Below are 52,789 nucleotides of genomic sequence, written 5' to 3' on the forward strand. Positions count from 1 at the left end.
GCCGCGCCACCGTGACGGCGCTGGCCCCGCCCGGCCGCGCCGGGGCTGCCGGACGGACCGGACCGGCCCCGGTCGAGCCGGTGCTGGCCGCCGCACTCACCGCCGAGCCGATGCGGATCGAACTGGGCACGCGCACGATGCTTTCGGCGATCGCATCCTGATCGACCCCCAGCGCCGACAGCACGGCGCCGAACCGGTGCTGCTGCAGCGCCACCAGCAGATCATCCAGAATCGCGTTGCAGGACTTGCGCTTTTCCTCGATCCGGTCGTGCAGGTCGTCGGCGACGTGATGCGGCGCAAGCGTCTGCAGCAGATCCTCGACCACCCGCCCCAGCTGCTGCTCGATCTGGCGCAGCTTCTGATCGGGCTTGCACACCCGCGTCAACGCCTGCACCAGATGGCGCACCCCGCCGTCATTCAGCGTCAGCGCGGCATCCCAGGCGCCCTCGGGATCGGCGAAATGGCGCCGCACCGCCTCGGCCTCAAGGCAGCCCTGCCGCAGCTCGGCGATCCGCGCGGCTTTTTCCGGCCGGATCCGCACTTCGCGGCGGTCGTCGTCATAATCGATCAGCCCGTCGACGTAGAAATTCGGATTGCGCAGCCAGAAGCAGTTCTGGAACGGCCGCCCCCCGGCCCAGCTGCCCACCCAATTGTCGCTGCCGTTCGAGAATTTTTCGAGCAGCGAGGCTTCCATGCGGCGCTGGAACCGCGAAGCCTCGCCCCCCGCGGCGGCATTGTCGCCCAGATGCTTGTCGAATTTCGTCAGCACGAAGAACAGGATGCAATCGACCAACGCGCGTTGCTCGGGGCGGGCGCCATGGGTGCGCTCGATCCAGGTCGAGACCAGCCGCGGCAGATCCACCGTTTCCATGTTGCTGTCGGGCACGCACAGCAGCATCGAGGTGATTTCCTGATTTTCGACGTAGCGGTCGAAGAGATAGGCGACCTTGCCGCGCAACAGCAGACCCGGCAGCGTCTCCGGATCCTTCAGCGTGACCTCCAGCGCCTTGTTGAAGCGGTTGCGCGCGCCGGGGAAATCCAGCAGGTCGGTGGTGGCGAACAGCGGATGCGGCACATCGCGCATCGGCAGCACCAGTTCCGCCGCCAGCGCGCAGATCCGCGCCCGCGGCAGCTTCGCCCGCAGCCCCGCGCCGGTCAGCACCTCGATCGTCTGCGCGCCAGTCGCCGGGCTCAGCACATCCGCCAGCGTCTTGACGTCCAGGATCGAGCTTTCGCGCGGCACCACCGCATCCAGCCCGACATGGATTTCCTCGGGATGGCCGATCTGCGCCAATGCGCCCGCCAGGTCGCGGAACAGCTGTGTCATCGGCGCATGACGGCCCCAGAACACCGCCAGAAATTCGGCCCGGTCCTCGGGCGCCAGCAGCGGCGCCAGCGCCGCGGCCGGGTCGCGGAACGATTTCAGCGCGGCGGCATACGAGCTTTGCCGGGCGAAATTCGCCTCGATATATTCCGCGATCTCGATCACGTCTTCATCGCTCATGCCCGGTACCGGCTGCGGCTGGCGGCGGCTCTGGAAGGTGTCGAGATGGGCGGTCAGATCCGCGGGCTCGGGCGCTGGTTCCGACTTGTCGCCGTCCATGAAGAAGCTGTTGGCGATCACCCGCGCCAGATCGGCCTCGCTCAGCAGCGACAGCCGGATCGGAAAGCCCGCGGGCACCTCGGGCCGGGTGCAGGTGAAACGGGTCACAAGCCCGGTGCTTTCGCCTTCGCCCTCCGGGTTCAGCGCGCTGATGTAGTCAAGCTCGGTGCCGCCGAAATCGGCGACAAGCCGGCCGTCGGCGGGCCGGGCCAGAACCGAGACCAGAAACGACTTGCCCGCCTGCGAGGGGCCGAAGACGCTGACCGACATCGGCGTGCGGGCGGATTTGCCCAGCCGCTCGGCGCGGCGCACCGCGCGGCGCAGGGTGCGCGTCATCGAGCCCTTCTCGGCGCCGACCCGGTCGGCGTTGCTTGCGACGTCGAGCCAGCCCAGCGCCGCGCGGCCGAGACCGGCAAGGGTGGTGCAACGCTCCGAAATGCTGTCACTGCTCATCTGCTGGCCTTAAAACTTGAACACGCCGGTATCGATCCAGTAGTCATCGGCCGCGCCGAGGGTGTGCAGCTTCAGCACCACCTGATCGCGGCGCACGGTCTGCCCGTCGCCATCCTCGATCTCGCTTACCTCGAAGGCCTCGCGCGCGGCCTCGCGGCGCAGCGCGGTGTCGGGGCGGGTGTCATCGGGATCGGCGTCGAATTCCGCCCGTTCCAGCGTGACGACCAGCGGCGGCTTGTGGCGCTGCGCCGCCGCATTGGCCAGATCGAGCCGATAAAGCGGCGTCGTGGTCCAGCGCGGCAGCGGCAGCTGCCGGAACCCCAGATAGATCGGGGTGAACATCCGCACCCGGGCGCTGCTGGCGGCGTCGCGGCCCTGCGGGCCCAGATCCGTGCCGCCAAACAGCACCCGGTCGTCGGGGATCTGGCCCGAGGCGTCCATCTCGCCGATGAAGACGGCGGTCGAACGCATCTTGAAGGCGCCGGTGGCGACCTTGAAATTCGGGATCCGCGATTCCGACAGCGCGATCAGCATGCCGCCCACCGCCACCGTCGATTTCGGATCGCCGATCCGCTGCGAGACCGGATCGCGGAACGGATACCAGCGGCCGGTGCGATACTCGTTCATCAGGATCAGCCGATGCGGCGGCACCACCAGCATTTCCTCGAAGATCGTGCGCAAGGCGGGCAGCCGCGACGGCCGCCCGGTCATCAGCACGATATCCACCCCCAGATGGTCGATCACCTCGGCCAGGTTGCCCAGCGCCTTCTGAAAGGTTTCGCGGGTGATCGCATCGACCTTCTGGCGGTCGCAATGCAGCACCGTCCCCGCCAGCCGGAACCCGGCCGCGCCCGCGGCCCGGGCCGGGGCCTCCAGATAGTCGATCAGCGCCGCGGGCAGGCCGCGCGCGGTGTCGTCGGCTGCGCTGCCGTCCTCGGGGCGGGGGGTCAGGCCCAGCACCGCGTCCAGCGCGATCGTCATCGTGTCGAATTCGCCCGCCTGTTCGCAGGCGCGGATCAGCTCCAGCGCCAGCGGCTGCAGCACCCGCAGCCCGAACTGGCGCCGCTTTTGCGCCAGCAGCTGATCCTGGCCGCCGATATCGCCCGCGAAGAGCTCGCGCATCAGGTTCGGCGCGCTTCTGCCCCCCGCGGCGGTGATGGCGTTTTGCAGCTCGGGCAGGATGATCGAGGCGATCACCCGCTCGACCAGATCGTCGCCCGCGACGCGGAAGCCCTCGCGGAACGTCTGTTCGGGCACCAGCATGCGGTTTTCACGGCAGAAATAGGTCGTCACCATCATGTCGGTGGTGCCGCCGCCGACATCGATGCAGGCCAGCCGCAGGGAGGGCTCGGGCGGCTGGCCCGTCGCCTGCACCCGCTCGCGTCCCTTCAGCCGCAGGAACCGCTCGATATGGCCGTCGAATTTCTGCGTGATCTCGGAATAGAGATAGACCAGCTGGGTGCAGCTGGCCTCGTCCCATTCCTCGGACACCTCGGGCTTGCGCGAGACCGAGCTTTCCGCCCCGGTCAGCCCCTGCATCGACCAGATCAGATCGACCGCCCCCTTGGCGCGCGAGCGCATGATCGCCTGTTCCTGGATCGAGGTGGCGGTGGGCAGGGTCAGGATGATCCGGCTCAGCCGCCGCGGCAGGTCCGATTGCGGCCGCCGCGCCCGGCCCGCGGGGGCGTTCACCTGCACCAGCGCATGGGCGATGATCTCGCTCAGCATGAAGCCGAACAGCGACGAGCGGGAAAACCGCGGCCGCCCGGCCGGATCGGTCGAGGTCCGCCCGGGACGGCGCAGCTTGCTGCGTTCCTCCAGCTTGACCTGGGCGATCACGTCGCCCGCGGCATTGAGAAACCGCATCGCCGAGCGCGCCGCCCGCGGCAGGTTGTTCGGGTCGGAATGGTTGTGAAAGCGCCAGTCCTGCAGCACCGCGCTTTCATCCCACAGATAGCGCTTCGGGCTCGACAGGCCCGAGGCGACCTCGGTGCCCTCGTCCCCGGCCACCAGCCGCAGCGCCTCGGCGCCGATCCGCACCGGCGAGGGCCAGATGAACCCGCCGGAGCGATGCGCCCGGCGCAGCTTGGTTTCCTCGATCATGCAGAATTCGGAAAACTCGACCCGGCTTTCGAACAGGCCCGCGCCGCTCAGTTCCGGCCGCGACAGGTCGCGGATTTCCAGCGGATAGGACCGCGCCGGATCCAGCCGGGCCTCGCCGGGGATATGTTCGATCAGGATGCCGCAGGTGCGCGAATTGCCGATGTCGAGCACCAGATCGACGTCGATCGGCGTCGCCGCGTCATATTCGCCGATCGTGTTGCACAGCCGCAGCAGCGGAAACCGGATCGCGGTGTCGAGCACCTTCAGATAGGCCAGATAGCGCGCCCAGTGTTCCAGCCGGTGCGGCAGGGTTTCCGGGGTGATCCGGCGGCCGGGGCGTTCGGCGCGCTTGAAGGCCAGAAACAGCTCGTCGAGCAGATCCGACACCCAGCCCTGCGGATCGACCTGCTGGCCCGCGGCATCGGTCTCGACCCGGCGCAGGAACCAGTCCATCCGCGCCGGATCGGACACGAAGCGGAACTCCCGGCTGTTGAGCGCATCGCTGCGATCGGGGGCGGGATAGGAGGCGCCGTCCTTTTCCGCGCCAAGCGCGGTGTCGAGCGCCAGCTGCACCCGGTGCGTGTGCCCGGTTTCGGGATCGGGCACCGGCAGCCGGACCGTGCGCAACAGCGCCCAGGCGGTCGGACCGGGGTCGTAAAGCTCCTCGCCGCCCTCGCCATAGACGCTCTTGCGCCGCAACACCGGCACCGGCAGCCATCTTTCCAGAAACGGGTCCATCGCCGCGACCGGGCTGACGGAATATTCGTCGTCATCCGCCCGTCCCGCCCGCAACAGCGGCCCATCCAGATCCTCGTCGCCCGACAGCGGAATGAGAACCCGTTCCTCCAGCCCCGCCGCGATGTCGGGCCGCTCCATCACCCGCTCGATGAAGCGCATCCCGCGCATCTCGATGTCGGACTGCCGGAAGCCGAAATCCAGGATCTGCAGCCCCGACCAGGGCACGAGGGTGACCTCGTCGCGCCAGTCCGGGATCTTGGCGAGCGGATTTTGACGGTTCAGGCTGCTCATCTGGATATCTCGAACTCCGTGCTCCACCGTTTTTCCTTGCCGCGGAAGGCGCCTTCAAGATGCTGCTCGGGCGTTCCCTGGCGGCGCAGCACCACCCCGAAGGGCAGATCGCCCCTGGGGGGCGTGTCGTTCAGCCGTTTGACCTCGACCCGGTAATGTCCCGGAACAAGGGGATTGAAATGGATGTTCTCGACCGGGTCGTCGATCGCGACCGGGGCGGGAAAATTCGCGTCGACATCCAGCAATCCGCCGCAATCATTGGGCTTGCGCCGCAAGTCGGCGACCTGCCCCGAGGGACAGCTGACCCGCAGATCAAGATCGTCCGTGCCGCTCCAGACCAGCGAGATCGTCATCTCGCCCGCCGCTGCGCCGCGCGCCTGCAGCCGCCGGTCCAGATCGGCGATCCCGGTCTTGGGCGCGGCGGGGGCCTCGGCGCGGTCCCGGGCGTTCAGGCACTGGCGCCCGGAGAGGGCGAGACGGTCGGTCAGCTGCGCGATTTCGGCGCGCAGCGCCTCGGCTTGCCGCGCGGGCGCCGTCGCCGCGACCGGCGCGGGACAAAAGCCCAGCAGGCCCGGGCGCAGACCGCAGGGCGCGATCAGCAGCCAAAGCACCGCCGCGATCAGTGCCGCCAGCACAAGCCAGCCCAGAAGGACAAGCCAATGCCCCCAGGGGCGCGGCGTTTCGGACGGCGGCGGCGCGGCCAGAAAGACGGTCTCGGTCGCGGCAAGGGGCGGGGCGGGCAGAGCGGGGGTCGCCATGGCCGCCGTCGCCGCGGCGGCGGCGCGGCGGTTCGGCGCCAGCACCGAAAGCGCGCCACGCGCGGCCCGCGTGGTGTCGCGCAGGCGGCCCCAGTTCACCAGGATCGGGCGCAGCCCGCCGTCGTCCTGGCGCAGGGCCCAGATCGCGTCCTGATCCGGCACTTCGATCGCATTGCGCAGCGCCTCGGCCAGCCAGTAATTGTCGGCACTGGTCTGCAGCGCCGTCTGCGGTCCGGTCTGCGGCCCGGTCTGGGCGCTGATCTGATCGGCCAGCGCCAGGATCCGGTCGTGGATCGCCGCCAGCCGGGCGCGGATCGCCTCGGCCTCCGGGGCGGAGAGCGCGGCCAGCGGCACCGGCGTGCCGGGGCGGCCCGGCGGCACATACCATTCGATGCGCGCGCCGCCATGCGTCGAGACCGGCTCGGCGAAGATCGCGGCATGGTCGGGGTCGATGCGGTCGCCAAGCGTGCCGGTGATCAGTTCCCAGGAGCGCTGGGCGGCAGAGCCGAGCGCCTGCAGGCCTTCCGAGGAGGTGGTGGTGATCAACCCGTCCGACATCCGCCGCTCACTCCCCGCCCGGACCGGGCGCCGCCGGGGCCGCATCTGTCGGGGTTGCGGGCGCCGCCGGGGCGGGCACCGCGGCAGAGGGCGCCACCGTCGGCTGACAGCTGGCGCGATCGACGGTGGTCGCGGCGGGGGTTCCGGCCAGAAACGCGGCCAGTCCCGAAGCCGAAAGCGCGAAATTCAGCGTCCGCAGCGGACCTTGCCGGACGAAGGTGTTCACCCCCAGAACCCGGCCGCAGAAATCCACCAGCGGCCCGCCGGAATTGCCCTGCGCCAGCGGCGCCGAATGCAGCAGCGTCTCGGTGGCGCCGTGCAGCGGCTGTTCGGCGTTCACCGTGCCATCGACGACGACCAGACCGGGCATCGCCGCGCCGTCGCCGCGCAACAGCGCCTCATAGGCGGCGTCGGTCTCCATCACGTCGCCCGGGAAGCCCGCGGCCACGACATGATTGAGCTTGAGCGAGGCGGCCGGATCGGCCAGCGGCAGCGCCGGCAGCGCGGTCGAGGCAATCTTCAGCAGCGCGAAATCGGCCCCCGCGGTCTCCAGCGGACCGGCGGTCTTCAGCACCTGCGCCGGTTGCGGCTGGCCCAGCAGCTTGTTCACCACGAAGGCGCCCTCGGGCCCGAGATCCTCGATCACGTGCTGGTTGGTGACGATCAGCCCCGGCCCGACGGCAAAGCCCGACCCGGTCGAGACGCCGTCCGCCCCGGGGGCGATCACCAGCACGGTGGCCGCCTCGATCCGCGCCAGCAGGGTGTCGGTCTGCGCCTCGGCGCCGGGGGCGGCGGGCAGCAGCGCGCGTTCGGGCGCCGGGGCCATCGGGGCATCGGGCGCCACCTGCCCCTGTTCGGGCGCGGCGCCGGGGGCCGGAAGCGGCAAGCCCTCGGCCGTGCGGTTGCCCGGCAGCACCAGAACGCCATCGGCGCGGCATTGCGCCCCCGCAAGCGCCAGCCGCAGCGCATCGCGCCGATCGCGCAGGGCGCCCAGTTCGCTGTCGCGCGCCGCCGAGACATCGGCCGCGCTGACCACGGTGTCGGGCGGGAACACCCGGGTTCCGGGCAAGAGCAGCCAGATCAGGATCAGGCTCGTCACCGCGATCAGGATCGGCAGCGGCAGCCAGGCCGCCAGCGGCAGCACGGTGCGCGTGTCGACCGGCGGCAGGGGCGCCGTCGCGGCCCCGGGGATCGGCGGCGGCCCCGAGGGCCCCGGCGCCGCCGCAGCGGTTTCGGCCCGCGCGGCATCGCCGCGCATGAATCCGGTCAACGCGGCATCGCCGCGCATGAATCCGGTCAACGCGGCATCGCCGCGCATGAATCCGGCCAGCGCGGGCGGGCCGCCGCGCGACCGGACCCCCCAGTTCACCAGAACCGGAAAGCCGTTGATCGCCCGCACATCGGCGGCCTGCGCCACCGACAGCGCCGCCCGCACCGTCGCCGCCTGTTCCGGCGTCAGCGCGGGATCGGAGGCCAGCGCCTCGATCCGCGGCAGCAGCCGCAGCAGCCGATCCTCGACCGCGCGGCGCAGCGCCGGGTCAAGATCGCCAAGCGGCCGGGCCTCGCCCGCATGCACCGAATGCCAGGCGACGTTCAGCGTCTCGCCCGAGGCGCCGCGGCTGACGAAGGGCTCGGCGAAAAGGTCGGCCGCCTCCGCGCCCAGCCGGGCGGTGAGCAGATCGTGCAGCGCGGCATGCCGTTCCAGCACCGGCAGACCGGCGACGGAAAGGCAGTCCTCGGCTTGCAGCGACGAGCGGAAAAGGAAATGCTCGGCCATTACGGCGCCTCCTGCGTTCTGCGCATGATCACATCTGCGCTGCTGCCGCTTTCGGGTTGGAAAGAGGAACAGCTGGCCCGCTCTGCGCCATCGACCCGACAGGTCACCCGGCGCTGCAGGATTTCCATGTCGTTCGAACAGGGCAGGTTGGCGGCTTCCTCGATCACCAGCGCCTGCCCCGGGATGAAGCTGCCGCTGACCGGCCCCTCGCAGCGGATGCCGTTCGAGCCCTGCATCGTCTCGGTGCCGTTGCCCGCGGCGTCGAAGCACACCGTCCATTCCGAGAAATCGGTGATCTCGCCGGTGGCGCGGTTTTGCGTGCGATAGGGGCTGTCAAGCGCCCAGCAGCCGCGCAGATCGCCCAGATCGGCCTTGTCGATCATGTCCTTGTCCAGTGTCGGCGGCGGCTCCGGGTCCGGTTCCGGTTCGGGCGCGGGGGCCGGTTCGGCGACAGGCTCGGGCGGGCTTGCGGGACACGCCAGCCCCGAAAGCCGGGCCTCGAGGGCGCGGATCTCGGCGCGCAAGGCCGCGCTGGCGACCTGGTCCTCGGCCAGCGGATCCGGAGCGACGGTGCCGGGACAGGAGCCGATCCGCAAACCGCCGAAGGGCAGCTCGACCGCGCAGGAGGGAAGCAGCAGCGCCGCCGCGACGGCCGAGACCGCCAGAAGCGCCGCCCCCCCCACCCAGATCGAAACGATACGCATCGACACTGAAATCCCCGCTGCGCCGACGCAAGCGCCGACGTGTCGCCTGTCGCCATTCAGTTGGCGGTGATCGCTTTCGACAAGATCGCCGTGCGTTCCGCCGTCTGGTTGGGCAGAACCGCCGGGGCGGCGCCGCCCGACAGCGCCGAGAGCGCGAAGCGGATCCAGGTCCGCGAGGCCTCGGGGTTGGCGGTGAAGCCGAAGCCCTCGCGCAGGTGGTGGCCCAGCAGCTCGGCATAGGGTTTCATGTCGGCCGCCGCGAGCGTGGCCAGCGCCACATTCGCCATCACCGCATCATCGGTGCGGTAGCCCTCGGCCAGGCAGACCCGGCCCGAGACCTGCGTGGCGCTCAGGGTCTTGCCGGAGGCGTCGATCACCTTGCGGATCTCGGCCAGCGTCGCCTCGGGCGGGCGGGAGGCCGGATCGGCCAGCTTCACCGAAAGCGCGGTTTTCATCTGCCCGCACAGCGAGGTGATCAGCGCCTGTGTCGCCCCGACATCCTTGGCCACCTTTTCGCCATCGGCGGTGGCGAAGGTGCGGGCGAGGCAGAATTGCTCGTCAAGCGCGAGGCCGGGGTTCGGCATCTGCTCGGCCGTGGCCATGCCGCCGTTGCTGTTGGTCAGAACGCTGGTCTGGTTGCACAGGTTGTTCATCGAGGCCGCGGGCGGCGACAGATCGCCGAAATCCGGGATCGAATCCTGCGCGGTGATCGCGGGCGCGGGCGGTGCTGCGGCAGGGGCGGCGAGGGCGGGGGCGGCGGCGGGCGGCACCGGAACCGGCGCCGCGGGCATCTGCGGCTGGGCATAGGGCGTCGCGGGCGGCTGCGGATAGGGCGCGGCGGGGGCCTGCGGATAGGGCGGCATCGGCGTCGGATAGGGGGCGGCGGGCGCCATCGGGGTGCGCTGATACATCGCCGGCAGGCCGCGCCGACCATAGGGGTTGGCCGCGGCCAGCTGCGCCGCCTCGGCGGGGTTGAGCCGTTCGCGCGCCATCGCATCTTGCAAGATGACGCGCTGATCCGCGGTGATCACCCCGTCCTGCATCCGCCCGAGCGTGCCCTGAAAGGTCGCGATCGCGGCGCGGGTGCGCTTGCCCGGGGCGCCATCGACCGGACCGGCGTCAAAGCCGAAATTGTTCAGCGCCTGCTGCATGTCCTTGTCGGCCTGAATCTCGGCGGCGGGGCGGGAGGGCGCCGCCTTGCGCGGGGTGTGACGCTGCGCGGGCGGGGCGTTGTTCTGCGCGGCCCCCGCGATCATCGCGCCGATCATCAGACCGGCAATGCCCGCCCCGAGATCATTGGCGGCCGATGCCTGCGGTGCGAGAGCCACGGAAACTGCCAGGCCGACATTCAAGAACGATGGTCTCTTCATTCTTTCCTCGCCGAAATCGGGTGGTCGCGCCGGGAAAACCCCGGCCGCAGGTCATTCATTCACAGGTCATTCATTTTTCGCAAACACGCGCCAAAACCGGCGTTTTACAAAAGATATACAGGCAAAAGGATTCGTGTAAACGGAAAAGGCAAGGCGGCTCCGGTTTGCGTCACGCCAGTTTTAACCGATTGTCCTGGACGCCGCGGGCCGACATTCACCGCCCGAAATCGGCCTTTCCGCGGCGGCTCCGGAGAGGGCGCCGGGACGCCGCCCTTGCGGTCAGGCGCGCGCCTGCAGCGCCGCCTCGAGGTTGGGCACCTCCCCGGGATCGCAGCCGAAGAACCGCGCCTCGAAGGCGGATTGCGGCAGCGGCCGTTCGAACAGATAGCCCTGCCCGTAATCGCAGCCCAGCTCGATCAGCGTTTGCAGCGCGGCTTCGGATTCGATCCCCTCGGCCAGCGCGACGAAGCCGAATTTCTTCGCCAGACCGATGATCGCCTCGACGATCTGGCGGGCGTCGCCATCGGCCTCGATGCCGCGCACGAAACTGGCGTCGATCTTCAGCGTCGTCACCGGCATCCGGCGCAGATAGGTCAGGCTGGAATAGCCGGTGCCGAAATCGTCGATCGCCAGCGCGATCCCCATCTTGCGCAGCCGCTGCAGCGCCTCCATCGCGCCGGGAATGTCGACGGCCAGCTGATCCTCGGTCAGTTCGATCTGCAGCCCGAAGGGCGGCGCGACATCGTCCGAGGTCTTCCAGCCCACCCGCACCAGCGCCGCATCGAGCACCTCGGCCCAGTCCTGCGCCGCAAGGCTGGAGGCGGTCTGGTTGATCGACAGCGTCCAGTCGGCATGGACAAGCCCCGCCCAGCGCCAGCGCGCCTGCACCGCCACCGCCCGGCGCAGCACCATCCGGTCGATCGCGGGCATCAGCCCGGCCTTGGCCGCCACCGGCAGGAACGCGCCCGGCATCACCAGCCCGTGCCCGGGACGGTTCCAGCGCACCAGCGCCTCGCAGCCGCGCGGCCGCTTGTCATCGAGCGCGAAGATCGGCTGGAAATGCAGCTCGAATTCGTCGTTTTCCAGCGCGCTGACCAGCGCCACCCGGGTTTCCAGCTCGCGCAGCGCCTCGGCCCCCATCGAGGGCTCATAGACCATCACCGCCCGGCGGTCCGATTTCGCCGCATACATCGCCAGATCGGAATTGCGCAACAGCGCGTCGCGGCTGTCGCCATGGCGGCCATAACAGGCGATCCCCGCCGCGGCCGAGGGCCGGTAATTGTGCAGCCCCGGCAGATCGAGCGGCCGCGCCAGATGATCCAGCAATTCCGCCGCCCGCCGCTGTGCCGCCGCCTCGTCGGCATTGCCGATCAGCACCACGAATTCATCGCCGCCGATCCGCGCCGCCAGCTCGCCCTCGGTCAGCGCCGCGCGCAGCCGGTCGGCGATCACCGTCAGCAGCAGATCCCCGGTTTCGTGGCCGAGCGAGTCGTTCACCGACTTGAACTTGTTCAGATCCAGATACATGAGCGCGAAACTTTGCCCCGCGCGCGAGGCGAAGCCGATCCAGTCGTCGATCCGTTCGGCCAGCAGGCGGCGGTTGGCAAGGCCGGTCAGCTGGTCGAATTGCGCCATGCGCTGGTTGTCGGCCTGGGTCTGGCGCAGCAGCGTCAGATCGGCCAGCATCGCCACATGGCCCAGATTGGTGCCCGCCGCATCGGTCAGCCGGGTGATCCGCGCCCAGCAGGTCAGCTGGCGGCCGTCCTGGCCATGCAGCGTCACCTCGCCCTGCCAGCTGCCCTCGGCGCGCGAGAGCGCCTGACGCAGCCAGGAGTCGGTATCGGACATCCCGGCCGAAACCCAGCGCGTGCCGGTGCGCGGCATCACCAGCGCATCCAGCAGCACCTCCGGATTGGCGCCAAGGGCGATGCCGCTCATCCGCTCGAAGGCCGGATTGACCCGCATCACCCGCAGGCCCGGATCGGTGATCACGATCGCATCCGAGGATTGTTCGAACACCCGGTCGGCCAGCCGTTCCACCTCGCGGGTGCGCAACTCCTCGGTGACGTCGCGGGCGCGGGTGAAGACGCCGATCACCGCGCCGTCGTCGTCGAAGACCGGGCGGCGCTCGGTCAGCAGATGCGCCGGGCGCGGCGTTCCGGGCTGGCCGTCGCGGGTCCGGGTCGGGCGCAGCACCGTCTCCTCGACGATCTGCGCCATGCGCCGGGCGATCACCCCGGCCTCCAGCCCGTTCAGATGCCGGGACAGCTTTTCATCCATGAACTGCGACCGCCGCCGCCCCTCGATCTCGGCGGGGATGCGGCCGAAGGGCTGGGCAAAGGCCTTGTTGGCGATCACCACCCGGCCGTCGGTATCGGTCAGCGCCACCGGGTCGATCGTGCTCTCGATCAGCAGGCGCAACAATTCGGGATTGCCCGCCGAAGTCCCGGCCTCCAGCGGAAACAGCACCACCCACCAGGTCGCCCGCTCGGTCTCGGGCTTGCCGGGCGCGGCGACGACATGGGCGTGAAAGCTCTGCCGCGGCCCGTCGACCCGGCCGATCCGCAGCCGCAGCGCCACCGCGGCGGCCGAGGTCGCGGCGGCGGGCTGGACGAAGGCGGCATCCAGCGCCTGGGTCAGCGCCCGCGCCTGGCTGCGCGACAGCACCGCCCGCAACACGCCCGAGCGCTCGCCGGTGCCGCCATCGCCCAGCACCGCCCGCGCCGCCGGGTTCGCATCGACGACGCGCAGCGCATGGGTCAGCTGCAGCACCGGCAGGGGCAGACGGCGCAGCAATTCCCCCGGCAGATGCATCTGTTCGGGGGCGTGATGCAGCGCAAGGTCCAGCGCCGCCGCCTGTTCCGCACAGCTCACCCGCAGCCGGTCGAGCGCCGCGCGCAGCTCGGCCTGTGCCGCCGCGGGGGTCGTGGCCATCTGCTGCGCCAGCGCCGTTTCCAGCGCGCAAAGCCGGGCCTCGATCTCGGCCATGGGGTCGTTGACGGTCTCCGAGGCCGACGGATGCGGACCGGCGGCAAGGCAAAAGGGGCCTGCCGGGTCAGCCGCGGGCGGTGCAGGGGGCTTTCAATTCATGAAGGGACGCTCCTCGGGCGTCGGCAAAAGCGAGTCGGATGGATATCTTTGTTCCGCCATGAACGGCAAACCGCGACCATCTGTCAACTTGGCAGTTTTCGGATGCCGACGTTCTTCCCGCAGAAGATGCGCGCCGGGAGCGCGGAAATACCGTCCTTTCGGCGGTGGTGCATTGCATTTTAGCGAAGAAAACATGGCTTTCTGGCCTTGCGGGCCGCTGTGGCGGAACGAGATTCGCAAAGCGTTAGGAAACCCCCCTCATGCTCCTCCTGGTTGCAAATGGGTGTCTTCAGATGTCGGAAAAAATGCCTCCCCGGACCTCTCTTCCCCGGAACTCGCTGCGCCGCGTGATGGTGATGACGCTCGGCATGCCGGCCTTTCTGGCGCTGCTGTTCGGGGTCTTCCTGACCGTCGAGCGCTGGGCTGCGCTGGGGGATGCCCGGCAGGTGCAGCGGCTGATGTCGCTGGCCGAGACGGCCGCGGCCGTGGCGCATGATCAGCAGCTCGAACGCGGCCTGACGAGCCTGTTTCTGAACGGCAAGGATGCGGCGGTGCCCGGAAAGCTGACCGCACAACGGGCGCTGACCGATGCCGCGCGGGCGGCGCTGATCACCCGGGCCGAGGCGATCGGACTGGACGGGCTGTCGCCGCATGTGGGCGCGTTGATCGAGGAGCTGCGGGGCGATTTCGAGAAAAGCGCCGCGCTGCGCACCGCGGTCGATGCCCGCACGATCCCCGTCCCCGAGGCGATCGGCTATTACACCGAAATGAATGACGACGTGCTGCAGCTGGTCGAGGTGGTGGCTGGCGCCAGCACCGATGCCGAGGTCAATGCCCGGATCACCTCCTATGCGGCCTTCATGACGGCGAAGGAACGCGCCGGGCTGGAAGGCGCGCTGGGCGCGGGGGCGTTCGGCAAGGGGGTTTTCGACACTGCGACGCTGCTGACGATGCGCGCGATCGGGGCGCAACAGGAGCAGGCCTTGCAGTTCTTCGCCGCTTTCGCCACCGACGAGGATCAGGCGGCGGCGGCAGGGCTGACCGATCTGCCCGCCTCGGCCGAGCTTTCGCGGATGCGCGAGATCGCCTTCCGCTTCCCCGAGACGCAGGACGCCGGTGGCGTGACCGGAGAGGCCTTCTTCGCCACGGCGACGGCGCGGATCGCGGCGATGGAGCAGCTCGAGACCGCGATCGGCGCGCATATCGCGGCGGCGGCGGCGGCCCACGCGCAGATGGCGCTGTTCGGCTTTCTCGGGGTCGGCGCGATCATCGCGGCGGCGCTGCTTCTGTCGATGCTGACCGGGGCGCGGTCGGTGCTGCGCACCGAGGCGGATGTGGGCGCGCTGGTGCGGGCGGGCGATGCGATGGCGGGGGGGCAGCTTGACGTCCTCCTGCCGCTGCCGCGCCTGCGCGAGACGGCGCAGATGGGCCGCGCGCTTGACAGTTTCCGGGTCAGCATCCTTGAGGGCCAGGAGATCGCCCGCAAGGCCGAGGCCGACCGCGAGGCGCATCGCCAGGCCGAGGCCGATCGCGAGGCGACGGCGCGGGCGGGCAAGGAGGCGCGGCTGGCGCGCGAGGCCGAGGCGTCCCGGCGCGAGGCCGAGCGCGACCGGCAGATCGCGGCCGAGATTTCCGCGGTGGTGACGGCCTGTGCCGAGGGCGATTTCTCGCGCCGGATCCCGCTTGACGACAAGGAGGGCATCCTGGCCCAGATCTGCGCCGGGCTGAACCGGATCGGCGAGATCACCGACGCCGGGATCGCCGAGGTCAACACCGCGCTGCGCCATCTGGCCGAGGGCGATCTGACCTATCGCATCCGCGACGGTTTCGTCGGGGTCTTTGCCGAGATGGCGCGCTCGGTGCGGGCGGCGAATGACAGCATCGCCCGGACGGTGCAGGCGATCGAGACGGCCTCGGTGACGATCGACGGATCGAGCAGCGAGATCAGCACCGCCGCCAATGATCTGGCGCGGCGCAGCGAACAGAATGCGGCGATGCTGGAACAGACCGCCTCGGCGCTGGAGGAGATGTCGGGCTCGATCGGCTCGATGGCGGGGATCGCCAATGACGCCAAGAACCGCATGCGCGAGATTTCGCGCCGGGCCGAGACCGGCAATGGCATCGCCACCCAGGCGATGGAGGCGATGGACAGCATCCGCCAGTCCTCGGAACGCATCGCCGGGGTGTTGCAGGTGATCGACGACATCGCCTTCCAGACCAATCTTCTGGCGCTGAACGCGGGCGTCGAGGCGGCGCGGGCGGGCGAAAGCGGGCGCGGCTTTGCCGTCGTCGCCTCCGAGGTGCGGGCGCTGGCGCAGCGCTCCTCCGAGGCCTCGCGCGAGATCGCGCAGATCATCGGCACGGCGACGCAGGATGTCGGCCGCGGCGTCGAGATGGTCGATCAGACCGCGGGGGCGCTGGGGCAGATCGTCGGCACGATCCGCGAGGCGCTGGACCGGATCGAGCATATCGCCGGGGCGGTGGGCGAGACCGAGGTCGGCATCGCCGAGATTTCCAAGGCGACGACGGAACTTGACCGGGTGACGCAGCAGAATGCCGCGATGTTCGAGGAAACCAATGCCGCGCTGGGCGCCCTGCGGATCGAGGCCGATGCGCTGGTGGCCAATGTGGCGCAGTTCCGCACCGACAAGAACGACCGGCCGGATCTTCGGGGCCGCGCCGCCTGACGCCGCCCCGGCCGCAGACCGCGGGCGCTTACAGCGGGCCGCCGAAGGCAGGGATGCGTTGCCGGGCCAGATAGTCGCGAAAGGCGGCTTCTTCCAGCGGCGGCGCGAACAGATAGCCCTGCAGGATATCGCAACCCATCTGCCGCAGCGTCTCGGCCTGGGCCATGGTTTCCACCCCCTCGGCGACGGTGGCGACGCCAAGCGTGCGGGCGATCTGCACGATCTGCCGCACCAGATCGGCCTCGTGCGTGTCGCGGCGCAGCGCCGCCACGATGCGCCGGTCGATCTTCAGCGCCGCGGGCCGGATCTCCATCAGCCCGAGAATCGAGGTCTGCCCCGAGCCGAAATCGTCGATCTCGATCTCGATCCCCTCGGCGTGCAGCCGCGCCAGGGTGTCGCGGAAGTTGCTGCCCTCGTCCTGCCAGTCCCCGGTCTCGATCAGTTCCAGCGCCACCCGGGTCCGGCCGCGCCCGACCCGGCGCACCGCCGCGGGCAGCGCCGGATCGCGCAGCCGCCCGGTGCAGACGTTGAAGCTGATCCGCGGCAGCACGATCCCCGTCGCCTCCAGCCGCTCCAGCACCGTCGCGGTCTTCTCCATCATCACCCGGTCGATCTCGGCCACGATCCGCAGATCGCGCGCCACCCGCAAAAAGGCGTCCGGCGTCAGCAGGCCGCGCTCGGGGTTGCGCCAGCGCACCAGAACCTCGACCCCGGCCAGCGTCAGATCCTGCGCCCGCACCTGCGGCTGAAACCAGGGTTCGAATTCGTCCCTCTCGAAGGCGGCGCTGAACTGCGCCGCCATCAGCCGGTCCAGATGCATCTGCTCGGCCATCGCATGATCGAAAATCTCGACACGGTTGCGCCCCGCCGTCTTCGCCCGATACAGCGCGGCATCGGCGTAAAGCTGCAGCTCTTCGGCCAGATCGGTGATGTTTTTCGCGATCACCACGCCAAAGGACGCGCTGATCCGGCAGGGATGACCGCGATAGCGCAAAGGCTCGTCCAGCCCCTTGCGCAGCCGTTCCAGCACGGTGCGGGCCCGCACCTCGGTGCTGCCGGGGGCGAGCAGCAGGCAGAATTCGTCGCCGCCAAGCCGGGCGGCGAAATCATCCGCCTGCAGGGTGCTGCGCATCAGATCGGCCACCCGCATCAGCACCCGATCGCCCGCCTCGTGGCCCAGCGTGTCGTTGATCTGCTTGAAATGATCGAGATCGATCTGGATCAGCACGCAATCGCGCGGCCCGCCGACGCCCGCCGCACGCAGCCGGGCCTCGATGTGGCGGTCGAAATAGCGCCGGTTCGGCAGCCGCGTCAGCCCGTCATGCAGCGCCAGATGTTCGTTTTCGCTCCGCATCCGTTCCGCCAGCGCATAGGCGCGTTCCAGCTCGGCCTCGCGCAGCACGTCGGGGGTGGCGTCGTAAAGCGCGCCGGTCCAGACCACCGTGCCGTCAGGCTTCGCCTCGGGCAGCGAGGCCGCCATCAGCCAGATCTGCCCGCGCCCGGGATGGAGGAAGCGGAACCGCATCCGCCAGGGCGTCAGGCTTTCCGCGCTGCGCTGCGTCATCTCCTCCATCGCGGCGCGATCCTCGGGCACGACCCGCGCCAGCAGGCCGCCGCCGAGCCGGTCGATCCGGGCCCGATCAAGGCCCACAAGCTCGCTGAACCGGCCGCTCGTATAGGGAAAATCGGCGCGGCCGTCGGGGTGGCGGCGATATTCGAACAGCCCCACCGGCACGATATCGAGGATCGAGGCGATGCGTGCATGCGCCTGCCGGATTTCCTCGGCGTCGGCGCTGGCCCGGGCCTCCAGCTCCAGCCGCTCGGTGATGTCGAGCGCCTTGCCGAACCAGCGCACCCGGCCATCGGCCTGAACCGAGGGCGAGGCCCAGAGATTGATCCAGCGCGTGCTGCCGTCGGGCAAAAGCACCCGGTGCCGCGCCTCGACCTGCGACAGCGTCTCGCGCGCGCGCCGGAAGGCGTCGAAGACCGCGTCGAATTCCGCGGGCGGGATGTTGCGGAACACCGCCGGACCGCCCGCCAGCATCTCGGCCGCGGTGACGCCCAGAAGCTCGACGAATTTGTGGGTGAAATAGGGGAAGGACACGACGTCGTCGAGGCGCTGCATCTCGAACAGCGCCCCCGGCACGTTCTGCGCGATCGTGTCAAGCCGCTCATGCGCCAGCCGCAGCTCTTCCAGCGTTTCGGCCAGCCGCGCCTGCATCGCGCTTTGCTCGGTCACGTCCAGCACCGAGCCGTACCAGATCACCGCGCCATCGGCCTGGCGCACCGGCATCGAGGACAGCTGCATCCGCCGCAGGCCCTTTTGCGGATGCACGAGCCGGTAGAGAACGACAAGCGGCGCCAGGTTTTCGCGCGAGGTCCGGATCGCGGCGGTCAGGATCGGCGCATCCTCGGGGTGGATGTTGACGGCGGCGGCGGCGCCATCGGCCTCGATCGCGGCGCGGCTGACCCCCAGCAGATCGGGCAGCCGGGCGCTGAAATAGGGCAGGTCGATCCGGCCCGAGGGATCTTCGCGGTGTTCGAACAGCGCCCCCGGCGCCTTGTCGGCGAGCGTGTTCAGCCGGTCGCGCGCGATCCGCGCCGCCTCGGCCGTTTCGGCCAGCCGTTTTTCCGTTTCCTTGCGCGCGGTGATGTCCTGGAAGGCGCCGCAGATGCGGACCGGCTGGCCGTCCTCGAACTGCGCCTCGCCCAGCGACAGCACCCAGATCCGGGTGCCGTCGGCGCGGATCAGCGGCAGCTCGTACTGCCAGGAGGTGCCGTCGCGCATCGCCGCCGCCACCGCGGCGGTGACCACCGGGCGGGCCTCGGGGGCGTAGAAGTCGATCGCGCTGTCGAGCGGCGGCGCCGTGCCGGGCGGCATGCCATGGATCCGGCAGGTCTCGTCGGACCAGTAGATTTCCGCGCTGCGCAGGTCGAGTTCCCAGCAGCCGAAGCCCGCCAGCGCCCCGGCCTTTTCCAAAAGCCCCTGCACCCGGCGCAACTGCCCCTCGCGCGCCTTGGCCGCGTCGATGTCGCGGCGCACGCCATAGATCCATTCCGGCCGCCCCTGCGCATCGCGCAGCTGCAACCGCCCGACATCGCGCACCCAGATCCAGTGCCCGTCGCGGTGGCGCATCCGCGCCTCGACGTCATACCAATGGGTTTCGCCGGCCAGGTGGCGCTGCAATTCGTGTTGCGCCCGGATCAGATCGTCGGGATGGCAAAGCCGTCGCAAGCTGTCTTGGCCGATGTCGAGGTGGGGATCGTGGCGGGGGTCGATCTCGGCGGCGGGGGCTTCCAGCTCGGCCCGGCGATAGCCCAGGATCGCGGCCCATTGGTCGTTGAACCGGATCGCGCCGGTCTGCAGGTTCCAGGCCCAGGTGCCCAGCAGGGTCTGGTCCAGATAGCGGGAGATCTCGTCGCGTTCGGCCCGGCTGCGGGCGAGCGCCTCGGCGCTTGCCGCCTCGGTCAGGACGGCGCGGCCGGGCTGGGCCGGGCCCGGACGCAGCAGGGTGACATGGCAGGGCAGGGCGGGCGTGCGGCCGCGCGCAACCCCGAGGCGCAGTGTCGTGGCCGTCGCCTCCGAGGCGAGCCAGGCCGCAAGGCGTCTCCGGTCGGGGGGGACGAAAAGATCGACAAGCGCCGCCCCCGCACCCGGCGCGGCGATGCCGAGCATGCCTGCGGGATCGACAAGCGCGATGATCCGGCCCGCGGCGTCGAAATCGATCGTCACCGGCGGCGGTGGGCCGTCGCAGGTCTCGGTTGCGGCTTCTCCGGCGGCGCCTCCGAAATCCGGTGCAGTGAGCATAAATGACCCCCAGTGCCCTGCACGGCCGATGCAGGGCCAAACCCTCCGGCTGGGAAGGGACCATAATTTGGTTAATGAAAAATTAACGATTTATTAACGCGGCAGCGCGGCAGCGCCCGGCGCGGGGCCGGGGTCGCAAGGCTCTGGCTGTGTCCCGGCTCTTGCCAGCCGCGATTGCGGGTTGTATGAGGCGCAAAGCGCGGGTGTTGTGTAATGGTAAGACCCTAGCCTTCCAAGCTAGAGACACGGGTTCGATTCCCGTCACCCGCTCCAATCCTCCGACATGCGCCAGTAAACCCATCGCCGGGAAGTGCCGATCCGGACAGGGGTCGGCGGGGCGCAGGGGCTGACCCGCAGGCCCGATGAGCTTCTTCATGCCCCCGGGCAAAGAAAGACGTGGCACTTCCGATGGAGCTGCGCGACACCGAGTCTGCAAACCGGCGGCGCAGGCGAGCCGAGCGGACCTGCGCAAAATTTCCGGCTGCGGTGTGAATCCGCAAGAATAATTTTGCAAAAACAAGGATTTGGCGAGCGCTTGGCGATCCCGGGAGGACTCGAACCCCCGACCCGCTGCTTAGAAGGCAGCTGCTCTATCCAGCTGAGCTACGGGACCGCATGCCCTCCTTTTGCGCCAAGCTCGAAAGGCATGCAAGCATTCACAGCGCCAGCGTCATGAAGACCGAGTTCGGATCGTGCACATAGCCCTCGAACGGGCCGCATTCGATGAAGCCCTCGGCCAGATACAGCGCCCGCGCCGGGCCGAAACTGTCTTGCGATCCGGTCTCCAGGCTGATCCGGGCAAAGCCCAGACGCCGGGCCTCGCCCACAAGATGCAGCAGCAGCGCCCGCGCCAGCCCCCTGCCGCGCATCTCCGAGAGCACATGCATCGATTTCACCTCGGCATGATGACCGCCGATCCGCTTCAGCGCGCCCATGCCCACCGGCCGGCCCTCGAAACGCAGCACGTAAAACCAGATCCCCGGCGCCGCCAGCGCCGAGGCGGGCAGCATGTGGATCGATTCGGGCGGCGTGTCGGCATGCATCGCCACCGTGTGCCGTTCGTGCAAAAGCGCCAGCTCTGGCGCCAGCGGTGAAGAAAGTGCAATCTCGATCATGGGATTAGCTCCGTCCTGTCCCGGTTTCGTGCCCGTTCTGACCCGATCGTGCGGCCAAGTCCAGCCGGGCCAGCGCCGCATCGACCGCGGCAAGGGTCCGGGCGCTCGCCCCCGCATGTTCGGCCAGAAAGGCCGCGATGGCGGCACGATTGTCGCGCGGCGGCTCGGCAAGCGCCGCCAGCAGCGCCGCCCGGTCGGGCAGGCTTTGCGCCACGCCCACCGCGGCGGCCTCGGCAAAGGGATATTCGATCGTATGCACCTGCGGCCCGGTCAGCACCGGCTTGCCCAGCATCAGCGGCTCGATCACGTTATGCGCGCCCTTCGGGCTGAAGCCGCCGCCGACGATCACCCGGTCGGCCAGCGCGAGGTAGAAGAACATCTCGCCCAGGCTGTCGCCCAGAAAGACATCGGGCGGCAGGATCGGTCCGAGGAGCGCCAGATCGGCGCCCAAGGTGCGGCTTCGGCGCAGCACGTTCAGCCCCGCCGCGGCCAGCCCCGCCGCCACCGCGTCGAAGCGTTCCGGCGCGCGGGGGACATGGACGAAAAGCGGCGCGGGGCGGTTTTCGGCCCGGGCCTTCGCGGTGATCTCGGCGATGACACCGGCAAAAAGCGGCTCTTCCGCCTCGACGCAGCTGGCGATGGTGATCACCTCGCGCCCGGCGGCAAGGAGGGGGCGCAGGCGGTCGGCCGCGGCGGGCAGGGCGGGGGGCACCGGCTGATCAAAGCGCAATTCGCCGGTGACGGTGATCTCGGCCAACCCGGTGGCGGCAAAACGCTCCGCCTGCAGGCGCGATTTCACGAAGGCCCCGGCCAGCTGTGCAATCACCCGCTGGCGCAGCCGCAAGCCCTTGCTGTCGCGGGCAAAACGGCCCTGCGTGTAAATCGCGTTCGCGGCGTAAAGCGGCACGCCCGCGGCGCGGCTGGCCGTGATCATCGCGGGCCAGATCTCGACCTCCAGCGTCAGGCCGAGCCGCGGGCGGCAGGCGCGCAGGAACCGGCGCCAGCACCAGCCCATGTCAAGCGGCACCCAGACCACCACGACCCGCCCCGCGGCGATCTCGGGGCCGAAGGCGCGGGCGGATTCGCCGCGTCCGGCCGGGGTGAAATGCGTCAGCACCACGGTTTCGCCGCGATCGAGCATCCGCCGCACCAGCGCGAGGGCCGAGCGCATCTCGCCCAAGCTGACCGCATGCACCCAAAGCGCGCCCTGCGGCAGCGCCCGGCGGTAAAACCCGAAGCGCTCGGGCAGGGCCTGCAGATAGGCCGGATCGCGGCGGCCGCGACGCCAGAGATAGAGCCCCACGAAAGGCAGGCCGACAAGCCACAACAGCCGGTAAAGCCCCATGAACAGCCGCAGGATCATCGGTCGGTCTTCCTCAGCGCCAGAAGGTCGCGGGCAAGGGGCGCCAGCTCGGCCCGGGCCGTGGCGACCAGCGCGCGGGCGCGGTCTTGCGCGGCGGGGGCGGTTTCGGCCACCGCCCGCGCCAGCGCCGCCCCGGCTGCGGGCCCCGCCGCGATCTGCGTGGCCAGACCCGCCGCGGCCAGATCGGCGTAATCGGCGGCAAAGTTATGGGTGACGGGGCCCGAAAGCACCGGCAGGCCCAGACAGACGGCCTCCCACGGGTTATGACCGCCGACCGGGCCGAAACTGCCGCCGACGCAAGCGACGCGGGCCAGCCGATACCAAAGACCAAGCTCGCCGAAACTGTCGGCCAGATAGACCTGCGTTGCGGCGTCGGGCATCCCGCCCGTGCTGCGCCGCGCGCTTGACAGCCCGGCCCGGGTGAGCGCGTCGAGGATTGCCTCGGCCCGGCTGGGCACGCGCGGGGCCAGGATCAAAAGCCAGGCCGGGTCTTGTGCGGCAAGGGCCTTGGCGGCTTCGATCACCACCGCTTCGTCCTCGGCGTGGGTGGAGGCCGCGACCCAGATCTTGCGGCCCGAAAGCGCGGTCTGAAACCGGGAAAGGTCTGCCGGATCGACGCCCAGCGGCGCGGCGGCGGGTTTGAGCGAGCGCATTACCCGCACGTTCTGTGCCCCAAGCGCGCGCAGATGCCCGGCCGAGCCCGGATCCTGCGCCGCGATCAGGGAAAACCGCCCCAGCACGTCGCGGTAAAGCCCGCCCAGCCGCGCCCGTTTCGCCGCCGCCCGCACCCCGATCCGGGCGTTCACATAGGCCAGCGGCACGCCGCGCGCGGCGGTGTCGCAGATCGCGCCCGGCCACAGATCCTGTTCCGACCAGATCGACAGATCCGGGCGCCAGTGATCCAGAAAGCCGCGCAGGAAATCCGGCCCGTCCAGCGGCAGGAACTGATGCAGGGCGCCCGCGGGCAGGTTCGTCCCCAGAACCTGCGCCGAAGACCGCGCCGTCGAGGTGATCAGCACCGAGAGGGCAGGGGCCTCGGCCTGCAGCGTGGCAATCAGCGGGCGCAGCGCCAGCACCTCGCCCAGACCCACCGCATGCAGCCAGACCAGCCGACCCGCAGGCCGCGCCGCGGTCGGACGGCCCAGCTTTTCGGGCAGACGGGCGGGGTCTTCCTTGCCCTGCTTCAGCCGCCGCGCCAGCACCGCGCGCATCAGCGGTTGCAACAGCGACCGCGCCGCCAGATAGGCGCGCAGCTGCCAGCCGTCATCGGCGGAACGGGCGTTCATCTTGGCGCTCCTTTCGGGTCCGGGGCGAAAATCGCGCGGACCCTAGGGCGGCAGCGCGGTTTTGTCCATCCGGGCGGCTCAGACGAGGCCGAGCCCCACCGCCGCGACAAAACCGACGTTGCACAGCACCAGAAGCCCGACCGCCAATGAGCCCAGATCCTTGGCGTCTTTCGCCGCTTGCGACCATTCGGGGGAAATCCGGTCGGTCAGCACCTCGATCGCGGTATTGAGCGCCTCGATGGCCAGAAGCAGCGCGAAAAGCACGCCAAAGCCCAGAAATTGCGCCGCCGACGCACCGAAGAGCGCCAAAAGCCCCAGCGCGACGGCGCCCAGGATCAGTTCCTGCCGGGCGGCGGTCTCGCGCAAGAGCCGCCCCATCCCGGCGATCGAATAGCCGGTCGCATCGATCAGATGCCCCAGCCCCGGCCGCGGCGGCACCACCTGCGGCGCGGGTTTTTCGTCCTTGGGCATCACGCCCCTCCCTTGCGGCAGTCGTGGCTCAGATCCAGCGCATCCTTGCGCACCGAAGTCTGGATGTCGAGCAGGCCCAGCACCGAATGGAAGAGGTTGTCTTGCGACACCGCCGCCCCGGATTGCGCCGCCAGACAGGATTGCGGCACCTGCATCGCGTCCTGGAAGGCCTGCGACAGCCAGATCACGAAGGGCACCTTGCGCTGTTCGTCCGGCGCCATGAACATCGGCGCGGCATGCAGATAAAGCCCTTTCTCGCCAAGGCTTTCGCCATGGTCCGAGACGAAATACATCGCCGGGATCACGCGGTCTTGCGCCGCCATCATCCGGATCGTCCCGGCCAGGACGTGATCGGTCATGCGGATCGAATTGTCATAGGCGTTGACGATTTCCTCGGCCTTGCAATCGGCAAAGGCCGAGGACCGGCAATCGGGCTGGAACACCGCCTGATCGGCCGGATAGCGCAGGTAATAGGCGGGCCCGTGGCTGCCGATCATGTGCAGGACCAGCACGGTGTTTTCGGTGATCGTCTCCATCCGCGCCTTGATGATCGGCAGGAAGGCCGCATCGGTGCATTCGCCCCCGGCACAGGCGGCCGTATCCAGCGTCGCATCGATCCGCGTCACCGGGCCCAGCCGTTTCGCCACCTGCTGATCGCCGGTGTTGTTGTCGATCCATTCCACCTTCAGCCCGGCATGGGCCAGAATGTCGACCAGATTTTCGCGGCCCAGAAAGCGCTTTTGCGCATAGCCCTCGGTGCCCAGATCCGAGAACATGCAGGGCACCGACACCGCGGTCGAAGTGCCGCAAGAGGAGGTGTCGGTGAAATTCACCACGTCAAGCTTGGCCAGTTCCGGCGTGGTGTCGCGGCCATAGCCGTTCAGGCCGAAATTCTGCGCCCGCGCGGTCTCGCCGACGAACAGCACGAAGAGCACGGGTTTTTGCGCGGCTTGCAGCAAGGGCCCCGGGCGGGCGTCGCGGCCATAGGGGGCGGCGGTGATGTCGGCGGTGGCAAAGCGCAGCAGGCCATAGCGCGCCATCGCCCGCAGCGGCGCCCCGGGCTGGAACGCGGCCAGCATCTCGCGGTGGTTGCGCACGGCGGGGGCGAAGCTGCGGTAATTGCTGACCAGAAGCCCAAGCAGCAGCGCCAGCGACAGCGCAATGCCCAGCGGCCAGCGCCAGATCAGGCTGCGCAGCCGCACCGGCCGCAGCGGCACGGCAAAGATCAGCGCCGCGGGCAGGATGCCCCAAAGCCCGATGTCGCGGAAAAACTGCAGCGTGAACAGATGCTTGCTTTCCGTGGTCGTGGTCAGCATCGCATTCTGGATCATGTCGCGGTCGATCAGCACGCCATAGGCGCCGCGGAAATGTTCGGCCACGGCGGCGGTCAGGATCATCAGCGCCAGCGCCGGACGCTGCAGCCGGGGCAGGGTCACAAAGGCCATCAGCACCAGCAAAAGCAGGCTGACCGAGACGCCAAAAGCCACCAGCGCCACCGGATCCTTGGCGAAGACCCGGAAGATCGCCGACCACATGCCGCCGTTCAGCGCTGCCAGCAGATAGGCGGCGACCAGCAGATTGAGACCCCAGGGCGTCAGCTGAAACCGGCCACGGCCGGGGCTTTTGCCGGGGCCGGAGGGCGAAAAGGGAAGGGGCTGGCTCGACATGGATGCGTCTCCTTGCGCGGTCTTGCCCTCCTGTCGCCGCGCCGCCTTGCGCCAAGCTTACGAGAACGCGGCAGAGGGCAAAAACTTCGGCGCGGAAAGCGCTCGTCAAACCGCCTCCGCGCGGCTATGCCGGAAACATGCGTCTGCTTCTGGTCGAAGATACCGCCGATCTGGCCGAGACCCTTGCGCGCCATCTGCGCGCCGAGGGCCATGCCGTCGATCTTGCCTGCGATGTCGAGGGCGCGCTGGCGGCGCTGGCGGTGACCGATTACGGCTGCGTGATCCTGGACCTTGGCCTGCCTGACGGTTCGGGGCTGGCGGTGCTGCGCGACCGCCGCGACCGTGGCGACCGCACCCCCGTCATCATCGCCACCGCGCGCGACCAGATTTCCGACCGCATTGCGGGGCTTGATGCCGGGGCCGATGATTACGTGGTCAAGCCCTTCGATTTGCACGAGCTTTCCGCCCGGATCCGGGCCCATGCCCGGCGCGCGCAGGGCGTGCCCGAGGCGCGGATCGTGCTGGGCGACCTTGAAGTGGACCGGGCGCTGGCGCGGGTCTGGCGGGCGGGGGCCGAGGTGCGTCTGACGGCGCGGGAATGGGCGCTGTTCGAGGCGCTTTTGGGCGCGCGCGGCCGGGTTCTGGGCAAATCCGCGCTGGAGGAGGCGCTTTACGCCTTTGACGACCGGATCGAGGGCAATGCGATCGAGGTCTATGTCTCGCGGTTGCGCGCGAAGCTGGGCCCCGCGGTGATCGAGACCCGGCGCGGTCTGGGCTATGTGCTGCCATGAGCCGGACCGCCGCCCCGCGTTCGATCCGCAACCGGCTGCTGCGCGCCGTGCTGGGGGTGGTGGCGCTGGGCTGGCTGGGCACGGTGGCGCTGACGGCGCTGTTCATCGACCGCGAGATGAGCGAGGGCTTCGACGAAGAACTGGAGCTGGTCGCCGAGACGACGATCCTCGCGCTGGAAACCGGCAGCAATCCGGCGGTGCCGCGGCTGGTGGGGGTCTCGCCCGGTCAGGACCAGCGGCTGTTGCGCGTGATCCGCCCGGGGGCGCCCGAGCCGGTGGTGCCCTGGATCTCGCCCGCCGAAGACGGTTTTTTCGATCAGGCGGGCTGGCGCGTGCTGCGGCGCAGCGGCGATCACGAAGTGGTCGAGGTGGCGCATAACCAGGCCTGGCGGCGCTCGGAAATGGCCGAGGCGGCGGTGTCGCTGCTGATCCTGGTCGGGCCGGTGGTGGCGCTGCTGATCTTGGGCATCCGGCGGGCGCTGCGTCGCGCGCTGGCGCCGCTCGATGATCTGGCGGAAACGATTGCCGGGCGGGGGTCCGACGATCTTTCGCCCCTGCCCGAGGCCGGTCTGGCGCGGGAATTGCGCCCGCTCGCGCATGGGCTGAACGGCTATCTCGCCCGGATCGACGATCTGCGCGCGATCGAACGCCGCTTTGTCGCCAATGCCGCGCATGAGCTGCGCACGCCGATCGCGGCGATCCGGGGGCGGCTCGATCTGCTGGGCGGGCCGGGGGCCGCGGCGGCGCTGCCGATGCTGGATGATCTGACCCGGCGGGTGGAGCGGCTGTTGCAGCTCTCCCGCTCCGAGGCGGGGCTGGGGCTGGGGCGGGGCCCCTCGGATCTGGTGCAGGTGGCGCGGCTTCTGGTCGAGGAGGCGCGGCGGCAGGGCGCGGAGATGCGCTTCGACGACGGCGATGTCGAAAGCCTGAGCCTGCCCGTGGATGCCGACGCGCTGGCGATCCTGATCCGCAACCTGCTGGAAAACGCGCTCGAACATGGCACCGGGCCGGTGCGGGTGGTGATCTGCCCGGCCGAGGCGGGGCAGGGGGGCGGGGCGGCGCTGATGATCGAGAACCCGACCGCGCAGGTGGCCTTTGTCGAGGCGCCCTTTGCCAAGGGCCCGGGCTCGCGCGGGTTGGGGCTGGGGCTGTCCATCGTCGCAGCGCTGGCCGCGGCGATGGGAGCAAGCGTCGAGAAGTCGATCCGCGCCGGGCTGGCGCGGGTGGTGGTGCGGTTTTAAAGCCAGCTTTCGACGACGGTGCGCAGGTCGATCCGGGCGCGCAGCTTCGTTGCCAGCAGATAGACGCCGCCGAATTTGCGTTGCAAGAACAGGCTGTCCACCGGCGGAAAGCGGAAATGCTGCCGATGCGATTGCAGCGCCATGCTTTCGTCGCGCATCCGCAGCGCCAGATCGTTCTGGCCGAAATCGTAAAACCCGGGCTGACGCAGGGGCTCGACCGACATCCGGAACATGTCCAGCAGCATCGTCTCCAGATCCTCGGGCATCTCGGCATGCAGAAAGCCGATCTCGCGCGCGGCATCGCGCACGCCGGTCAGATCGTCATCCAGCCCCGCGCGCAAAAGCCGCCGATAGCGGTCGGCAAAAGCCTCGGGGAATTCCCGCGTCGCGCCGAAATCGAGCAAGATCACCCGCCCCGTCGCCGGATCGTAGCGGAAATTCGCGAAATTCGGGTCGGTCTGCATCAGCCGATATTCGAACAATTCGCGGAAAATCAGATCGACAATCAGCCGCATCACCCGGTCGCGTTCGGCCTGCGGCGCGGTTTCCAGGCTTTCGATCGGCTCGCCCTCGACGAAGGACATCGCCAGAACCTCGCGCGTCGTCAGATCGGCATGCAGCGCGGGCACGGTGAAATCGGCGCTGTTTTCCTTGAGCTGGCCGAACAGCGCCAGATACTTGCCCTCGCGCTCGTAATCGGCTTCCTCGTGCAGCTGCCGCTTCGCCTCCTCCAGCATCGGCGCGATATCGAGCCCCTTCGGCACCAGCCCGGAAATCTTCATCAGCGTCGCGACATTGTCGACGTCGGAGTCGATCGACTTGCGCACGCCCGGATATTGCACCTTGATCGCCAGATCGCGGCCGTCTTTCGTCCAGGCCCGATGCACCTGCCCGATCGAGGCGGCGGCAATCGGATGCACGTCGAATTTCTTGAAATGCTTCAGGAAATCCGGCCCCCAGGCGGTGATCAGCACCTTTTTCAGCTGCGCGGGCGGCATGAAATGCGCCTCGGCACGCAGCCGGGCCATGATCTGCGACAGCTCGGGCGGCAGCATCTCGCCCGCGTCCATCGACATCAGCTGCCCCATCTTCATCGCCGCGCCGCGCATCTGCGCCAGCTTGTCGGCAACCTTCAGCGCGTTTTGCGGTGTCAGCAGCAGATCGCTCATCACCGGGCGTTGGCCGCGGGCCAGGCTTTTCGCCCCCTCGGCCATCACCGAGCCCGCGATGCTCGAGGCCAGCCCGCCAAGCTTCGCCGCACGCACGAAGCGCGAGGACGGCACGGGCATGGGTTTCATATCGGGCTTGCGCTCGGTCATGGTCGCTCCGGGGTTTGGTTTCGGTCAGATAGGACGGGGCTCAGCCCCGGCAAGAGCCACCGCCGCAGCCGCAGCCGCCGCCCTGACGCGGCGCATCGCGCAGCGCCGGAACGGCCTCGTGCCGGTGATCGTGCCGGTGATCGTGCCCGTGATCGTGGCCACCGCAGCCGCAGCCGCCGTGGCCATGGTCATGCCCATCATCGTCGTCGTGGTCATGGCCGCCGCAGCCGCCCCGGCCACCACAGCCGCCGCGCCCGTCGCAGCCGGGCGAGAGGCCCTCCAGCGTGCGGGCGGTGCCGATCAGCGCATCCATCAAGCCCTCGGCCAGCGCCGCGGCGGCGGCTTGCGGGTCGGTCTCCTCCTCGGTCACCACGGCCAGCACGCCGCGTTCGGCCATGCGCTCGACAAAGCCCTCGCCCGCGCCGGCCGAGATCACCGCCGTCATCGCATCGAGCGGATGCGGCCCGTCGCCGTGGAAGTCATGCATCGCCAGCTCTTTCGGCAGGTCAAGGCGATCCACCTCGACCGGCCCCTGATCGGCCGTCACCTCATAGACGAGAAAGCGGCGGGTCTTGCCCGCATGTCCGGTGATGGTGCGGAAATTCTGGCTGGCAACGGCGATCAGCATGGGCGTTCCTCGGGGTCAGTTGGCTTTGGCAGAGGCTTCGAGGAACAGGGTCTGCTCGGCGGTCAGCCGCATGTGACATGCGGCGGCATAGACCATCCGGCGGGGCGAATTGCGATGCACCATCCCCTCGAAGGTGCAGCGTTTCTCGGCCCATGTCTGCCAGGCGTCAAGCATGATCTGCGTATCGTCGACGAGCCGCGGCATGCCCGCGGCGATCTGCTTCGAATAGGGCACGTCCAGCTTTTCCGCCCGCGTCTTCATGGCCTCGGCCGCCGTCAGCATGCGCTTGCGCCACCAGCCGTATTCATCGGTATAGCAGGCCGCGACATCGGTGGGCTGGGTGGTGGAGGGACGCTTGCGGCAGGCCTCGGCCGAAAGCCCGATGCAGGCCGCCTGCGCCTCGGGCGTCGTCGCCTCTGCCATGCAATCGGCGGTGGGATTTCCCGCAAGGGCGGGCAGCGGCAGGCTGAGGGCCATGGTCAGACAGAGGGTCGAAACGCGCATCGGCGGAAACCTCGTGTAATTCCGGATGCGGGCAGATAAGCCGGTGGGGCAGGGGGTGTCTGTGACGTGGTCACATTCGGCGCGACGCCCCGTTCACGAAGTCGCGCGTCACTCGCCCAGCGAAACGCGCGCCTGTGCCGGATCGACGATCGGCGCGACCGGGTCCTCGACCGAGGGCAGCATCCAGGTCCAGAGTTTCTGGTCGGGCAGCGGCAGCACCATGAACCAGTGTTCCAGAAGCGCCAGCGCCGTCAGCACCGTCAAGAGCACGAAGCCGATGAAGATGCCGTCGGTTTCGGCATCGGCCGCGCGTTCCATCCAGCAGCCGGTGGCAAAGGTCAGAACGGTGATCGAGACCGGGAACAGGAAGTTCATCCGGGCGTGACAGAAATGACTGGCCAGATGGGCGAGCGGTTTCGGCAGGAACTGCGTGTTGATCCGCGGCACGCCAAGGAACAGGTTCAGCTTCGCCGAAACCCGGGCAAAGAACAGCGTGCCGAAGGTCCAGAGACCGAAATGGTTCTCTCCGGTCCAGACCAGCACCGCGCACAGGATCAGGGCCGAGATCAGGCCGATCTCATGCCACAGAAGCGTGCCGACCGAGCGGATGAACCGTTCCGTCATCGAGGCGAAGGGCGGGCAATGATCGCGGTTCGGCCCGGCGACGACGCCCGACAGGAACGCCAGCTCGAACCAGCCCCAGACCGAGACGGCGGACAGGAACGCCACATGCGCGCCGCGCACCGAGGTGTCATCGGCGGAATTGGCCATCGCGATATAGCCGCCGATCAGCAGCGGCAGCCCGCCGACGACCGAGCGCATATGCGCCGCCCGGCCCGACAGATCGGCGCGGCGGATGCGCCACAGGATCGCGCCGGTCGAAAACCACCACACGAAGATCGTCGTCAGCGCCACGAGCCAGGGATTGTTCATGCGCGGCACCCCCGATTACGGGGGCGCCGCGCTGGACCGGGGGACGCGCCCATCGCCCCGATCCGAACCGCCACGGGGGCGGTAACGCAAGGCCCGCAGGCCCACGCCTCCCGCCGCGCTTGCGCTGCGGCGGATCTGGAAAGGCGGTGGGGGATCAAAGCGGGCATGGGTTCCTCACTTCATGTCGAGAATACGCTCGAAGGCGGCCTTGCTGTCGGCGCCAAAGGCGTAAAGTTCGGTGGACCAGCCGGTGGCCGGGTCTTCCATCGCCAGACGGCCGTTGTCATAGCGCACGATCCGCACCGGCGGGTTGTCGGTGATCCGCGCCACGGCGCGCGAACGCCGCACGGCGGCCGCCATCACGTCGACGAACCCGCCCTCGGGCAGATCGAGCAGCAGATTGCCCGCCGGATCGGAGACGGTGACATGCCGCGAATCGATATCCTTCAGCACGATCAGCTTTTCGGCCACGACCTTGCCCGGGGCGGGCACGCCCTCGTGCGGGCGGTCGGTCAGCACCGCATAGGTGGTCAGTGCCAGTGCCAGAAGCGCGATGCCGATCATCGCCCGCAGAAGCGGTTTCGGGATCAGTTCGGCCTCGGGTTTGCCGGGCGTTTTCGCCTCGGGGCGCTGCGGGGCAGGGGAGAGGGGAAGCTGTGCCATCTGGTTCCCCTTATTCCGCCACGGCCAGACCGGCGCCGGCTTTCGGCGCGGCGACGACCTGCGGTTCGTTCAGTTTCGCCTGCGCCGCCTCGGAGAGGATGCGGGCGACCTTTTCGGCCTCGGGGATGCAGCGGAAGGCGGCCTGCGGCGCGCGGAAATACCAGGGACGCGCATGCGGCCAGAGCACGCCATAGGACAGGCGCATGTCCGAGCGGTTCTGCAGCGCGATCGTGCCGAAGCCCTTGCGGCCCAGCTTGGCCAGCGACATCGATTCGATCACGGTGAAGGGAATGGTGAAGGTCACCTGCAGCGCGGCGCCGATGCGCAGGATCGCGCGGGCCGAGGTGATGGTGTAGATCGCGGCACGGGCCTGCGCCCAGGCGAGCAGAAGCATCAGCCCGTAGACGACAGCGGCCATCAGAAGGAACAGCACGGCCGTGGGCAGCGCCACCCGGGCGCCTTCCTCGTGCCACAAAAGCGCGGTGCGCCAGGCTGCGGCAAACAGCATGATGCCCGTCATCCAGCGGATCTTGAACGCGTCGCGCGCCAGCATCCACATGTCGGGCTTGCCTTGCCAGAGAATCTCCTCGCCCTCCGGCAGGGGGGCGGGGATCCCCGGCTGGGGTTCGAAGTCGAAGTCATGGTCTGACATGCAGACCTCCGTATTCCAGTAGTGCGGTCAGACGGGACGGCGCGGGCGCGCGCCGTCCCCGTAGGCTCGCATCAGAGCGCGTAGGGTTTGACACCCTTGGCGTACATGTAGCCCCCGGCGACATAGGCCGAGATCTTGTCTTCTTCGAGCTTGGTGACAACATCCGGCGCCTTGATGTCGGGGATGGTGTCGAACAGGTCCGAGGTGATCGCGTTGACGCGCACACGGTCCGACCAGATCTTCAGCATGGTCATCGGCAGCAGCTTTTTCTTGCCCGAGTTCAGTTCGACCTCGAGGTAACGGACCAGCTGCTCGGGGATGTCCACCCACATGTCGACGATCTTGCCGACCACTTCGGTATCCCCGGCCTGCACCGGCATGCCACGCGGATCGCGACCGGCGGAAACCTTCATCTCGGTCTTGCGCATCGGCTGGATCTTGTTGTGACCATGCGCGTCAACCTCGGGCTCGTCGCGCCGCGGCACCCACGAAGCCGGGCCCACGCCGTCAAGCATCGGGTTGCCGGTCGGGCGGAACGGATAGCCTTCGTTGACCGAGGTGCGCTCGAGCGCGAGGTCGGTGCGACGGTGGGCTTCTTCGTTCTCGACCGAGGGAACGACGATCTTGCGGCCATCGGCCAGCTCGAAGGTCTTCGGCGACGGCACCGGGAACGGACCCTGGTTGACCGAAGGCAGGCCATCGTCGTTTTCGAGCGGATAGCCTTCGCGCATGTTCTCGGTTTGCAGATAGTAGATCAAATAGGCGAGAAACGCCCAGAACGACCAGATTGCAAGACTGGCCAGATCGAAGTCTCCGAAGAAATTGACACCGACCATTGTGGTCCTCCTTTGTCAGGTTGGAAATTCGGCAAGGCCGATCCGAGCCTCGCCGGTTTCCGGCTTCTTGGGGAAAAGGCTGCCGGGGCGAACGAGCGGTCCGAGCACGGCAAGGGTGATGAAGAGCAGTCCGATTTCGGTGACATAGACCACCGTGTAGCCGAGCGCCGGGCTATCGAGTGACCCCAGATAACCCGCCGCGGCGGCGTGGGCAACGAGGTCACGAGTCGCACCCCCGATGAACACCGCAAGCCCCGCCGCCGTGGCCTGCGCAGCACCCCAGGCGCCGAGCGCGATGCCGGCAGCACCCCGCACGACCACCATCATCGCCACGGTCAGCGTGGCAATTCCGAACATGCCGCTGCCAAGGCCGATGCCCATGGCAGCCGCGAAGAACAGCACCTTGCTGGCGAAAAGCGCCGAGAACAGCACCGCCGTGAAGGCGACGATGCCGACCAGAAGCCCGCGCGCAGCGATGCGATGCGCCACGGCACCTTGCGAAAGGCGCCGCGCCGACCAGATGAAACCGACAAGCGCGCCAAAGGCCCAGCCCGCGGTGAGCCAGGTCGTCTGCCCCACCTTCAGGCCCAGCACCTGCCCGCCATAGGGTTCGAGAAGCACGTCCTGCATCGAAAAGGCAAGGGTGCCGACCATCACCGTGGCCAGAAGCCGCAGGGCGCCCGGTTCGGCGGCCAAGAGGTTCCAGGCCTCGCGGAAGGTCTGACGCGGGGCTTCGCGTTCGGCCTTGGTCATCGGCCGCATCACTTCCTGCTTCCACAGCGCGATGACGTTCAGAACCAGCGTCATCGCCCCGCAGCCCTGCACGACCCGGATCAGCGTGATCTGGTCGAAGTCACGCAGCAGCCAGCCGACGATGACGGCGGAAATGCCCATGCCGATCAGGAACATGACGTAAAGCAGCGCCACCACCTGCGGCCGGGTTTCCTCGGTCGCGCGGTCGGCGGCCAGCGCCAGACCCGCAGTCTGCGTCATGTGCATGCCGACGCCCGCCATCAGGAAGGCGACGGCCGCGAAGGCCTCGCCCGCCCAGTCGGGGCCCATGGTCTGATCGCCCGAGAGCAGGATCAGCGCAAACGGCATCAGCGCCAGCCCGCCCATCTGCCAGAGCGAGCCGAACCACAGATAGGGCACGCGCTTCCAGCCAAGCGCCGAGCGGTAGGTGTCGGACCGGTGCCCGAGGATGGCGCGGAAGGGCGCCACCAGCACCGGGATCGAGATCATCGCGGCCACGACAAGCGCGGGCACGCCCAGCTCCAGGATCATCACCCGGTTGAGCGTGCCCAGAAGCAGGACTTGCGCCATGCCGACGGAAACCTGAAACAGCGACAGCCGCAGCAATTGCCGCAGCGGCAGGGTTTCGGACGCCGCATCGGCGAAGGGCAGCCAGGTCATCGCCAGCGAACCGATCATGCGGCGGGAGAGTATCATGGCCGATACTCCAGGCATTCCGAGATGTAGAAACCGCGCGCGACGCGGTCGATCTTGATCAGGCTGTCGCCCGCATGGCGTTGCAGCTTGTCCAGCGCATGCGGGATCATCACCGGCGAGCGGTTCGAGCGCGGGAAGAGCTTGCCCGCCCACCAGAACGCCATCAGGAAGGCGGTCTTCGGCGCGACGGTGAAGACGATGGCGCTGTGCGTGCGCTTGCCCAGCTCCGTCAGAACCCGGCCGATATCCGGCGCGCGGTAATAGATCAGGCTGTCCATCGCCACGACATAGTCGAACTGGCCCAGCGCCGGGTCCGCCATGTCACCGACATGGAAGCTGACCTTGGCGCGCAGCTCGGGCGGCAGGCGGTCCTTGGCGATGTCGATCAGCTGCGGCGAGATATCCACCGCCACCACCTCGGCGCCGCGTTTCGCCAGCTCGGCCGTGGTCAGCCCGGTGCCGCAGCCCGCATCCATGACGCGGCAGCCGGTCAGATCGTCGGGCAGCCGCGACAGCATGACGGCGCGCATCGTGTCGCGGCCCTCGCGGACGGTCTGGCGCACCTTGCCGAGTTTCTCGTCGGCGGTGGTCAGCCGCGCCCAGGCGCGGGTCGCGGTGCGGTCGAAATAGTGTTCGACGCGATTGCGGATCTCTGCGTAGTCGGAGGGCATTTCAATCGAATCCCAGAAGTTCGAAGATATGGCGATCGGTCAGCGGCTCGGGCGTCAGGCCCGGCTCGCCGGTCGAACGCCAGAGCGTCTCGGCCAGACGGATGTATTCGGCGCGCGCCATCACCACATCCTCGGCGTCGTCCATTTCGAACAGCGTGCGCTTCTTCAGCCGCGAGCGGCGGATGCTGTCGAGATCCGGCATATGCGCGATGCGCTTGAAATTGGCGGCCTCGCAATAGCGGTCGACCTCGTTCGTCTCGCGCGAGCGGTTGGCGACGCAGCCCGCCAGACGGACCTTGTAGTTCACCGCCTTCGCCTGCACCGCGGCGATGATGCGGTTCATCGCATAGATGCTGTCGAAATCGTTCGCGGTCACGATCAGCGCCCGGTCGGCATGTTGCAGCGGCGCCGCAAAGCCGCCGCAGACCACGTCGCCCAGCACGTCGAAGACCACCACGTCGGTATCTTCCAAAAGGTGATGCTGCTTGAGCAGCTTCACCGTCTGGCCGACCACATAGCCGCCGCAGCCGGTGCCCGCGGGCGGGCCGCCGGCTTCGACGCACATCACGCCGTTGAAGCCCTCGGTCACGTAATCCTCGGGGCGCAGCTCTTCGGGGTGGAAGTTCACCTGCTTGAGGATGTCGATCACGGTTTCCTGCAGCCGCCCGGTCAGGGTGAAGGTGCTGTCATGTTTCGGATCGCAGCCGATCTGCAGCACGCGCTTGCCCAGAAGCGAGAACGCGGCCGAGAGGTTCGAGGAAGTCGTCGATTTGCCGATCCCCCCCTTGCCATAGACCGAGAACACGCGCGCGCCGCCGACATCGAGGCCGATGTCTTCGCTGTCGTGCACCTGCACCGAGCCCTCGCCGTCACCGTCGAAGCCCTTCAGGTCGGGAATATCGTCGCGCGGGCTCATGCGGCCCTCCTTTTCGTCGTCGTCCATGTCATTCTGCCGCAACGCCTTCCATCCGGTCTTCCAGCTCGTCCGCCGCGGCCTGAAGGGCCGCCAGCGTCGCCGCATCCGGTTGCCAGTAGTTGCGGTCCGAAGCTTCCAGAAGCCGTTGCGCCATCCGGCTTGACGCGGCCGAGTTCAGGCTTGCCAGCCGCTCGCGCATCTCGTCGTCCAGCACGAAGGTTTCCGAAAGCCGCTGATAGACCCAAGGCTCAACCTGCCCTGTCGTGGCAGACCAGCCAAGGGTGTTCGTGACCTGCGCTTCGATCTGCCGCACGCCTTCGGCCCCGTGTTTCAGCAACCCTTCGTAGAATTTCGGGTTCAGGCTGCGCGCCCGGGTTTCCAGCGCGATCTGGTCTTGCAGCGTCCGCACCGTGCCCGCACCGCGGGTCTGGTCGCCGATATAGACCGGCGTTTCCTTGCCGCCCTGCGCCCGTTTCGTCGCCCGCGCGATGCCCCCCAGCGTGTCGAAATAGTGATCGACGGTGGTCACGCCCAGTTCCACGGATTCAAGGTTCTGATAGGCCAGATCGACCTTGGACAGCACGTTTTGCAGCAGGTTCACCTGCTTCGTCGACTTGCCGTCGCGCCCATAGGCAAAGGACTTCCGGGCTTCGTAGGCATCGGCCAGCTCGTCCTCGTCGCCAAAGCCCGCCGAGCCGACCAGCGTGTTGACGTTCGAGCCATAGGCGCCTTCGGCATTCGAGAAGACCCGAAGCGACGCCGTGTCGAAGTCCATCCCGGTTTCCTGCATGCAGGTCAGGGTGTTGGCGCGGATGAAGTTCTGCGCCAGCGGTTCGTTTTCGGCACTGGCGCAAAGATAAGCCGCCTCGGCCAGAAGCTTGGTTTGCAACGGCAGCAGGTCGCGGAAGATGCCCGAAAGCGTCATCACCACGTCGATCCGCGGACGACCCAGTTCCGCAAGCGGGATCAGCTCCGCCCCGGCCAGACGGCCATAGTTGTCGAACCGCGGCCGCGCCCCCATCAGCGCCAGCGCCTGCCCGATCGGACCGCCATCGGATTTGATGTTGTCCGAGCCCCACAAAACCAGCGCGATCGAGCGCGGCAGGGTGGGGTGGGTGGCCAGAAGCCGCGCCGCCTGCGCCGCGCCGTCGCGGATCGCAAACGCGGTCGGCATGCGGAACGGGTCGAAGGCGTGGATGTTGCGCCCCGTGGGCAGGATCTCGGGCGAGCGCACCAGATCGCCCCCCGGCACCGGCGGCACGAAGCGGCCATCGAGCGCGTGCAAAAGCCCCGCGATTTCATGCTCTTCCTGCAGCAGCCGGTCCGCCCGTGCCCGGTCGGCATTTTCCGGCATCAGCGCCAGCATCTCGGCCCTCGCCTCGGCGGTCATCGGACGGCCGACGACATGCAAGCCTTCGGTGATCAGCGCGCCCTCGGTCTCCAGCAGCTTTTCCCACAGCGTCGAAAGGTCCGAGGCGTCCATGTTCACGCCCTTGGCCTGTTCGCGCACCAGCGCTTCCAGGTCTTCGGCCTCGGGCGAGTCGGGCGGCAGGGCGCGCAGACGGCCAAGGCTTTCCTTGATTTCCGACAGGCCCTTGTAAAGCCCCGACTGCGCCAGCGGCGGGGTCAGGTGCGACACGATCACCGCGTTCGACCGGCGCTTGGCGAGCGTCGCCTCGGACGGGTTGTTGGCGGCATAAAGATAGACGTTCGGCAGGTTGCCGATCAGCCGGTCCGGCCAGCAGCTTTCGCACATGCCGGCCTGTTTGCCGGGCATGAATTCCAGCGCGCCATGCATGCCGAAGTGCAACAGCGTGTCGGCGGCGAAATCCTCGCGCAGCCAGCGGTAGAAGGCCGCAAAGGCATGGGTCGGCGCGAAGCCCTTTTCGAACAGGAGCCGCATCGGGTCGCCTTCATAGCCGAAGACCGGCTGCAGCCCGACGAAGACATTGCCGAACTGACGGCCCAGAACGAAGACGTCCCGCCCGTCGGTCTGGTGCTTGCCCGGGGTCGATCCCCAGGCGGCTTCGATGTCTTTCAGCCACTTGGTCCGGGCGACGAATTCGGCCGCGGGGATGCGGGCCGCGATCTGCGCCGGTTGGCCATGCGTGGTGTTCGGACCGCAGAGCACCGCGTCGCGCAGCTCCTGCACCGAAGCGGGCAGCTCGCCCATCTGATAGCCCGACGCCTTCATCGCGTGCAGCACGTTGAAAAGGCTTTCGAAAACAGACAGATAAGCGGCCGTCCCGGCCGCCCCCGCATTCGGCGGGAAGCCGTAAAGCACGATGCCGACCTTGCGCTCCGCCACCTTCGAGCGGCGCAGCTTCGCCATGCGGACGACCTTGTCCACCAGCGTCTCGATCCGCTCGGGGCAGGGCGCCATGGCGTGGCTTTCGGCCTCGGGATCGGGTTTGCAGCCGCGCGCACAGGTCACGCAGCCCGCCGGATCATGGCGGCCCGCGAAAACCGTCGGGTTCGTCGCGCCGTCGATTTCCGGCAGCGCGATCAGCATGGTGGTTTCCACCGGGCCAAGCCCGCCGCCCGAAGCCCGCCATTGGCCAAGCGTCTGGAATTCCAGCGGTTGCGCGGTGACATAGGGCACATCGAGCGCCTTCAGCGTTTCGACCGCCGCATCGCTGTCGTTATAGGCCGGGCCGCCGACGAGCGAGAACCCGGACAGCGACAGCAGCGTGTCGATCTTGCCGTGCAGGAATTCCTCGATCGCGGGGCGGCCATCCAGCCCACCGGCAAAGGCGGGCAGAACGGCGACGCCATGCGCCTGCAATTCGCGGATCACCGCATCATAATGCGCGGTGTCCTTGGCGAGGATGTAGCTGCGCAGCATCAACAGGCCGATCGTCGCGACCGGGTTTGCGGGCTGCGGCAGCTTCTTCGGATCGGTGGTGATCCGGCCCGGCATGTCGGGGTGATAAAGCCCGACCTCGGGGTAGTCGATCGGCGCCGCCGCCTTGATGCCGCGCCAGTCGCGGTTGTCGGCATAGCGGCCCACCAGATAGCGGACCATGGATTCGATATTGTCCTCGGACCCGCCCAGCCAATATTGCATGCACAGGAACCAGGCGCGCAGATCCTGCGCCTTGCCCGGGATGAATTTCAGCATCTTCGGGATCGTGCGCAGCATCGACATCTGCTTTTCTGCAGATCCCGCGCCGGGTTCCGACTTGCCGCGCAGCTTTTTCAGAAGCGCCATCGGCCCCGAAGCGGGCTTGGTCATGTCCAGATCGCCCATCTTCGTCAGACGGACCACCTGCGGATCGGCGACCATGCCGACAAAGGCATCCAGAGTGTCGCGCACCGCCTGCATCTCGGGCACGATCATCTGCAGGTGCTCGTCGATGAACAGAAGGTTCGCGACGACGATATTCGCGCCAAGGACGGCCGCCTTCGCAGCCGCCAGCTTGGCCGGGTTTTCCGACCATTCGGCGGCGGCGTGGACGGAAATATGGATGTCGGGGAAGTCGTGTTGCAGCCGCGGCAAAGCGCGGGCAGCCGGACCGGCGGCATGCTGGTCGAGCGTGATGATCACGACGTTATAGCCGCCCGGACGGTGCGGCGGCAGCGGCAGCGTTCCGCTCATCGACTCATCGTGCATAATGGGCCTTGGCCTCATAGAGGGTTTCGACGGAGATGTCGCACACGCCTTTGTGCGCGGCATAAAGTTCGGTGTTGCGCTTGGCCTTGCCCCGCACGAAGAACGGGATCTTGCGCAATTCGCGCTCGGCCTCGGGCAGCCAGCGGATTTCGCCGCGGGCCTGGGCATCGACTACCGGCGAGGGCGCTGCCGGGGTGTCGGAGGTCGCCGCAGGGGCCGTTTCGGCCGGGACGACAGGGGATTCTTCCCGAGCCACAGCCTTGCCGCCATGATGGCTGGCCCCGGCCGCGTCGTGGAATTCGAAATCTTCGCGGAACATCGTCAGCAGATGTTCCTCAAGGCCCATCACCAGCGGATGCACCCAGGTGTCGAAAAGGACGTTCGCGCCTTCAAAGCCCATCTGCGGGGCATAGCGGGCGGGGAAGTCCTGCACATGGACCGGCGCCGAGATCACCGCGCAGGGCAGGCCCAGCTTTTTCGCGATGTTGCGCTCCATCTGCGTGCCAAGGATCAGTTCCGGTGCGGCGGCCTCGATGGCCTTTTCCACTTCCAGATAATCATCGGTGACCAGCGCCTCGAGCCCGTATTCGGCGGCCGCGGTGCGCAGGGGGCGGGCCATCTCGCGGTTGTAGCAGCCCATGCCGACGACTTCGAAGCCGATCTCCCGCGCGGCGATCCGCGCGGCGGCGATGACATGGGTGCCGTCGCCGAAGATGAAGACGCGCTTGCCGGTCAGATAAGTCGAGTCGACCGAGGCCGACCACCAGGGTTGCCGCAGCGTCGATTCGTCGGTGACGACGGGCAGGCCGGTGATTTGGCTCACCTCGGCCAGGAAATCGCGGGTGGCGCCGACGCCGATCGGCACGACCTTGGTGAAGGGCTGCTTGCAGGCGCGCTCCAGATGGCGGGCCGCCGATTCCCCGGTTTCGGGATACATCAGCACGTTGAAATGCGCCTGACCCAGCTTGCGCAGGTCATCGGGGCTGGCGCCGAGCGGTGCGCAGACATTGACCTTGATCCCCATCGTGGCCAGAAGCTTCGTCACCTCGGCCACGTCGTCGCGATGCCGGAACCCCAGCGCGGTGGCGCCCAGAAGGTTGCAGGTCACCTCGGCCGTGCGCTCCATCGGCACGGACAAAGCCCGCACCAGCGCCCGGAAGGTCTCGTCCGCGCCGTAGTTTTCCTTGCGCGAATAGCTCGGCAGTTCCAGCGGCACGACCGGAATGGGCAGGTTCAGCGCGCGGGAAATCCCGTTCGGATCGTCTTGCAAGAGCTCCGCCGTGCAGGTCAGCGCCACGGCCATCGCCTGCGGCTTGTAGCGCGCATGGGCGGCGGCCAGCGCGTCCTTCAGCAGAATCGCGGTGTCGGTCCCCATATGCGAGGCCTCGAAGGTCGAGAAACTCACCGGCGGGCGGGCATTGCGACGCTCGATCATCGTGAAGAGAAGATCGGCGTAAGTGTCGCCCTGAGGACCGTGCAGCACCAGCTGCAGGTCCTTCATTGCCGTGGCAACACGCATCGCGCCGACATGCGGCGGGCCCTCATAGGTCCAGAGCGTCAGCTTCATGCCGCGCCTCCGTTCAGCAATGCACGACGGCGCAACGGGCGCGAGAACAACCCGGCCAGATCCCCCGCCTGCTCGTAGAAATGCACCGGCGTGAACACCAGTTCGATTGCCCACTTCGTCGCATGACCCTTGGCCTCGAGCGGGTTCGCCAGCCCCAGACCGCAAACGGTCAGATCGGGGTTGATCGCCTCGTGCCGGTCAAGCTGGGCTTCCAGATCCTGCCCCTCGGTCAGGGCGGTGTTCGACGGCAGCAGGGCCAGATCCGGCGCCATGATCGCCTTGTGCAGGAAGGGGGTGGCGATCTCGGTCGTCTTCATGCCGCATTCGCGGGCCAGAAACCGCGCCAGCGGAATTTCCAGCTGGCTGTCGGGGAACATGAAGAGCGACTTGCCGGACAGCGTGTCGAGATGCGCGGCGATCGCCTTTTTCGCCCGGGCGCGGGGCGCGGCGGTGACGGCCTCGAACTTTTCAGCCGAGACGCCATAGGCATCGGCCACGGCCTTCAGCCACAGCGTCGTGCCTTCTTCGCCAAAGGGGAAGGGGGCCGAGATCCGCTTCGCGCCGCGCCGTTCCAGCGCGCCCGCGGTTTCGCCCAGGAAGGGTTGCGCCAGAATGAACCGGGTGTTCGGCCCCACGGCGGGTTCGATGTCCGAGCGCCGCGCCGGCAGCATCCGCACCGGGCCGACGCCAAGCTGGGTCAGAAGCGACAGGCACTGATCCTCGACCACATCGGGCAGGGCGCCGACGACGATCAGCTCGGCCGCATCGGTCGCGTCCAGCGTCGGCACCATCGCGGCCAGACAGGTGTCTTCCCCTTGCGTGAAGGTCGTATCAAGGCCCGAGCCGGTGTAGCTGTAAACCCGCACATGCGGCGCATGCAGGCCCGACAGCCGTTCGGCCGCGCGGTCAAGATCAAGCTTCAGCACTTCGGAGGGGCAGGAGCCGACAAGGAACAGCTGCCGGATGTCGGGGCGGCGCTCCAGCAGCTTCGCCACCTCGCGGTCAAGTTCCTTGTGCGCGTCGGCAAGGCCCGCCAGATCCTGTTCTTCCAGAACCGCGGTGCCGAACCGCGGCTCGGCAAAGATCATCACGCCCGCGGCGGCCTGCAGCAGGTGCGCGCAGGTGCGCGACCCGACGACCAGAAAGAAGGCATCCTGCATCTTGCGGTGCAGCCAGACGATCGAGGTCAGCCCGCAAAACACGGCTTTCTGACCACGCTCGCGCCGCACCGGAGAATCGGTGCAGCCGAAAGTCGGCGAATCGAGGCTCATCGCGTCCCCCGTTCCATCACCAGGGACCCGGCCGCTTCGGAAGCTGCCTGCAGCCGCGCTTGCCGCAGTTTCCACAGGAACTGTCCGGCGTTGATGACATAGGTTGCATAGGCAGCCAGCGCGATGAACATCTGCAGCTCATGCGGCTGGCCGGTGAAAAGCGCCCAGAGATAGGCCGTGTGCAGCGCGATCACCCCGAAGGAAAACACGTCCTCCCAGAAGAAGGCGGGGGCGAAAAGATACTGCCCGAACACGACTTTTTCCCAGATCGCTCCGGTCACCATGATCGTGTAAAGCAAAAGCGTCTTGATCAGGATCGAGATCGTCGCGGCGTCGTAACCCTCTCCGGTCAAAAGGAATCTGACCACGAGCACGAGCGAGATACCGAAGACCAGGAACTGCAGCGGCGCCAGGATGGCCTGCACCAGCGTCCACGGAGTCGCATCCCTGCGGGCGCGTTCTTCCTCGGTGTAGAGTGCTTTTCGCGACGGGTTTTGGGGGGAGTTTGGCATAGTGGCAGCCAGCCTTTCTTCGTGAGCGCACTCTGCCGTAAAACTGGGCTTGTCACGAGAAAGTGTCAATGAAAACTTACACTCAGGGGCGGGACGAAACGCCGCTGCCCTTGCGCGCAGGGTCGTCTTGAACGCCCGGCCCCCCCCCGGCTAAACCCGTGCCACGACTCGTCCGGGCAGAAGCCGGGCGGGGCGGAATGCGCCTTTTCCCAACTTGGCCCGTGCCTTGCGCCGCGGCGGTGGAGACACTGCCGGTCCGGCCGGTGCCGCGGGCAGGAAAGGCGTGTTGATGTGTAATAGATGTGGGTTTATTGACCCATGTCATGTTCCGCGCGCCGGGGATGGGGAACGATCCCGGGCGACGTTGGGTTTCGGGGACTCGAATGCGGGATGTAAGTGTTGAACTCGAGCATGGCTCGACGGGATGCCTTGACGGCTTCGTCGGTCTTGCTCTCGAAGCGATCGGGCGGCTTGTCGCGCGGCGCATGAACGGGGTGACGGAACTGCAGACCGTGCTTGTGAACAGGATGGTCGAACTGGCAACGGGACCGGAGCTTGGCGCGATGGACCTGCTGTTCGACGAATTCCGCGCCGCACACGTCCCGGTCGAGGAGATGGCCACCCATTACATCCCCGAGGCGGCCCGCCAGATCGGCGCCGCCTGGGACAGCGACCGGATCGGCTTCGCGCAGGTGACGATCGCGATCTCGCGGCTGCAGGAATTGCTGCATGCGCTGCAGACGCTGGTCACCGCCGACTCGGTCGGTTGCGCTAACGGTGCGACGGTGCTTCTGATCGTCCCGCCGGGGGAACAGCACACGCTGGGGTCGCTCATCGTGGCGATGGAACTCCGCCGCAGGGGGGTCTCGGTGCGGATGCTGTTCGCGCCGGGGTTGAGCGATCTGTCGCGTTTGATGACGACAACCCGGTTCGACGCGGCTTTGATCACCGTCGGCAGCATGGACAGGGTTGAAATCTGCGCCAAACTTGTCAAAACCCTGTCCAGCCTGACAAAGGGGCGGATGCGGGTTGCGATCGGTGGCGCCATCGTATCGCAACGCGCCGAAGCACTCGCAAGAACCGGGGCGGATCTGGTGACGAACGATCTTTCGCTCGTCATTTCCGAATTTTCTCTGGTATGACTGAAAACGGTTGTGGGTCGAGGATGACGAAGGAAGGCTGACGAAGAGACACGGGTTGTGGAAAGGTTGCGGCCGTGACATCGGATGGAAGCTTCTTGATGCGACGGGAGGCCCTGGAAAGGGTTTCTCCCGACCTGCTGGCTGACATCGTCACGTCGGCCTGCGACATTGCCTTGGTCGTGTCACCCGGGCGCGTCGTCGAATCGGTCATGGTCAGCCCGCAGTTCGGCCCGTCCGAACGCTTCGCATCCTGGCAGGGGGCGCGGCTCTCGGCGCTGTTCAGCCCGGAAAGCGCGCAGAAGCTGGAAAACCGGCTGGCCGACGGGCCGGAGCCGGGCCGGTCCCTGCATCTGGAACTGACCCATTCCGCCGAGGCCTTCACCCTGCCGGTGCGCTACACCATCACCCGCTCGGGCGAGGATGGGACGCTGTTGCTGATCGGGCGCGACATGCAGCCGCTCGCCGAGGTGCAGCAACAGCTGGTCAAGGCGCAGCTGGCGCTGGAACGCGATTACGAGGCGCAGCGCGAGATCGAGACCCGGTATCGCGTGCTGCTGGAGGCGCATCCGGCGCCGCTTCTGATCGTGTCGATGTCGACCGGGCGGATCGCCGATCTGAACCTGGCCGCGGCCGAGATGATCGGCGCCACCCGGGCGGAACTGATCGACACGCCGGTGGGGCAGGAGCTGGACGGGCGCCGCCGCGGCGAATTCCTGGAAAATCTGGCCAAGCTGGCGGGCTCGGACCCGCTGGGCGGGGTCGAGCTGACGGTCCGCCGCTCGCGCCGCAAGGTGACGGTGACGGCGACGCTCTTTCGCGCCGCGGGCGACCGGCTGCTTTTGTGCCGTCTGGGCGAGGCCGAGGCCCGGCGCACGCGTGTCGATGACACGGTCGAGCTGAGCGAGCGGCTCTTCCTCAAGGGCATCGATGCGATGGTGTTTCTGGACGCCGACGGCACGGTCCGGGCGGCGAACGACGCCTTTCTGTATCTGACCGATGCGGGCTCGGCGGCGCTGGTGCAGGGGCGGTCCTTTGCCGATTTCCTGTCGCGCGGCGCCATCGACCTCAACGTGCTTTTGGACAACGTCAAGCGCATCGGCCATCTGCGCCATTACGTGACGCGGCTGAACACCGATTTCTCGGGGCAGGTGACGGTCGAGCTGTCGGCGACGCTGTTTAACGACCGGGCGACGCCGACGATCGCGCTGGTCATCCGCGACAGCAACCTGGCCGATGCGACGCGGATCATGCCGGGGATGGCCAGCAACGAGGGGCTGCGCAATGTCATGCAGATGGTCGGCTATGCGACGCTGCGCGACATCGTCTCGGAAACCACCGAGATCATCGAGAAGATGTGCATCGAGACGGCGCTGGAACTGACCGGCAACAACCGGGTGGCCGCGGCCGAGCTGCTGTCGCTGTCGCGGCAATCGCTTTACGTGAAGCTGCGCAAGTTCGGGCTTTTGTCGAAGGACACCGAATAGCGCCCCGGGCGGATTGACCGAGGCCATCGCCGAGGTCACGCACGACATTGGCCCCGTGACCGCCGGGGGCCCCCAAGCCGCGCCACGGGCGCGGCGTTCTTCGGGGAAACGCGCCACTGGCGCGTTTCTTATCCCTCATCACCCTCGGCCTGCGTCCGCCCCGCCATCGGCGGGCGCATTCGCGCCGCCGGGGCGGAGCGCAGGCCTCTGTTGTGCTTGGGGAAGCGGCCGTGCGACGCCCGGCGCGTGACGGGCGGGGAAACGCGCTGCGTTTCCTGGTCCGCCCGAGACGTCAAGCCTGCCGCGACCGAAATTCCCCATGCCTGATTCACCTTTGCAAATCCGCGCCGCCCGCAAGCGCCGCGGGACCGCTTTTCCGGCCCCGATGTTCCCGCTTTCCCCCGCCTTTTCCCGGCTGCGCCACCCCGTCGCAGGCCCCCCTGCCCCCGGGAAGGGGTTCAAGCAGAATCAAGCAATATCAAAAGCTTGCGAGCGCGACTTGCGCCCCGCGACAGGGGTGCGGCAATTTTCTGCATTTGACCTGTGCGATTTAATATGGTTGGGATACATGTCAACTGAGGTTTACACCTACGCCCTGGAGGGTCAGCCATGCGCATCCTTTTCGTCCACCCCAATTACCACTCCGGCGGGGCCGAGATCGCGGGGAACTGGCCCCCGTCGTGGGTCCCCTATCTTGCCGGTCACCTGAAAAAAGCGGGTTTTGACGACATCCATTTCATCGATGCGATGACGCTCAACGTGTCGCATGACGAGCTGCGCAAGAAATTCGCCGAGCTGCAACCCGACATCATCGGCGTGACCTCGATCACCCCCTCGATCTACGAGGCGGAAGAGACGCTGAAGATCGCCAAGGAAGTCGTGCCGAATGCGGTGCGCATGCTGGGTGGCGTGCATGCGACCTTCATGTTCCGTCAGGTGCTCTCGGAGGCGCCCTGGGTCGACGTGATCGTGCGCGGCGAGGGCGAGGAGATCGTGGTCGAGCTGGCCAAATGCGTCTCCGAAGGCCGCTGGCCGGAAGACCGCGCCTCGATCAAGGGTCTGGCCTATCATGACGGCGCCGAGATCGTCGCGACGCAAGCCGCGCCGACCGTCAAGGACATCGACAGCCTGAAGCCCGACTGGTCGCTGATCGACTGGAAACACTATATCTATATCCCGCTGGGCGTGCGCGTCGCGATCCCGAACATGGCGCGGGGCTGCCCCTTCACCTGCTCGTTCTGCTCGCAGTGGAAATTCTGGCGCGATTACCGCGTCCGCTCGCCCAAGGCCGTGGTGGACGAGATCGAAGATCTGGTGAACAACTACGACGTGGGCTTCTTCATCCTTGCGGACGAAGAACCGACGATCAACAAGAAGAAATTCGTCGAATTCTGCCAGGAGATGATCGACCGCGGTCTGAACCACAAGGTCAAATGGGGCATCAACACCCGCGTGACCGACATCTACCGCGACCGCGATCTGCTGAAATTCTACCGCGAAGCCGGTCTGGTGCACATCTCGCTCGGCACCGAAGCCGCGGCGCAGCTGAAGCTTGACCTGTTCAACAAGGAAACGACCGTCGCCGAGAACAAGGAGGCGATCCGCCTTCTGCGCGAAGCCGACATCTTCACCGAAGCGCAGTTCATCGTCGGTCTGGACAACGAGACCAAGGAAACGCTGGAAGAAACCTTCCAGATGGCCTGGGACTGGCAGCCGGATCTGGCGAACTGGTCGATGTACACGCCCTGGCCCTTCACGCCGCTCTTCCAGGAGCTGCGCGATCAGGTCGAGGTCTTCGACTTCTCGAAATACAACTTCGTGACCCCGATCATGAAGCCGAAGGCGCTGACCCGCGGCGAGCTGCTTGATGGCGTGATGAAGAACTACCGTCGCTTCTACATGCGCAAGGCGCTGTTCCACTATCCGTGGCGCGGCACCGGCTTCCGTCGCCGCTATCTGCTCGGCTGCCTCAAGGCCTTCCTCAAGGCCGGGGTGGGGCGGACCTTCTACGACCTCGGCAAGGCCGGGTATTGGGGCCCGCAGACCAAGGACACGGTCGATTTCCACTTCGACGAGACCCGCAAGATCGCCGAAGCGCAGGTCGCCGACTGGGAAGCCGCCGCCGACCGGTCGCGCAAGCACAAGGAACGGCAGGAAGCGCTGCGCGCCCAGATGAAGGACCGCGCCGCCGACCGCAACACCGCGAACTTCGTGATGCCCGCGGATGCGGAAGACGAGTTCGACCTCTCGGCCGAGACGCACGAGGCGCGCAGCGCCGAACATGCGGCGATGGCCTGCGGGGGCGGCAAGGACCAGATGGTCGACGCCGCGGAATAAGAAGGAGTGACGGCCATGAGCGGTGCCGCGCCTGCGCCGCAAGATGACGAGCCCCGGATCGGGCCGAATGCCATCTTGCAAACGATCGGCGTGCTCGACCGCCACCTTGGCCGTGCCGAGCGTGACCGGGTGATGCGGCTGGCGGGCGTGCCCGTCCCGCCGCCTGACAGCGGCATGCTGCCGGAAAGCCAGTGCCGCGCCGTGCATCAGGCGCTGCGCGTCGATCAGGGCGAAGCCGCCGAGGGCCTGTTGTGGCTCTCGGGGCTGGCCACCGGCGACTATATCCTGGCGAACCGGATCCCCGGTTTTGCCAAGGCGATCATCCGCGTGCTGCCCGGGTTTCTGGGCGCACGCCTGCTGGCGGCGGCGATCACCAAACACGCCTGGACCTTCGTGGGGTCGGGGCGGTTCCGGGTCGAAAGCTTCCGCCCGCTGACCTTCCGCATCGATGACAATCCGCTGCGCGCCGACGCCGCCGAACGCCCCTCGTGCTTCTGGCATGCGGCGGTGTTCGAACGGCTTTTCGGCACGCTCGTCTGGCCCGAGGTGACGGTGGAGGAAATCTCCTGCGCCTCGGTCAGCGGGGGCCCGTGCCTTTTTGTCCTGCATCCGCAGGGCAAGAAAACGGCTATGCCCAGCTCTGTCCACTCCGGCTGAGGCCCCCTCCCGGGCCTTGCCCCGCAACTTCCGGTGACCTGACCCCATGAGCGCCCAAGACCTTTCGCCCAGCCGCCGCAGCATCCCCGAACCGCGGGCGATGCTGGAACTGATCAAGCCGGTGACCTGGTTCCCGCCGATGTGGGCTTATCTGTGCGGCGCGGTGTCGTCGAACGTGCCGATCTGGGACAACAAGGGCGTCGTCGTGCTGGGCATCGTCCTTGCCGGTCCGATCGTCTGCGGCATGTCCCAGGCGGCGAATGACTGGTGCGACCGTCATGTCGACGCGATCAACGAGCCGCACCGGCCGATCCCCTCGGGGCGCATTCCGGGCCTCTGGGGGCTTTATATCGCCATCGCCATGTCGCTTCTGTCGCTGGTCGTCGGCTGGCAGCTGGGCAGCTGGGGCTTTGTCGCGACGCTTCTGGGCGTCGCCGCCGCCTGGGCCTATTCGGTGGAACCGATCCGGCTGAAACGCTCGGGCTGGTGGGGGCCGGGGCTGGTGGGTCTGGCCTACGAGGGCCTGCCCTGGATCACCGGCGCCGCCGTGCTGCTGGCCACCGCCGACAGCGCGCCGGGCTTTCCCATCGTGATGATGGCGACGCTTTACGCGCTTGGCGCGCATGGCATCATGACGATCAACGATTTCAAGGCGATCGAGGGCGACCGCAAGCTGGGCATCAAGTCGCTGCCCGCCGTCTACGGCCCCGAGGTCGCGGCGAAGATCGCCTGCACGGTGATGGGGCTGGCGCAATCGCTGGTCATCACCATGCTGTTCCTGTTCTCGAAACCCTTCCACGCCACCGCCGTGCTGGTCCTGCTGTTCGGGCAATTCTGGGCGATGTCGGTCTGGATGCGCGACCCCGAGGGCAAGGCGCCCTGGTACAACGGCACCGGCGTGGTGATGTATGTCTCGGGCATGATGATCACCGCCTTCGCACTTCGGGGCTTCACGGTATGACGCTGGGCTGGCTCCAGATTTTCCGGCTGGGGCTGGTGCAGCTGTGCATCGGCGCGGTGGTGGTGCTGACCACCTCGACGCTGAACCGGCTGATGGTGGTGGAACTGGCGCTGCCCGCGGTGTTGCCCGGCGCTTTGGTGGCGCTGCATTACGGGCTGCAGATCGCCCGGCCCGCCTGGGGGCTGCGCTCCGATACCAAGGGCAACCGCACCTTCTTTGTCATCCTGGGCATGGCGGTTCTGGCGCTTGGCGCCTTTCTGGCCGCCGTCGCCGTCGTGCTGTTCCCGCTCGCCTGGGGGCAGGCGCTGCTTTTGTCGATCTTCGCCTATGTGCTGATCGGCTTTGGCGTCGGCGCCTCGGGCACCTCGCTTCTGGCGCTGCTTGCTTCGGCGACCGAACCGCGCCGCCGTGCCGCCGCGGCCACGATCACCTGGCTTCTGATGATCTTCGGCATCGCCGTCACCGCGGGCACGGTCGGCCATTTCCTGGATCCCTATTCGCCGGTGCGGCTGTTGTGGATCGTGGCCATCGTCACCTTTGGCGCCGTCGTGCTGACGACGCTCGCCGTCTGGGGGATCGAACGGCGTCTGGCCCATCCGGTCCCCGCCGACACCCCGCCGCGGCTGCTTGAGGGGCTGCGCGAGATCTGGGCCGAACCGCAGGCCCGCGCCTTCACCTTTTTCCTGTTCCTGTCGATGACCGCCTATTTCCTGCAGGAGCTGATCCTTGAACCCTATGCGGGGCTGGTCTTCGGCTTCACCGCCGGCGAGACGACGAAGCTGTCGGGGATGCAGAACGGCGGCGTGTTCTTCGGCATGCTGACGGTGGGCCTCGCGCTCTCGGGGTTGAAAATCGGCTCCTTGCGCGGCTGGGTGGTGACGGGCTGCCTTGGCTCCTCCGTCGCGCTTGGCGCAATCGTCGTGCTGGGCCATCTGCCCGGCGCGGCGCTGATCCCGGCGGTGATCGGGCTTGGCTTCTTCAACGGCATTTTCGCGGTCGCCGCGATCGGCGCGATGATGGCGCTGGCGGGCGAGGGCCGGTCTTCGCGCGAAGGCACGCGGATGGGCCTTTGGGGCGCGGCGCAGGCGATTGCGGCGGGCTTTGGCGGCCTTCTGGGCGCGGGGGCGGCCGATCTGATGCGGCTGGTTCTGCCCGATGCCACGGCATTCGGGCTGGTTTTCGGGGCGCAGGCGCTCCTTTTCATCGTCGCGGCCATGATGGCGACCGGAGTGGTCGCCGCACGGGGCGCGGCACGGGTTCCCACGGTCATGGCGGGTGAATGAGATGCAATATGATGCTTTCGTTGTCGGGGGCGGTCCTGCGGGATCGACGGCGGCATGGGATATGGCCCGCGCGGGTCTCAAGGTGGCCCTGCTGGACCGCGCCGGTCGGATCAAGCCCTGCGGCGGCGCGATCCCGCCGCGGCTGATCCGCGACTTCGACATTCCCGATCATCTTCTGGTGGCCAAGATCACCTCGGCGCGGATGATCTCGCCCACGGGCCGCTTCGTCGATATCCCGATCGAGAACGGCTTCGTCGGCATGGTCGACCGCGAGGATTACGACGAATGGCTGCGCGAACGCGCGGGCAAGGCGGGGGCGGAGCGGATCACCGGCACCTGGCTGCGGATCGAGCGTGACAGCGGCAAGACCGTCGTCGTCTGGCGCGACAAGGTCACGGGCGAGGAGATGAAGGCCGAGACCCGCGTGGTGATCGGCGCCGACGGGGCGAATTCGCAGGTGCGCAACGAAGTGCCCGCGACGAAGATCCCGCTGGTTTTCGCCTATCACGAGATCATCAAGGCGCCGACCACCGTGCCGAACTACGACCCGACGCGCTGCGACGTCTATTACGATGGCCGCATCAGCCCGGATTTCTACGGCTGGGTCTTCCCGCACGGCAAGACCGCCTCGATCGGGATGGGGACGGAATTGCCCGACGTCAGCCTCAAGGACTGCACCGCGCTTTTGCGCGAGATGTCGGGGCTGGCCGGTGAGGAGACGATCCGCAAGGAAGGCGCCCCGATCCCGCTGCAACCGCTCGATGTCTGGGACAATGGCAAGGATGTGGTGCTGTCGGGTGATGCCGCGGGCGTCGTGGCGCCCTCCTCGGGCGAGGGGATCTATTACGCCCATGCCGGTGGTCGCTACGCTGCCGAGGCCGCGATGGCCTTCCTGAAATCGGGCAAGTCCGCCGATCTGAAACGCGCGCGGGCGGGCTTCATGAAAGAGCACGGCACGGTCTTCAAGGTGCTGCGGATGATGCAGGACAAATATTATCACAGCGACGACCGCCGCGAACGCTTCGTCTCGCTCTGCCATGACGTCGATGTGCAGCGCATGACGTTCGAAAGCTACATGAACAAGAAGATGACCTCGTTCCAGCCGCTGAAGAACCTGAAGATCGGCTTCAAGAACCTCGCGCATCTCTCCGGCCTCGTGCCGCCGCAATGGACCTGATCATGGCCGAGGAGATGATCCCCGCCTGGGTCGAGGGCGTTTTGCAACCCGTCGAGAAGCTGGAGGCGCACCGCAAGGGCCTGCGGCATCTGGCGATTTCGGTTTTCGTGACGCGCGGCAACAAGGTGCTCTTGCAGCAACGCGCGCTGTCGAAATATCACACGCCGGGGCTTTGGGCGAACACCTGCTGCACCCATCCCTATTGGGGCGAGGACGCGCCCACCTGCGCCGCGCGCCGTCTGGGGCAGGAGCTGGGCATCGTCGGGCTGAAGCTGCGCCACATGGGGCAGCTCGAATACCGGGCCGATGTGAACAACGGCATGATCGAGCATGAGGTGGT

The 52,789-nt window shown here is 67.9% G+C and carries 38 protein-coding genes and 2 tRNA genes; 12 read left to right on the forward strand and 28 right to left on the reverse strand.

From position 1 onward, the window contains the following. The 7 genes from FBT96_RS15125 to FBT96_RS15150 form a co-directional block, all read right to left on the reverse strand. Positions 1 to 2,056, reverse strand: a 2,056-nt coding sequence (locus FBT96_RS15125; RefSeq protein ID WP_136908072.1) for a virulence factor SrfC family protein, incomplete at its 3' end; no start/stop codon positions are given. 9 nt (positions 2,057 to 2,065) lie between these two features. Continuing rightward, entirely contained in the window at positions 2,066 to 5,188 is a 3,123-nt protein-coding gene (locus FBT96_RS15130) for a virulence factor SrfB (protein WP_136908074.1), read from the reverse strand. Next, entirely contained in the window at positions 5,185 to 6,504 is a 1,320-nt protein-coding gene (locus FBT96_RS15135; protein WP_136908076.1) for a hypothetical protein, read from the reverse strand. The genes FBT96_RS15130 and FBT96_RS15135 overlap by 4 nt, the downstream gene beginning before the upstream one ends. 7 nt (positions 6,505 to 6,511) lie before the next feature. Next, the gene (locus FBT96_RS15140; protein ID WP_169583497.1) at positions 6,512 to 8,281 is read right to left on the reverse strand and encodes a S1 family peptidase; all 1,770 of its coding nucleotides are present in this window, start codon (positions 8,279 to 8,281) and stop codon (positions 6,512 to 6,514) included. Continuing rightward, on the reverse strand, positions 8,281 to 8,985 hold the full coding sequence (locus tag FBT96_RS20810) for a hypothetical protein (protein ID WP_169583499.1): 705 nt from the start codon (positions 8,983 to 8,985) through the stop codon (positions 8,281 to 8,283). Before FBT96_RS20810 ends, FBT96_RS15140 begins: the two co-directional genes overlap by 1 nt. Before the next feature lie 56 nt (positions 8,986 to 9,041). Continuing rightward, positions 9,042 to 10,355, reverse strand: coding sequence for a peptidoglycan-binding domain-containing protein (locus tag FBT96_RS15145; RefSeq protein ID WP_136908080.1), 1,314 nt, complete (start codon positions 10,353 to 10,355; stop codon positions 9,042 to 9,044). A gap of 279 nt (positions 10,356 to 10,634) precedes the next feature. Further along, a complete protein-coding gene (locus tag FBT96_RS15150; protein WP_136908082.1) occupies positions 10,635 to 13,343 on the reverse strand; it encodes a sensor domain-containing protein in 2,709 nt (902 codons plus the stop codon). Positions 13,344 to 13,801: 458 nt separating this feature from the next. Here FBT96_RS15150 and FBT96_RS15155 point away from each other — a divergent pair, with 458 nt between their 5' ends. Continuing rightward, on the forward strand, positions 13,802 to 16,132 hold the full coding sequence (locus FBT96_RS15155; RefSeq protein WP_169583501.1) for a methyl-accepting chemotaxis protein: 2,331 nt from the start codon (positions 13,802 to 13,804) through the stop codon (positions 16,130 to 16,132). A gap of 28 nt (positions 16,133 to 16,160) precedes the next feature. On the opposite strand, the gene FBT96_RS15160 is transcribed toward FBT96_RS15155, so the two are convergent. Beyond that, positions 16,161 to 19,940, reverse strand: coding sequence for a sensor domain-containing protein (locus tag FBT96_RS15160; protein ID WP_136908086.1), 3,780 nt, complete (start codon positions 19,938 to 19,940; stop codon positions 16,161 to 16,163). Positions 19,941 to 20,139: 199 nt separating this feature from the next. Between FBT96_RS15160 and FBT96_RS15165 the strand changes: the two genes are divergently transcribed. Further along, positions 20,140 to 20,213, forward strand: a tRNA-Gly gene (locus FBT96_RS15165). A 263-nt stretch (positions 20,214 to 20,476) separates the two neighbouring features. On the opposite strand, the gene FBT96_RS15170 is transcribed toward FBT96_RS15165, so the two are convergent. The 6 genes from FBT96_RS15170 to FBT96_RS15195 all read right to left on the reverse strand — a co-directional run bounded on the left by FBT96_RS15170 (position 20,477) and on the right by FBT96_RS15195 (position 25,842). Beyond that, positions 20,477 to 20,553 (reverse strand) — tRNA-Arg (locus FBT96_RS15170). 43 nt (positions 20,554 to 20,596) lie between these two features. After that, positions 20,597 to 21,055, reverse strand: coding sequence for a GNAT family N-acetyltransferase (locus FBT96_RS15175; protein ID WP_136908088.1), 459 nt, complete (start codon positions 21,053 to 21,055; stop codon positions 20,597 to 20,599). A 4-nt stretch (positions 21,056 to 21,059) separates the two neighbouring features. Then, complete coding sequence (locus FBT96_RS15180; RefSeq protein WP_136908090.1) at positions 21,060 to 22,418, reverse strand: 3-deoxy-D-manno-octulosonic acid transferase; 1,359 nt, start codon at positions 22,416 to 22,418, stop codon at positions 21,060 to 21,062. Continuing rightward, positions 22,415 to 23,704 carry a 3-deoxy-D-manno-octulosonic acid transferase gene (locus tag FBT96_RS15185; RefSeq protein ID WP_136908092.1) on the reverse strand — a complete coding sequence of 430 codons (1,290 nt, stop codon included), beginning with the start codon at positions 23,702 to 23,704 and terminating at the stop codon, positions 22,415 to 22,417. The genes FBT96_RS15180 and FBT96_RS15185 overlap by 4 nt, the downstream gene beginning before the upstream one ends. 78 nt (positions 23,705 to 23,782) lie before the next feature. Then, complete coding sequence (locus FBT96_RS15190) at positions 23,783 to 24,175, reverse strand: diacylglycerol kinase (RefSeq protein ID WP_136908094.1); 393 nt, start codon at positions 24,173 to 24,175, stop codon at positions 23,783 to 23,785. After that, positions 24,175 to 25,842 carry a phosphoethanolamine transferase gene (locus tag FBT96_RS15195; protein WP_136908096.1) on the reverse strand — a complete coding sequence of 556 codons (1,668 nt, stop codon included), beginning with the start codon at positions 25,840 to 25,842 and terminating at the stop codon, positions 24,175 to 24,177. The genes FBT96_RS15190 and FBT96_RS15195 overlap by 1 nt, the downstream gene beginning before the upstream one ends. Before the next feature lie 137 nt (positions 25,843 to 25,979). Between FBT96_RS15195 and FBT96_RS15200 the strand changes: the two genes are divergently transcribed. Together FBT96_RS15200 and FBT96_RS15205 are read left to right on the forward strand one after the other, a co-directional pair. After that, positions 25,980 to 26,633, forward strand: coding sequence for a response regulator transcription factor (locus FBT96_RS15200; protein ID WP_136908097.1), 654 nt, complete (start codon positions 25,980 to 25,982; stop codon positions 26,631 to 26,633). Continuing rightward, complete coding sequence (locus FBT96_RS15205) at positions 26,630 to 27,874, forward strand: histidine kinase dimerization/phospho-acceptor domain-containing protein (RefSeq protein ID WP_136908099.1); 1,245 nt, start codon at positions 26,630 to 26,632, stop codon at positions 27,872 to 27,874. Before FBT96_RS15200 ends, FBT96_RS15205 begins: the two co-directional genes overlap by 4 nt. Here the strand turns inward: FBT96_RS15205 and FBT96_RS15210 are convergent. From FBT96_RS15210 to bchF, 14 genes are all read right to left on the reverse strand, one after another. Beyond that, positions 27,871 to 29,193, reverse strand: a complete 1,323-nt coding sequence (locus FBT96_RS15210; protein ID WP_136908101.1) for an ABC1 kinase family protein — start codon at positions 29,191 to 29,193, stop codon at positions 27,871 to 27,873. The two genes, FBT96_RS15205 and FBT96_RS15210, sit on opposite strands and share 4 nt — an antisense overlap. A gap of 40 nt (positions 29,194 to 29,233) precedes the next feature. Then, a complete protein-coding gene (locus FBT96_RS15215; protein ID WP_136908104.1) occupies positions 29,234 to 29,821 on the reverse strand; it encodes a NifB/NifX family molybdenum-iron cluster-binding protein in 588 nt (195 codons plus the stop codon). A gap of 15 nt (positions 29,822 to 29,836) precedes the next feature. Continuing rightward, on the reverse strand, positions 29,837 to 30,325 hold the full coding sequence (locus tag FBT96_RS15220; protein WP_136908106.1) for a lysozyme inhibitor LprI family protein: 489 nt from the start codon (positions 30,323 to 30,325) through the stop codon (positions 29,837 to 29,839). Positions 30,326 to 30,433: 108 nt separating this feature from the next. After that, complete coding sequence (gene puhE / locus FBT96_RS15225) at positions 30,434 to 31,258, reverse strand: putative photosynthetic complex assembly protein PuhE (RefSeq protein WP_136908108.1); 825 nt, start codon at positions 31,256 to 31,258, stop codon at positions 30,434 to 30,436. Positions 31,259 to 31,432: 174 nt separating this feature from the next. Next, a complete protein-coding gene (puhC, locus tag FBT96_RS15230; RefSeq protein ID WP_136908110.1) occupies positions 31,433 to 31,921 on the reverse strand; it encodes a photosynthetic complex assembly protein PuhC in 489 nt (162 codons plus the stop codon). A gap of 10 nt (positions 31,922 to 31,931) precedes the next feature. Then, on the reverse strand, positions 31,932 to 32,573 hold the full coding sequence (puhB, locus tag FBT96_RS15235; protein ID WP_136908112.1) for a photosynthetic complex putative assembly protein PuhB: 642 nt from the start codon (positions 32,571 to 32,573) through the stop codon (positions 31,932 to 31,934). A gap of 71 nt (positions 32,574 to 32,644) precedes the next feature. Beyond that, positions 32,645 to 33,409: a photosynthetic reaction center subunit H gene (gene puhA, locus FBT96_RS15240; protein WP_136908114.1), complete on the reverse strand. Its 765-nt coding sequence runs from the start codon at positions 33,407 to 33,409 to the stop codon at positions 32,645 to 32,647. Positions 33,410 to 33,424: 15 nt separating this feature from the next. Further along, positions 33,425 to 34,858 (reverse strand): PucC family protein, encoded by a 1,434-nt coding sequence (locus FBT96_RS15245; RefSeq protein WP_136908116.1) that lies wholly within the window; start codon positions 34,856 to 34,858, stop codon positions 33,425 to 33,427. Then, complete coding sequence (gene bchM, locus FBT96_RS15250) at positions 34,855 to 35,529, reverse strand: magnesium protoporphyrin IX methyltransferase (RefSeq protein WP_136908118.1); 675 nt, start codon at positions 35,527 to 35,529, stop codon at positions 34,855 to 34,857. Before bchM ends, FBT96_RS15245 begins: the two co-directional genes overlap by 4 nt. Position 35,530: 1 nt before the next feature. Further along, the gene (gene bchL / locus FBT96_RS15255) at positions 35,531 to 36,445 is read right to left on the reverse strand and encodes a ferredoxin:protochlorophyllide reductase (ATP-dependent) iron-sulfur ATP-binding protein (RefSeq protein WP_055209649.1); all 915 of its coding nucleotides are present in this window, start codon (positions 36,443 to 36,445) and stop codon (positions 35,531 to 35,533) included. Positions 36,446 to 36,473: 28 nt separating this feature from the next. Continuing rightward, complete coding sequence (locus tag FBT96_RS15260) at positions 36,474 to 40,043, reverse strand: magnesium chelatase subunit H (protein ID WP_136908120.1); 3,570 nt, start codon at positions 40,041 to 40,043, stop codon at positions 36,474 to 36,476. Between the two features lie 4 nt (positions 40,044 to 40,047). After that, the gene (gene bchB, locus FBT96_RS15265; RefSeq protein ID WP_136908122.1) at positions 40,048 to 41,625 is read right to left on the reverse strand and encodes a ferredoxin:protochlorophyllide reductase (ATP-dependent) subunit B; all 1,578 of its coding nucleotides are present in this window, start codon (positions 41,623 to 41,625) and stop codon (positions 40,048 to 40,050) included. Beyond that, positions 41,622 to 42,896: a ferredoxin:protochlorophyllide reductase (ATP-dependent) subunit N gene (locus FBT96_RS15270; protein WP_136908124.1), complete on the reverse strand. Its 1,275-nt coding sequence runs from the start codon at positions 42,894 to 42,896 to the stop codon at positions 41,622 to 41,624. The genes bchB and FBT96_RS15270 overlap by 4 nt, the downstream gene beginning before the upstream one ends. Further along, a complete protein-coding gene (gene bchF / locus FBT96_RS15275; protein WP_136908126.1) occupies positions 42,893 to 43,408 on the reverse strand; it encodes a 2-vinyl bacteriochlorophyllide hydratase in 516 nt (171 codons plus the stop codon). Before bchF ends, FBT96_RS15270 begins: the two co-directional genes overlap by 4 nt. 383 nt (positions 43,409 to 43,791) lie before the next feature. Between bchF and FBT96_RS15280 the strand changes: the two genes are divergently transcribed. The 8 genes from FBT96_RS15280 to FBT96_RS15315 all read left to right on the forward strand — a co-directional run. Beyond that, positions 43,792 to 44,550, forward strand: a complete 759-nt coding sequence (locus FBT96_RS15280) for a cobalamin B12-binding domain-containing protein (RefSeq protein ID WP_169583503.1) — start codon at positions 43,792 to 43,794, stop codon at positions 44,548 to 44,550. A gap of 98 nt (positions 44,551 to 44,648) precedes the next feature. Then, on the forward strand, positions 44,649 to 46,034 hold the full coding sequence (gene ppsR, locus FBT96_RS15285; protein ID WP_136908130.1) for a transcriptional regulator PpsR: 1,386 nt from the start codon (positions 44,649 to 44,651) through the stop codon (positions 46,032 to 46,034). A gap of 609 nt (positions 46,035 to 46,643) precedes the next feature. Further along, positions 46,644 to 48,371, forward strand: coding sequence for a magnesium-protoporphyrin IX monomethyl ester anaerobic oxidative cyclase (bchE, locus tag FBT96_RS15290; RefSeq protein WP_136908132.1), 1,728 nt, complete (start codon positions 46,644 to 46,646; stop codon positions 48,369 to 48,371). 15 nt (positions 48,372 to 48,386) lie between these two features. Further along, positions 48,387 to 49,028, forward strand: coding sequence for a bacteriochlorophyll 4-vinyl reductase (gene bchJ, locus FBT96_RS15295; protein ID WP_074553196.1), 642 nt, complete (start codon positions 48,387 to 48,389; stop codon positions 49,026 to 49,028). 46 nt (positions 49,029 to 49,074) lie between these two features. After that, on the forward strand, positions 49,075 to 49,989 hold the full coding sequence (chlG, locus tag FBT96_RS15300; RefSeq protein WP_136908134.1) for a chlorophyll synthase ChlG: 915 nt from the start codon (positions 49,075 to 49,077) through the stop codon (positions 49,987 to 49,989). Then, positions 49,986 to 51,272 carry a BCD family MFS transporter gene (locus FBT96_RS15305; protein ID WP_136908136.1) on the forward strand — a complete coding sequence of 429 codons (1,287 nt, stop codon included), beginning with the start codon at positions 49,986 to 49,988 and terminating at the stop codon, positions 51,270 to 51,272. The genes chlG and FBT96_RS15305 overlap by 4 nt, the downstream gene beginning before the upstream one ends. A 1-nt stretch (position 51,273) precedes the next feature. Next, positions 51,274 to 52,449 carry a geranylgeranyl diphosphate reductase gene (locus tag FBT96_RS15310; protein WP_136908138.1) on the forward strand — a complete coding sequence of 392 codons (1,176 nt, stop codon included), beginning with the start codon at positions 51,274 to 51,276 and terminating at the stop codon, positions 52,447 to 52,449. Beyond that, positions 52,440 to 52,789 (forward strand): isopentenyl-diphosphate Delta-isomerase (locus tag FBT96_RS15315; protein WP_136908140.1); only part of this gene is annotated, 350 nt, incomplete at its 3' end. The genes FBT96_RS15310 and FBT96_RS15315, both read left to right, overlap by 10 nt.

Source organism: Rhodobacter capsulatus (assembly GCF_005144475.1).
GTDB classification, from domain to species: Bacteria; Pseudomonadota; Alphaproteobacteria; order Rhodobacterales; family Rhodobacteraceae; genus Rhodobacter; species Rhodobacter capsulatus_C.

Coding starts and splice junctions, on each gene's coding strand:
- FBT96_RS15130 (WP_136908074.1), bottom strand. CDS start 5,188: ATGAGCAGCCTGAACCGTCAAAATCCGCTCGCCAAGATCCCGGACTGG.
- FBT96_RS15135 (WP_136908076.1), bottom strand. CDS start 6,504: ATGTCGGACGGGTTGATCACCACCACCTCCTCGGAAGGCCTGCAGGCG.
- FBT96_RS15140 (WP_169583497.1), bottom strand. CDS start 8,281: ATGGCCGAGCATTTCCTTTTCCGCTCGTCGCTGCAAGCCGAGGACTGC.
- FBT96_RS20810 (WP_169583499.1), bottom strand. CDS start 8,985: ATGCGTATCGTTTCGATCTGGGTGGGGGGGGCGGCGCTTCTGGCGGTC.
- FBT96_RS15145 (WP_136908080.1), bottom strand. CDS start 10,355: ATGAAGAGACCATCGTTCTTGAATGTCGGCCTGGCAGTTTCCGTGGCT.
- FBT96_RS15150 (WP_136908082.1), bottom strand. CDS start 13,343: ATGGCCGAGATCGAGGCCCGGCTTTGCGCGCTGGAAACGGCGCTGGCG.
- FBT96_RS15155 (WP_169583501.1), top strand. CDS start 13,802: ATGACGCTCGGCATGCCGGCCTTTCTGGCGCTGCTGTTCGGGGTCTTC.
- FBT96_RS15160 (WP_136908086.1), bottom strand. CDS start 19,940: ATGCTCACTGCACCGGATTTCGGAGGCGCCGCCGGAGAAGCCGCAACC.
- FBT96_RS15175 (WP_136908088.1), bottom strand. CDS start 21,055: ATGATCGAGATTGCACTTTCTTCACCGCTGGCGCCAGAGCTGGCGCTT.
- FBT96_RS15180 (WP_136908090.1), bottom strand. CDS start 22,418: ATGATCCTGCGGCTGTTCATGGGGCTTTACCGGCTGTTGTGGCTTGTC.
- FBT96_RS15185 (WP_136908092.1), bottom strand. CDS start 23,704: ATGAACGCCCGTTCCGCCGATGACGGCTGGCAGCTGCGCGCCTATCTG.
- FBT96_RS15190 (WP_136908094.1), bottom strand. CDS start 24,175: ATGCCCAAGGACGAAAAACCCGCGCCGCAGGTGGTGCCGCCGCGGCCG.
- FBT96_RS15195 (WP_136908096.1), bottom strand. CDS start 25,842: ATGTCGAGCCAGCCCCTTCCCTTTTCGCCCTCCGGCCCCGGCAAAAGC.
- FBT96_RS15200 (WP_136908097.1), top strand. CDS start 25,980: ATGCGTCTGCTTCTGGTCGAAGATACCGCCGATCTGGCCGAGACCCTT.
- FBT96_RS15205 (WP_136908099.1), top strand. CDS start 26,630: ATGAGCCGGACCGCCGCCCCGCGTTCGATCCGCAACCGGCTGCTGCGC.
- FBT96_RS15210 (WP_136908101.1), bottom strand. CDS start 29,193: ATGACCGAGCGCAAGCCCGATATGAAACCCATGCCCGTGCCGTCCTCG.
- FBT96_RS15215 (WP_136908104.1), bottom strand. CDS start 29,821: ATGCTGATCGCCGTTGCCAGCCAGAATTTCCGCACCATCACCGGACAT.
- FBT96_RS15220 (WP_136908106.1), bottom strand. CDS start 30,325: ATGCGCGTTTCGACCCTCTGTCTGACCATGGCCCTCAGCCTGCCGCTG.
- puhE (WP_136908108.1), bottom strand. CDS start 31,258: ATGAACAATCCCTGGCTCGTGGCGCTGACGACGATCTTCGTGTGGTGG.
- puhC (WP_136908110.1), bottom strand. CDS start 31,921: ATGGCACAGCTTCCCCTCTCCCCTGCCCCGCAGCGCCCCGAGGCGAAA.
- puhB (WP_136908112.1), bottom strand. CDS start 32,573: ATGTCAGACCATGACTTCGACTTCGAACCCCAGCCGGGGATCCCCGCC.
- puhA (WP_136908114.1), bottom strand. CDS start 33,409: ATGGTCGGTGTCAATTTCTTCGGAGACTTCGATCTGGCCAGTCTTGCA.
- FBT96_RS15245 (WP_136908116.1), bottom strand. CDS start 34,858: ATGATACTCTCCCGCCGCATGATCGGTTCGCTGGCGATGACCTGGCTG.
- bchM (WP_136908118.1), bottom strand. CDS start 35,529: ATGCCCTCCGACTACGCAGAGATCCGCAATCGCGTCGAACACTATTTC.
- bchL (WP_055209649.1), bottom strand. CDS start 36,445: ATGAGCCCGCGCGACGATATTCCCGACCTGAAGGGCTTCGACGGTGAC.
- FBT96_RS15260 (WP_136908120.1), bottom strand. CDS start 40,043: ATGAGCGGAACGCTGCCGCTGCCGCCGCACCGTCCGGGCGGCTATAAC.
- bchB (WP_136908122.1), bottom strand. CDS start 41,625: ATGAAGCTGACGCTCTGGACCTATGAGGGCCCGCCGCATGTCGGCGCG.
- FBT96_RS15270 (WP_136908124.1), bottom strand. CDS start 42,896: ATGAGCCTCGATTCGCCGACTTTCGGCTGCACCGATTCTCCGGTGCGG.
- bchF (WP_136908126.1), bottom strand. CDS start 43,408: ATGCCAAACTCCCCCCAAAACCCGTCGCGAAAAGCACTCTACACCGAG.
- FBT96_RS15280 (WP_169583503.1), top strand. CDS start 43,792: ATGCGGGATGTAAGTGTTGAACTCGAGCATGGCTCGACGGGATGCCTT.
- ppsR (WP_136908130.1), top strand. CDS start 44,649: ATGCGACGGGAGGCCCTGGAAAGGGTTTCTCCCGACCTGCTGGCTGAC.
- bchE (WP_136908132.1), top strand. CDS start 46,644: ATGCGCATCCTTTTCGTCCACCCCAATTACCACTCCGGCGGGGCCGAG.
- bchJ (WP_074553196.1), top strand. CDS start 48,387: ATGAGCGGTGCCGCGCCTGCGCCGCAAGATGACGAGCCCCGGATCGGG.
- chlG (WP_136908134.1), top strand. CDS start 49,075: ATGAGCGCCCAAGACCTTTCGCCCAGCCGCCGCAGCATCCCCGAACCG.
- FBT96_RS15305 (WP_136908136.1), top strand. CDS start 49,986: ATGACGCTGGGCTGGCTCCAGATTTTCCGGCTGGGGCTGGTGCAGCTG.
- FBT96_RS15310 (WP_136908138.1), top strand. CDS start 51,274: ATGCAATATGATGCTTTCGTTGTCGGGGGCGGTCCTGCGGGATCGACG.